The 46,548-nt window shown below is 37.8% G+C and carries 42 protein-coding genes and 1 pseudogene; 15 read left to right on the top strand and 28 right to left on the bottom strand.

Annotated features, from left to right (window positions below; translation table 11 throughout):
- Positions 1-221: pseudogene (locus FFO06_RS06055) on the top strand (hypothetical protein); the annotation flags it as partial.
- A gap of 40 nt (positions 222-261) precedes the next feature.
- Here FFO06_RS06055 and FFO06_RS06050 read toward each other — a convergent pair.
- The 9 genes from FFO06_RS06050 to dndC all read right to left on the bottom strand — a co-directional run bounded on the left by FFO06_RS06050 (position 262) and on the right by dndC (position 8,743).
- Positions 262-1,020 (bottom strand): HEAT repeat domain-containing protein, encoded by a 759-nt coding sequence (locus tag FFO06_RS06050; RefSeq protein ID WP_137907225.1) that lies wholly within the window; start codon positions 1,018-1,020, stop codon positions 262-264.
- Between the two features lie 71 nt (positions 1,021-1,091).
- On the bottom strand, positions 1,092-1,577 hold the full coding sequence (locus FFO06_RS06045; RefSeq protein ID WP_236097077.1) for a GNAT family N-acetyltransferase: 486 nt from the start codon (positions 1,575-1,577) through the stop codon (positions 1,092-1,094).
- Positions 1,578-1,595: 18 nt separating this feature from the next.
- Positions 1,596-1,733, bottom strand: a complete 138-nt coding sequence (locus tag FFO06_RS22690) for a DUF8624 family small hydrophobic protein (RefSeq protein WP_168358188.1) — start codon at positions 1,731-1,733, stop codon at positions 1,596-1,598.
- 66 nt (positions 1,734-1,799) lie between these two features.
- Complete coding sequence (locus FFO06_RS06040) at positions 1,800-2,204, bottom strand: ABC transporter permease (RefSeq protein ID WP_137907224.1); 405 nt, start codon at positions 2,202-2,204, stop codon at positions 1,800-1,802.
- Entirely contained in the window at positions 2,189-3,475 is a 1,287-nt protein-coding gene (locus FFO06_RS06035) for an AmpG family muropeptide MFS transporter (RefSeq protein WP_137907223.1), read from the bottom strand. Before FFO06_RS06035 ends, FFO06_RS06040 begins: the two co-directional genes overlap by 16 nt.
- A gap of 559 nt (positions 3,476-4,034) precedes the next feature.
- Complete coding sequence (dndE, locus tag FFO06_RS06025) at positions 4,035-4,430, bottom strand: DNA sulfur modification protein DndE (protein WP_137907221.1); 396 nt, start codon at positions 4,428-4,430, stop codon at positions 4,035-4,037.
- A gap of 59 nt (positions 4,431-4,489) precedes the next feature.
- Complete coding sequence (locus FFO06_RS06020; protein ID WP_137907220.1) at positions 4,490-4,852, bottom strand: four helix bundle protein; 363 nt, start codon at positions 4,850-4,852, stop codon at positions 4,490-4,492.
- A 48-nt stretch (positions 4,853-4,900) separates the two neighbouring features.
- Positions 4,901-6,889, bottom strand: coding sequence for a DNA sulfur modification protein DndD (gene dndD / locus FFO06_RS06015; protein WP_137907219.1), 1,989 nt, complete (start codon positions 6,887-6,889; stop codon positions 4,901-4,903).
- Between the two features lie 228 nt (positions 6,890-7,117).
- Positions 7,118-8,743: a DNA phosphorothioation system sulfurtransferase DndC gene (gene dndC / locus FFO06_RS06010; RefSeq protein WP_137907218.1), complete on the bottom strand. Its 1,626-nt coding sequence runs from the start codon at positions 8,741-8,743 to the stop codon at positions 7,118-7,120.
- 184 nt (positions 8,744-8,927) lie between these two features.
- Here dndC and FFO06_RS06005 point away from each other — a divergent pair, with 184 nt between their 5' ends.
- The gene (locus tag FFO06_RS06005; RefSeq protein ID WP_137907217.1) at positions 8,928-10,529 is read left to right on the top strand and encodes a DGQHR domain-containing protein; all 1,602 of its coding nucleotides are present in this window, start codon (positions 8,928-8,930) and stop codon (positions 10,527-10,529) included.
- A gap of 100 nt (positions 10,530-10,629) precedes the next feature.
- Positions 10,630-11,835, top strand: a complete 1,206-nt coding sequence (locus tag FFO06_RS06000; RefSeq protein WP_137907216.1) for a DNA sulfur modification protein DndB — start codon at positions 10,630-10,632, stop codon at positions 11,833-11,835.
- A gap of 12 nt (positions 11,836-11,847) precedes the next feature.
- Here the strand turns inward: FFO06_RS06000 and FFO06_RS05995 are convergent, their stop codons facing one another.
- The 5 genes from FFO06_RS05995 to FFO06_RS21105 form a co-directional block, all read right to left on the bottom strand.
- Positions 11,848-12,321, bottom strand: a complete 474-nt coding sequence (locus tag FFO06_RS05995; protein WP_137907215.1) for a DNA phosphorothioation-associated protein 4 — start codon at positions 12,319-12,321, stop codon at positions 11,848-11,850.
- 97 nt (positions 12,322-12,418) lie between these two features.
- Positions 12,419-12,979: a Uma2 family endonuclease gene (locus FFO06_RS05990; RefSeq protein WP_137907214.1), complete on the bottom strand. Its 561-nt coding sequence runs from the start codon at positions 12,977-12,979 to the stop codon at positions 12,419-12,421.
- A 45-nt stretch (positions 12,980-13,024) separates the two neighbouring features.
- Positions 13,025-13,663, bottom strand: a complete 639-nt coding sequence (locus tag FFO06_RS05985) for a Uma2 family endonuclease (protein WP_137907213.1) — start codon at positions 13,661-13,663, stop codon at positions 13,025-13,027.
- 26 nt (positions 13,664-13,689) lie between these two features.
- The gene (locus FFO06_RS05980) at positions 13,690-15,762 is read right to left on the bottom strand and encodes an AAA family ATPase (RefSeq protein ID WP_137907212.1); all 2,073 of its coding nucleotides are present in this window, start codon (positions 15,760-15,762) and stop codon (positions 13,690-13,692) included.
- The gene (locus tag FFO06_RS21105) at positions 15,759-15,932 is read right to left on the bottom strand and encodes a hypothetical protein (RefSeq protein ID WP_162501174.1); all 174 of its coding nucleotides are present in this window, start codon (positions 15,930-15,932) and stop codon (positions 15,759-15,761) included. The genes FFO06_RS05980 and FFO06_RS21105 overlap by 4 nt, the downstream gene beginning before the upstream one ends.
- A 646-nt stretch (positions 15,933-16,578) precedes the next feature.
- Here FFO06_RS21105 and FFO06_RS05975 point away from each other — a divergent pair.
- Positions 16,579-16,833, top strand: a complete 255-nt coding sequence (locus FFO06_RS05975) for a Calvin cycle protein CP12 (RefSeq protein ID WP_137907211.1) — start codon at positions 16,579-16,581, stop codon at positions 16,831-16,833.
- A 286-nt stretch (positions 16,834-17,119) separates the two neighbouring features.
- On the opposite strand, the gene FFO06_RS05970 is transcribed toward FFO06_RS05975, so the two are convergent.
- From FFO06_RS05970 to apcB, 3 genes are all read right to left on the bottom strand, one after another.
- Complete coding sequence (locus tag FFO06_RS05970; protein WP_137907210.1) at positions 17,120-17,938, bottom strand: TlyA family RNA methyltransferase; 819 nt, start codon at positions 17,936-17,938, stop codon at positions 17,120-17,122.
- Positions 17,939-18,043: 105 nt separating this feature from the next.
- The gene (locus tag FFO06_RS05965; protein WP_137907209.1) at positions 18,044-18,703 is read right to left on the bottom strand and encodes a DUF1361 domain-containing protein; all 660 of its coding nucleotides are present in this window, start codon (positions 18,701-18,703) and stop codon (positions 18,044-18,046) included.
- A 277-nt stretch (positions 18,704-18,980) separates the two neighbouring features.
- Positions 18,981-19,490: an allophycocyanin subunit beta gene (apcB, locus tag FFO06_RS05960; protein ID WP_137907208.1), complete on the bottom strand. Its 510-nt coding sequence runs from the start codon at positions 19,488-19,490 to the stop codon at positions 18,981-18,983.
- A gap of 371 nt (positions 19,491-19,861) precedes the next feature.
- Between apcB and glnA the strand changes: the two genes are divergently transcribed.
- Positions 19,862-21,277: a type I glutamate--ammonia ligase gene (gene glnA / locus FFO06_RS05955; protein ID WP_137907207.1), complete on the top strand. Its 1,416-nt coding sequence runs from the start codon at positions 19,862-19,864 to the stop codon at positions 21,275-21,277.
- A 68-nt stretch (positions 21,278-21,345) separates the two neighbouring features.
- On the opposite strand, the gene gifA is transcribed toward glnA, so the two are convergent.
- Together gifA and FFO06_RS05945 are read right to left on the bottom strand one after the other, a co-directional pair.
- Positions 21,346-21,546, bottom strand: coding sequence for a glutamine synthetase inactivation factor IF7A (gene gifA / locus FFO06_RS05950; protein ID WP_137907206.1), 201 nt, complete (start codon positions 21,544-21,546; stop codon positions 21,346-21,348).
- 239 nt (positions 21,547-21,785) lie between these two features.
- Complete coding sequence (locus FFO06_RS05945; protein ID WP_137907205.1) at positions 21,786-22,832, bottom strand: zinc-dependent dehydrogenase; 1,047 nt, start codon at positions 22,830-22,832, stop codon at positions 21,786-21,788.
- A gap of 172 nt (positions 22,833-23,004) precedes the next feature.
- On the opposite strand from FFO06_RS05945, the gene mreD reads away from it, so the two are divergent.
- Together mreD and ribD are read left to right on the top strand one after the other, a co-directional pair.
- Positions 23,005-23,622 (top strand): rod shape-determining protein MreD, encoded by a 618-nt coding sequence (gene mreD, locus FFO06_RS05940; protein ID WP_137907204.1) that lies wholly within the window; start codon positions 23,005-23,007, stop codon positions 23,620-23,622.
- Between the two features lie 5 nt (positions 23,623-23,627).
- Positions 23,628-24,806 carry a bifunctional diaminohydroxyphosphoribosylaminopyrimidine deaminase/5-amino-6-(5-phosphoribosylamino)uracil reductase RibD gene (gene ribD / locus FFO06_RS05935; protein WP_137907203.1) on the top strand — a complete coding sequence of 393 codons (1,179 nt, stop codon included), beginning with the start codon at positions 23,628-23,630 and terminating at the stop codon, positions 24,804-24,806.
- Positions 24,807-24,823: 17 nt separating this feature from the next.
- Here the strand turns inward: ribD and FFO06_RS05930 are convergent, their stop codons facing one another.
- Positions 24,824-25,042, bottom strand: coding sequence for a hypothetical protein (locus FFO06_RS05930; protein WP_028085144.1), 219 nt, complete (start codon positions 25,040-25,042; stop codon positions 24,824-24,826).
- A gap of 388 nt (positions 25,043-25,430) precedes the next feature.
- Between FFO06_RS05930 and FFO06_RS05925 the strand changes: the two genes are divergently transcribed.
- Positions 25,431-27,575: a DNA phosphorothioation-associated putative methyltransferase gene (locus tag FFO06_RS05925; RefSeq protein ID WP_137907202.1), complete on the top strand. Its 2,145-nt coding sequence runs from the start codon at positions 25,431-25,433 to the stop codon at positions 27,573-27,575.
- An 8-nt stretch (positions 27,576-27,583) separates the two neighbouring features.
- Here FFO06_RS05925 and FFO06_RS05920 read toward each other — a convergent pair whose 3' ends face one another.
- A complete protein-coding gene (locus tag FFO06_RS05920) occupies positions 27,584-28,171 on the bottom strand; it encodes a hypothetical protein (RefSeq protein WP_137907201.1) in 588 nt (195 codons plus the stop codon).
- Positions 28,172-28,269: 98 nt separating this feature from the next.
- Between FFO06_RS05920 and FFO06_RS05915 the strand changes: the two genes are divergently transcribed.
- From FFO06_RS05915 to FFO06_RS05895, 5 genes are all read left to right on the top strand, one after another.
- Positions 28,270-28,839 carry a pentapeptide repeat-containing protein gene (locus FFO06_RS05915; protein WP_137907200.1) on the top strand — a complete coding sequence of 190 codons (570 nt, stop codon included), beginning with the start codon at positions 28,270-28,272 and terminating at the stop codon, positions 28,837-28,839.
- A gap of 183 nt (positions 28,840-29,022) precedes the next feature.
- A complete protein-coding gene (locus tag FFO06_RS05910; protein ID WP_137907199.1) occupies positions 29,023-29,775 on the top strand; it encodes a winged helix-turn-helix domain-containing protein in 753 nt (250 codons plus the stop codon).
- 53 nt (positions 29,776-29,828) lie between these two features.
- The gene (locus FFO06_RS05905; protein WP_137907198.1) at positions 29,829-31,139 is read left to right on the top strand and encodes a sensor histidine kinase; all 1,311 of its coding nucleotides are present in this window, start codon (positions 29,829-29,831) and stop codon (positions 31,137-31,139) included.
- Positions 31,140-31,171: 32 nt separating this feature from the next.
- Positions 31,172-31,849 (top strand): phosphate signaling complex protein PhoU, encoded by a 678-nt coding sequence (phoU, locus tag FFO06_RS05900; protein WP_199290900.1) that lies wholly within the window; start codon positions 31,172-31,174, stop codon positions 31,847-31,849.
- A gap of 400 nt (positions 31,850-32,249) precedes the next feature.
- Positions 32,250-33,881: an iron uptake porin gene (locus FFO06_RS05895; protein WP_137907197.1), complete on the top strand. Its 1,632-nt coding sequence runs from the start codon at positions 32,250-32,252 to the stop codon at positions 33,879-33,881.
- Between the two features lie 422 nt (positions 33,882-34,303).
- Here the strand turns inward: FFO06_RS05895 and recG are convergent, their stop codons facing one another.
- The 4 genes from recG to rpsB form a co-directional block, all read right to left on the bottom strand.
- Positions 34,304-36,769 carry an ATP-dependent DNA helicase RecG gene (recG, locus tag FFO06_RS05890; RefSeq protein ID WP_137907196.1) on the bottom strand — a complete coding sequence of 822 codons (2,466 nt, stop codon included), beginning with the start codon at positions 36,767-36,769 and terminating at the stop codon, positions 34,304-34,306.
- Positions 36,770-36,928: 159 nt separating this feature from the next.
- Positions 36,929-37,753 (bottom strand): hypothetical protein, encoded by an 825-nt coding sequence (locus FFO06_RS05885; RefSeq protein WP_137907195.1) that lies wholly within the window; start codon positions 37,751-37,753, stop codon positions 36,929-36,931.
- A 244-nt stretch (positions 37,754-37,997) separates the two neighbouring features.
- Complete coding sequence (tsf, locus tag FFO06_RS05880; protein WP_137907194.1) at positions 37,998-38,942, bottom strand: translation elongation factor Ts; 945 nt, start codon at positions 38,940-38,942, stop codon at positions 37,998-38,000.
- Between the two features lie 97 nt (positions 38,943-39,039).
- Entirely contained in the window at positions 39,040-39,813 is a 774-nt protein-coding gene (gene rpsB / locus FFO06_RS05875) for a 30S ribosomal protein S2 (RefSeq protein WP_137907193.1), read from the bottom strand.
- A gap of 526 nt (positions 39,814-40,339) precedes the next feature.
- Here rpsB and FFO06_RS05870 point away from each other — a divergent pair.
- Both FFO06_RS05870 and FFO06_RS05865 read left to right on the top strand, forming a co-directional pair.
- Positions 40,340-41,401, top strand: a complete 1,062-nt coding sequence (locus tag FFO06_RS05870) for a D-alanine--D-alanine ligase family protein (RefSeq protein ID WP_137907192.1) — start codon at positions 40,340-40,342, stop codon at positions 41,399-41,401.
- A gap of 97 nt (positions 41,402-41,498) precedes the next feature.
- A complete protein-coding gene (locus FFO06_RS05865; protein WP_137907191.1) occupies positions 41,499-41,876 on the top strand; it encodes a hypothetical protein in 378 nt (125 codons plus the stop codon).
- A gap of 812 nt (positions 41,877-42,688) precedes the next feature.
- Here the strand turns inward: FFO06_RS05865 and FFO06_RS05860 are convergent.
- The 3 genes from FFO06_RS05860 to FFO06_RS05850 are packed head-to-tail and all read right to left on the bottom strand — an operon-like array spanning position 42,689 to position 46,524.
- Positions 42,689-43,816, bottom strand: coding sequence for a glycosyltransferase family 4 protein (locus FFO06_RS05860; RefSeq protein ID WP_137907190.1), 1,128 nt, complete (start codon positions 43,814-43,816; stop codon positions 42,689-42,691).
- Positions 43,817-43,855: 39 nt separating this feature from the next.
- On the bottom strand, positions 43,856-45,118 hold the full coding sequence (locus FFO06_RS05855; RefSeq protein WP_137907230.1) for a glycosyltransferase family 4 protein: 1,263 nt from the start codon (positions 45,116-45,118) through the stop codon (positions 43,856-43,858).
- On the bottom strand, positions 45,115-46,524 hold the full coding sequence (locus FFO06_RS05850) for a hypothetical protein (protein ID WP_137907189.1): 1,410 nt from the start codon (positions 46,522-46,524) through the stop codon (positions 45,115-45,117). Before FFO06_RS05850 ends, FFO06_RS05855 begins: the two co-directional genes overlap by 4 nt.
- Between the last annotated feature and the right edge of the window lie 24 nt (positions 46,525-46,548).

Raw genomic sequence — 46,548 nt, 5'->3', positions numbered from 1 at the left:
TGCACTCAGATACTAACGCTGCTGACAATATTCTAGCAAGAATGAGTGATGTTGAAATCACTCGATATATGAAACATTCCGATGTGAAGAAAATCTTGTTAGAAAGAAGTCAGAAGTTTCGGGATTCTTTGATGGAAACCGCAGCGATAACGGGCCAGGATAAGCCCCAGACTCTAGAACCTGAAGTCAGGTCAATCAGAGAGCGAATTATCAGCAATTGACACTGTTTGACCAAGGTTTAACTACGTTAGTTGTGTATCTCTAAAACCATCCTTCTTGTTCCAGGGTTTCAATTAATTGTAAACCGCGAGGATCTCCTACTCCCAGAAGCGCGGCTTTAGTGTCTTCTCTGACTCCTAAGTCTTTGTCTTCAGCAAAAGCTTGAATTAGCGCGTCTATTGCTGTAGCATAGACGACATTGGAAGGTAGTTCTTTACAAAGCTGGCCGATTGTCCAAGCGGAGTTACTACGCACAGCGGCTACAGGGTCTTTAACCAAGGCTTCAATCAGGGCAGGAATAGCACCTACAATGGCTTCATAACCTACTTCTGTCATCTGTGCTAGGGCGCTGGCAGACCAGAGACGAACTGCGGAAATATCGGTTCTGAGGGCATCTGTGAGGGGTGCTAAGGAACGAAAATCACGACAGTTTCCTAAAGCCCATACTACTCCTTTGCGAACATAACCATTCCCATCGCGGTTGAGTTGAGTAATTAATGGTGCTACGGCTTCCGAGGACGGGTTGCGGCCGATACCATAAGCGGCGCTGACTCGCACCAGGGGACAGTTATCTGTTAATAGGTGGATGAGATGGGGTGTTGCTCGTTGATCCTGAAGATCGCAAAAAGCACGCGCTGCTAACATCCGCTGTTGGGGCTGGGGATTTTTCAGGAGTACCAGCATTAATTCTACATCAGGTTTTTCTACTTCTGATTCATCAGTAAGTGGTTCTATTTGGTCTAGGGGGGTAATAAGCTCCCCTTCGGTATCAAGTAGGCTTAGTTCGTATTCGTCGTACATAATGATTCCACTGTAACCCCTATTCCTGGATGGCGGTAATTCATGAATTACTAATTGTCAATTGTCAATTGTCAATTCTCACGCGACTGAAGTGATTTTACCATCCAGAGGGATTGTTCTTGATAACCGAGTTGATGATAAAGATCTAATGCGGGTGTGTTTGTTTGAAATACTTGTAGTCCGATTTGTCTGTATCCCCTTTGTTTAGCCCAATTTTCTATATAATTCATTAATGCTTTGCCAATACCTCTATGGCGATATTCTGGCATCACATAGAGAAGAAAAATATGAGGATGGCGATCGCCGCTGACCTGATCTATAGCATTTCCCACCCAAAGACAGCCTATGGGTGATTGGTGGTGATTTTTTGTTTCCTGTTCATCATATACCCACCATAAAGGGGTATCACGGGACAAATATTGTTCAACGGTACGGGTTAGGTGAGAAAAGTTTTGATTGGGGAATTGTTCTTGGTAAGTCCGCTCCATGAATTTTACCAAGAGGGCTTGATCTACGGTAGAACCTTGCTCAATAGCATAGCCTGGGAGTAAATTCAAAATGGACTGATTCCCCAATTACTTAATTATGATCCCAATAGGTGCGGGGGCAGCCATGTCCGATGGTAAAAAGATCCTGGCGCTGACTGCGACCAAAGCAAAGGTAAAAATCAAGACTGCAATCAAAGGGGCGATATATTGACGTAAAAAGGCCATGGTGTTCGTGTGAATAAATAGGGACTATCTTGATTTTAGCAATTATTCCAATTTGGTAAAGGCTGGCTACGATTCCTGATTTTGGTCTAATTCATCTAAGACCTTTTCACAATACCAATTTTCTGGCATTTCCGGAGCGTTTTCCTTGGCTTGTTGAATGAGTCTTTCCGCAGCAGCCACATCTCCAGATAATCTAGCAATTAGGCGATTTTTTAAGTAATTGCTAGTAAATTCTTCCTCTGGTTGCTTGAGTATGGTGGGAGTAACTGTTTTCTGGGGTTCTCTCCGTAATTGCCAAAATAAGACGTAATAGAGTGTACCAAAAATCAGAATCAGACTAATTGTTCCTAGTAGTGTGAGGAAATTAAAAGCCAGATTTTGCAGAACTAATTGTGAGATGACATAGCCCAGTAATAAACCTGTGACTATGAGAACGAATGTACCAGCAATAATAACTACTTGGGGTCCCATATATCTTCTTCTTCTAGTCCTGGTCTGTTAATTGCTAACGGTTTGGGATTCCAAGGGGCAAACAATGGTAATAGTAGAAGTCCCGGTACAGCAGCAAAGATACTAATTACAAAAAATAACGGCCATCCTGTACTTTTGGCTAAAGAACCGGCTGGCGCAACTAGAATATCACGACTTACGGCCATAAAACTAGAAAGTAAAGCATATTGTGTGGCAGAATACCGTTGATTACACATACTCATCAAAAAGGCCACAAAGGCCGCTGTTCCTAATCCAGCACAAAAGTTTTCTATATTAATTGTCAGGAGGAGAAACTGATAATTTTTACCAACTTGTGCCAGAATTAGATAGGCTAGGTTGCTGACTGCTTGTAAAGCACCAAATACCCAAAGTGAGCGATTTAATCCAATTTTACTCAAAAACGCGCCCCCTGCCAATGTACCAACTATTGTGGCTATTAATCCCATACCGCCTTGAATTGCGCCAATGTCGGTTTGTGTGAAGCCCGTTTGCAGTAAAAACGGTGTGGACATATTATTGACAAAGGAATCACCGAGTTTATAAAGGACAATAAATAGCAGAGTAAGTATAGCTTGAACCAATCCTTGACGCTGGATAAATTCCCCAAAGGGCAGAATTACAGCCTCGGTTAAAGATGCTGGGGGATTGATTTCTTTGGGTTCTGGTGCAAACAAAGTGGCAATAATCCCTAGTCCCATACCTACGGACATGAATAAGTATACTGATGACCAAGCTATTCTATCAGCAAGAATCAGGGCTAAAGAGCCTGTGAGTAGTAAAGCAATGCGATAACCTAGTACAAATACTGCTGCACCTGCGCCCATTTCCAGCGGTTCGAGAATATCCGTACGGTAAGCATCAGCAGCGATGTCTTGGGTGGCGCTCAGGAAGGCAATGACGACAGCGTTAATAGCTAGGAATTGCAGGGCTTGTTTGGGTTGCTGTAGGGACATGGCCGCGATCGCTATTAATAACCCAATTTGAATTACAATTAGCCAACCCCGTCTTCTGCCTAAAAATGGTAATGTAAACCAGTCTAACACCGGTGACCAGAGAAATTTTAAGGAATATGGCACACCTACCAGGCTAAATAAGCCGATAGCGGTTAAATCTACCTTCTCAACGGTCATCCATGCTTGTAAGGTCTTGCTGGTCAAAAACAAGGGCAACCCGGATGAAAATCCGAGTAGGATCAAGGCCGCCATTTTTGGGCTACCGAAAACTCGCAGTAGGGACTTGACTGGATTCATCTAAACCTCCTCCAGGAGACCCCCACCAAAACTGTACTCAGTTTGGTGATGGGAGGAATGGAGGGTTAATTGTGAAACTTCCCTTGAGTAATTTTGTGTGCCAGCACAAACAATGAGAGGGACAGTTGAGCAATTAACAAATCTTTTATACTGCATACAAATAACCATCCTTTGCGTGAATGCGTTTACAAAACTTATGTGATATTCCTTATGAATTGGGTTTAATGGCGTGAAGTTGGTATCTAAAACAAATACTTTGGACATATTGTCCCTCCTTGCGGGTAATGTTAGCCTAGACAAAGATTTAAAGGCTTTTTACGCAACAGCACTGGATTAACCCAATAAGCCTGTTTAACTGTTAACCTCACCAGCTACAAACTGGCTGCGTATTTGTAGGTGAGATGACCTGAAAATCGTAGTGATTTAACACTTAGTCGGGTAAACTCTGGGCTTTTAAAGCTCCCACTTACCCTCAGGGAAATGGTGGGTAATTTACTTTTCCTCGTCACTTAGGATATTTGCAGTTATCGGCCATTGGGGTGGCACAACGATCGCAAAATCAGGATCTTACTTTCTTTGTGGACAGTTCAATTAGATCTTCAATTTTCTTAATATTCTGATCTCCTGCTAGGTAGCCAATACCTCTATGTAAGTGTAAGCGAAATTGGGTAATTAGGGTCTCTCTATCTGTATCTAAACCGTCATTGTAACAGCGTTGTTTGAGAGCCAACAGTAAAATATCCGCTATTTCTCCCCCAAAAACCCGCCATGTCATCTCCACGTTGCTATCTTGGGGAATAGGTACAGGTGACGGTGCTGCGGGTTCTGCAAGAGAACGACAAAAAGCCCACCGACATAATATGTTCCATTGTTCGATTTTGGTGCTGCGTTTGAGTTTGAGTAGTTGTTCTTTGGCTGTTTGGGAAAGTTTGATTCTTTCTATTGGTGATTCCATGATTTTGGTAATTGGTAATTGGTAATTGGTAATTGGTAATTGGTAATTGGAAAAATCTATTAGTCATTACCAATCGAATTTAAATAAGCATTTAACTTTGCGGGAAGTTCATGAATTATCGGTTTGAGAATATTTACTTGTTCAACTGTTAATAAATTACGGGCATAAGCAAGCCGCAACCAATGAATTGTTTCATTAAGAGAACCTCTAGCTATTTTAATAAAGCGTTTATTGTCTTGAAAGTTATAACGTCCTCTACCCTCTGCTATATTTGCTCCAATGCTATCTGCTGAATGCACAATCTGCTTACCAATTGTATCTTTACTAAAATTATCCCATCCCATAACCACTTTCCAAATTTCATTTGCTAATTTTTCCGATAATTTATACACTTGTAACTCTTCAAAATCTGGTCTACCCATTACCCATTACCCATTACCCATGACCCATTACCCATTACCCATTACCCATTACCAAAAATAACCAGGTTTGATTGTGGTTTCTCGTTTGCTGGAGTTGTATTGGAGTAGGTATTCACGGGCTATGGCTTCGGTTTCTTGCAGGTTTTGATATTCTTTTTTCGCAATTTCGGTGTCGGTGGAAAGGAGAATTACTTGATGGCTGGCTGAGGGAAAATATCTTTCTACTAAGTTGTTACGGTGAGAGGAGTCTAGTCTTCCTAAGGGGGTGTCTATGGCTATGGGTAAACGTCTTCCTGATACTTTAGCTAATCCCCACAAAAATGCGATCGCTAATAGTTGTTTTTCTCCTGCTGAAAGCCGATGTTTGGGAACCGGTTTTCCATTTAAATCATATAATGATAAGCCGAAGGTTTTACTGTCTATGGCTATGCGATGTACTAGGTCTGATTTATGTAATAAATATAGAAAGCAGTTTTTTACTTCTTCTTCTAATTTATTCAATTTTCTCAGGGTTAATCTTTCTCGAAATATTTTTAATGTTTGTTGCACTTTTCCGGCAGAATTAATAATATGTTCACTATTTTGATATTTGAGATTTTCTACTGTATATTCATTTAATTCTTGTCTCAGTTTTTTGGTTTCTGCTTCTAATTCTATCAGTTTTTGATTCATCATTTCTGCTTGATATCTAATTTGATTAAATCCAGTTTGTGCCTGTTTAACTGCTTTTTGTAATTTCATATATTCCTCTGGTGCGGCCGCTGTTTGTACTTGTCTTTCTAGGGTGAGTATTTCTTCTTCATAATTAGTTAATTCATCTAATTGTTTTTGGGCTGTATTTTGACCAATTTGCAACCGATAGGTTATATTGTCAACTAAACTTAAACTTTCTTCATCTGCATTTAACCAGGTATTTTCTATGGATAAGTTATTGCTATATAAGTTATTGATATCTTCAGCTAAAAAAGATTGAATATTACTAATATTAGTATTCTCTATATTTAATTGTCTTAGCCAATTAATTAATCTTTCATCTCTCGCAATTAAGACATCTTTAGCTAATTGAATTTGTTGAGTTTTCAGTTCTTTTTCTCCCTGTCTTTGAATTTGAGATAATAAAGGACTAATTAACGCTAAAGGTAAAACATCACCTGCTAATTCACATAAGGACTCACGGACGTTATTAGCAAGTTTGATTTTCTCTTCTCTTTGTTTTTCTAATTGACTACGTTCAGCAGCAATTTTACCACCTTCATTCACAAATTTATCTAAGGCTTCTTCCTGAATTTTTTCTAATTCTGCAACTTTCATATTAACAGTTGCTAGTCTTTGCCGATTATTTTCATATTCTTGCTGTTTTTCATGCAGTTTAGTTTCAATTTCTTCTAATTTACCTAAATCTTTATTGTCTGCAAATTCTCGTTTTTTGCGATTCACTAAAATCTCTAAATCAATTGCTAATTTATCTGCTAATTCTAAACCCAAAAGTCCATTAATTGCGTCAACAACTATGGGTGGTGGTATTTCCTGTTCTGCAAGTTCTTTAACTTGTTCACCGTCAAAGAGAAATAAATTGGAAATACCTAAAGGTAAGATATTTTCTATATATTCATCCCAAATATTTGCTAATGAATCAATTGGCCAAGTTTCATCATCACCTAAAATCCCTAAATGGTCTTTACCGTCTTTAGGATTTTTTTCCCAAGTCCGCACAACGCGATATTGTATGGGTCTATCTTCTTCGATATGTTCAAAAACCAATTCAATTCTGGTTTTTTCTGTGGGGTTAGCTTTACTGTTGACACATTGGGTTAAAAAATCACTATAACTCAGATTTCCTCTAGTTGAACATTGGGCGCGTTGTCCATATAATGCGAGACGAATGGCATCTATTAAGGTAGTTTTTCCGCCACCATTCATTCCCCCTAAAAGGATAATTGGGCGGGCGTTATCTTCATCAATTTGGGGGTTGAGGTTGATGATTTGTTTACCAGCATAAGGACCAAAGTTTTGCAGAACTAATTCTAGGAAGATCATGATACAATTTTGGATTTTAGATTTGGGATTTTAGATTTGGGATTTGAGATTGATATTGTTATCTATCGGATGACTATGGGAAGGTTAAATATATTACTTTCTTCCCACCGAAGAATATGGATTAAATGAACCACGTTCGCAGAGCGTCCCGAAGGGATAGGAGCGAAGAACGCGAAGAAAAAAGGAACAAGAAAGAAGAAGTTATTCTTACCCTGGGAAGGAAGTATTCTATTGGTCTGGGCTATTATCTAAGTTCTTTTGTGCATATTTGAAATTAGCCCAAGTTTGTGGTTTACTCTCTTCTTTATCCGGGCTATCTCCTAATGTTAATTGTTTGACTTTTTCTCGCACTGTAGCAACATCACCTTCTAATGCTGCTTGTCGTAAATCTCTTTTTAAATGGGCATTTCTAATGGCTACTTCTGGAGAACGGGAACTTGTATCAAAGCATTTTTCTAGGCTTTCGTAAATACCCACACGGCGAGTTTTTTTCTTAAATTGTCTTTCTGTATCTAATAGTCTGGCCATTAATTCTAAGTGCATTCCGTCACCGTCACAAATTTCTTCTAATACTCCCCATTCATCACTACCAAGTATACTTTGATCTGCACCAGGACGGGGATCTTTAAATACTTCTCCTGTCACTTCTTCATATATTCGGGGAACACTATCATCAAATTCGTGTCTTTCTTCTAACCAGATTCGGCGAATTTCACTTAATTCTTCTATAGTAAGTAGGGTGATGTCACGCATATTTTCCGGTGCTGTTTGACGAATTTGCTTTTCAACTTTTAGCAGCTTTCTTAAAAAATCTTCCCGCGCTTCTTTAAGATATGGACCAGGAATAGGTTCAATAGATACTTCACCTTCTAAATTACGTTCATACAGTTGGACACCTCCACGTCTACGGCGAAAATCTCTCCGGTTACGGTTCTCTTCTAAATCTAATTCTTTGCGAAAATCTAATAATGGTTGCATCCATTCTTTTTCTTCATCATTTTGAATCATTGCTGTTAATGATTTATCTTGACTAACAAGAGTACAAACCCAGCAACCAAAACGGGAACTTCCACAACTGGGAGTAGTTGTATCAACAACTAAAGGACATTCATTATCAGCAGATGCACCTCGATAAATAGCAAATAACTCTTTATTACTGTATTTCCAGGGATTTTCCCATTGCATTAAATAAATCCATACATCATCATTTTCCCAATCTTCAATAGGACTATAAACTAAAGAGTTTGGTAAATTCATATTAGGACTTAGGTGATCTCTTACTCTCTGAGCTTCTAACTTTTTCATTCTATGGGCGCGTTTTAAGCTCTCAGCTTTGCGCGTTCCTAATACAACAATTGCTTCTCCATTATTACGAACAACATCACGAATAAACCGATTAGAAGGATTAATTTTAAGACGTTCTGTACACCAACGAAATTTTCCTCTTGGGGCTGGATAACCCTTACCAATTAAACCTACCCAAAATGTTTCTTTAAAATCTGGACTTAATAAATGGGGTTCAAATGGTAATCCTTGCTTTTGTGACTCAAATTTCATTTGTTCTAACGAATTACGTACCCAAGCCGCAATAATAGGATTTTCTACAAGTGTGTCTGTAGTAATGACATATATTTTTTTAGTTCTTTTTTCCGGTGGGAGTCCAGAAATTGCATTCCAAATAAGCTGTAAAGTAGCAGTGCTGTCTTTTCCACCGGAATAGCCTACCACCCAAGGTATTTGGTCTAAACAATACAATTCTTGAATTTCTGTAGTCAAAGCTTGGATATACTCCACTAACTCCGGTACAGTACGATTTTGCTGATTTTTATTTTCTGGCTGTTGTGAATAAGTCATTTTTCCCCTACTTGTAGATACATGAACCTAAAATCAATACTTCCCTATGGGACGATGGAATTATTTAGTATATAAATCAACCTAGCTATGAGTGCAACATAATATTTTTAAAAATAACATCATTAGTATCCATTTTTTTTGGATAATAAAGCAACAATTAGTCAATAAGTTTTTAAAAATTAATATGAATGATAGTACAAACACACTAAATAATCAACTCGCTAATGAGTATCTAGAACGGGAAAATAACGATAAACAGGTATTAGCTTTACTGCTAAACCGGTTTTTAGAGAAAAAAGACCAAATTCTTGTCCAAAAAACCGAAATGGGTGGTACAGAGGCTTATATAGGTTCTGTTACCTTGGAATGGTTCGCGGGACGGGTACATTTTGCGTCAGGTTTACCCCTCCTGCAAAAAAAGTACAACCCAGATACGGAAAATATCGAAATTGATGCTGATAGCATTGATGAAATTCAACAACGACCTGTTGATTGGTCGCGTCAAGCCCCGTTAGTACAGTATTTAGCAGCGAGAAAAAACCATAAATTTCCGGCTGTTTTGGTGGTAATTAATCAACCTTGGGTAGATAACCCCAAAGCAGTAGAATGGGATAGTCAAGGACGGGCTAAAAAAGCGACTACTGATTTTATACCCTTAGATAAAGATGGTAAAGTTGGTTTACTGAATATTTCTGAAGAGAATGTGACAATTTATGCTTTAGATGGTCAACATAGATTAATGGGTGTACAGGGTTTAATGGAATTAATTAAATCTGGTAAACTCCAACGTTATAAAAAAGATAAAACTGCTGATGAAAGTTTTATTACTTTATCTGATTTGATCGATAAATATCAAGTAGAACCTGCTTATTTACAAAGTTTATCTAAAGAGAAAATTGGTATTGAATTTATTTGTGCGGTGAATACTGGAGAAACTCATACAGAAGCAAAACGACGAATCAGATCAATTTTTGTTCATGTAAATTTGATGGCTGCACCTTTAAGTAAAGGTCAGTTAGCACAACTAAATGAAGATGATGGTTTTGCCATTGTAGCGCGAAAAATTGCCGTTACACATCCACTTTTAGAACAGAAGCCAAATCGCAATCCTCGTGTTAATTGGAATAGTGCCACCGTAGCCGCTAATTCTACGGTTTTAACCACTCTGCAAGCCCTACAAGATATGTCTGAAAGATATTTGGGGCAAAAATTCCCTCACTGGAAACCTTTAGAAAAAGGGTTAATTCCCATGCGTCCAGAAAATGAAGAAATTCAGGAAGGAATTGCAGATTTTAGATTACTTTTTGATCATTTAGCTAATCTTCCCAGTTATAAAATATTAGAACATGAAGAAACAACAGTTTTACGTCGCTTCCATTTTGAAAAAGACGGGGGTGAGGGAAATATGCTATTTCGTCCAGTTTCTCAAATTGCTTTAGCGCAAGCTTTGGGAAATTTGGTATTTAAAAAAGGTTTTGCTTTGACGGATATTTTTAAAAAGTTAGAAAAATTTGACCGTCAAGGGGGTTTTAGTGGTATGGAATATCCTCAATCTTTATGGTATGGGGTTTTATATGATCCGAATAAAAAGCGGGTACAAGTAGTAGGAAAAGATTTAGCTGTGAAGTTATTGATTTACATTTTGGGGGGAATGACTGAAAAAATAGAAGTTACTGGTTTACGTAAGGCTTTAGCTAATGCTAGGACTATAGAAGAACAAACTATAGGTTTTGATGGTAAGTTTGTCAAACCGCAAGATGTAGGACTACCGATTATACTGAGTTAAGCAAGTTAGCTAGTAACATCGCTCTGGATTTTATACTGATGCTTAATATCACTATTGTTGTTTATTATATTTTTAATATAGTTCAATATACGGGTTTGATATGACTCAATTAAACGAAGAAAATAACAACGATATTACTCCTGAAGTAAAAGCTCAGTTTAGCTCATTTATAGAACCATTCTTTTCTAAATACCATCGTGAACGCTGTTATCCGGGGTTGATTTTGCGCCACGGTAAGCGACAAATGCTACAAATTAATATACCACCCGGAGATTTTCCTGCACTTTTGGTAATCAAACCTGCTACTGAGAATGATCCTGATTCAGGTAGACAACGCCCAGAAGTACCAGGCCATGCTGACGAGATCAAAAATTATATTATCGAGCAAGCGCAAAAAGGAAAACCTTGGATTTTGGGAACATTGACAGCAAATGTAGCTTTAGGAAAAATAAATATTCTTGAATTTGGGAGAGGTATTTGTTTAGTTGTAATCCCTCGTGGAGTAAAGTTAGAGATTACAGATGGTCAACATCGTAAGAGTGCTATTCAGAAATTAATTGAAGGTGATCTAAGTGACTTAATTAGTGATGATGATTTTCCAATTACGCTGGTTTTAGAAGAAGACATTGATCAGTGTAAAAAAGATTTTCGAGATATGGCTCAAACGAAACAACTTGATAAAGCTTTGCTATTGTCATTTGGTGTATCTGAAGGTCGTGTTGGTATTACTAAAAAAGTGGTAGAACAAGTACACATCTTTCATAAAAAGACAGATAAGGTTCATGATAATCCTCGTGTTACCAAGGGATTTATTTACACAAATAACTACATAGCTAGGGCTGTAAGTTGTGCTTTTACTAATAATCCCGAAGCTGAACTTAGCGACTATGATGTAGTGATATCGTCTAACTCCCTGGCTAATTGTCTCAATGGGTTTTTCTATGAATGTAGTAATACTAGATATATTTCTGTAAAAAAAGCAGAAGATTTGACTGTTGCTGAGATCAGGAAATTTAAGGATGAATGTCTATTGGGTGTGAGTGTGGGACTGGAAGTTTTGGCTAGACTACTACATTTAACTTACAACAAAGACAGTAATTATTTTGATGAAACAAAAGTTTCCCAACTTGCAAAAATAGGTTGGACAAGAGATAATCCAATTTGGGAAAATACTTTAATCAGAATAGATCCTAACCCAAAAAATCCAAATAAGCGTTATAAACTATCTACAGGTGCAAATGCAGTAACAGATGCAGTTAAAAAGATTAAATATGAATTAGGATGGACAGATAACTCTTCCTGTTAAACATACCCTAACTCAACTGAGGAATTTAGTTAAATCAAATTCCTCGTCCTCTTTTTGATTGTTTGCTCTTTCATAACTGAGAAATAGTAAAATCCGCTCAGAATAATCTACCGCACCTCTTAACTCATTTTGTAATATTTCTAGTCCACCATTAGCGTATTCTTCAAAAATTCCATTACGTTGTTTTTCGTATTCTTCCTCATGAGGAGACAAAATAATAATATCTTGAGTTTCTGTAAGCGCAATTAATTTAATTAAAATATCATATCCAGATACTGCAAAAACTTCTAACCTAATTGGAGCAGGTTCACGTTTAGAAATTTCCCCCAAAGGAATACGCTTTCTATGCTTTACACCCAAAGCAGCAGCAAAAACAATCACATCAGCGAAAGTCTGAAAAGGACCAGTTTCCCCATCAGCAGAAGTTAAACTTTTTACCAACTCAGCTTTATCCTTAGCAACCCTGATTCTACCAGTTTCCGCCATAATTATAAAATCTACACCCTTAACATCATAAACCAACGCTAACTTACTAATACCACAATCTTACCCTCTTCTTTGCGACTGTGCGCGAAACAAAGAATCAAAAAACATCCTCATAAACCAGAGAAAGAGGAAAAGTAAAATCAACACTAACTAAATGTACATCATCACCCTCAACAAAAGGATGTAACTCCCATAAACCCCTATCATTTAACCGAAAACAATCCAAACCCACCTTATCAGCACTAATTAAAACATATTCCTGCAAAGTTGGAATCTGTCTATATAACTGAAACTTACCTCCCCTATCATAAGCCTCCGTACTCGGAGAAAGCACCTCAACGACTAAACTAGGAAATTGAATAAACTTAAGCGCTTTTTTATCTTTAGGGTGACAACTAACAACAACATCAGGATAAGTAAACGGACCATTTTCCGATATACCCACTTTAGCATCAGCAATGTTAACACGACACTTACCACCTTTTAAATGATTTTTTAACCCAGAAGCTAAATTAAAAGCAATATCATTATGAGGAATAGTTCCCCCGGTCATAGCAAAAACTTCACCATTGATATATTCATATTTAATATCTTGCTTTTCCTCCCACTCCAAATACTCAAGAGGACTCATATAACTTCTATCAAAATTAGCAACCATAACATTTACCTCCTAATTTTCCGTAAAATAAATTAACTAAATAAATTAACTAAAAATTTGCAACAACCAGCGATTAACCTCACCATCATCTTGATTTAAACTACGTTGAATGGCTTCCTGAACAGTAGATATTTGTAAACCTGGTAAAACCTTTGACTCCTCAATTCTTCTACTCCCACCGTCAATAATTTCCAAAGCAATAATATCATGATTATTAGCATCCATTACCCAATATTCCTTTACACCCAACCGTTCATAGAGTAATCGCTTAAACCCCAAATCATCATTAATAGAAGAAGCAGCAACTTCTACAACTAGAGTAGGTGCTGCTAACTCATTAATATTGACAGGAGAATTATTCAAAGGTGGAAATTTGATTTTATCCCCAATATAAAAAGCTAAATCAGGTTGACATTCACTTTCACCTATTTTTCTAAAGCTGGTATTAGTAGCTTCAATAATTTTGATATTTTTGAGAGTAGCAAATAAACTCACTACCTTAGAAACAATAGAATTATAACGGCCATGACGAAAACCAACTGGTAACATTTCTACCCTCATATAATTTTCATAAAAATAAAATCTTCCGTGCTGATAATCAGAATGTTCAGCGACTTCTAGAAATTCATCCCAACTTACCTTTACCCAACTATCAGTAACCAAACTTAAAGAACTAACAACCATAATTTTCTTCCTTTACGTGAAACATTCTAAACCCGTTCAACCTCAACAATTTCCGTATATTCAAAACCATTCAAACTCTGTCGCACCAAAGAATATCTTTCCCCGTGTAACTCAATAAAATCCTGTTCACAATTAGGCTTAGAAGAATAATAAACCAAAACATATTCCTTCCCGATTTTATCAACAATTTCCTCCTCAACTTCTACCCTCCATTGAGTCTTAGTCACCAACACAACCAACTGATTTGCTAACTTAGGAATAGTACGCGCAATGTGACGACGGGAATTAGCATCTAAACTCCCAAAAGGAGAATCCATAACAATCGGAAAAGTGCTACTATCGGGAACCATCATCATTTTTTTCTTCTCACTCCAGTCGCGCACTTTATCAATAATACTAGCGATAAAAGACAGACTGAGAATTTGATTTTCTCCCGTAGAAGCTGCGACTGGTGCTTCAATTCCCGTGGTATTTTCCACTAAACTTAATTCATAGTTTTCGCTAATTTTGGGAATATAGGGAGTAAAAGAAATCTCTGAAAAGATTTCCTGTACTCGCTGTTCCAATTGCAGACGAAACTGATTTTCTTGACGGTTTTTCACTTCTAACAATCGTTCAATAGCATCCTGAGTAGCATTAATACGACGCTGTGCTAAAAATTGTTTTTCCTCATTTTGTTTTTGCTTAGATATTTGTTTGATCAAAGTATCCATACTTATTTTTAAGTGAGAAAGTTCCTGGTGATTTGCACCTTGTTCCCGATTTAATTCATCAATTTTAGATTCAATTTCATCCAGACGTTTTTGTAAATTACTAATTTCCTCATTGGGATCTTTTCGTAATTGTTCTTCAATAGTTGTTAATTCCAACTCCACTTGATTGAGATTTTCCCTCAACTGTTGAATTCTTAATTGTTCCCTATCCGCTTCTTCCCAAAAAGCAACAGCTTGTTTATCAATTTCGTCAACTTGGGCGCTCATTCTAATTGCGGTTTCTTCTACAGTTGAAGAACCGGCTTTTCGCATGAGATTCTTCACATGAAAATGAGTATGAGTTCCTTCCCTTAAATCTGCACCACAAATACAACGTCCAGTATTCAGTAAATCATTGACAAATTCCCGCGAAATCCCTGCTGTTAATTCACCACGTTTTTTTAAATCTATAAATATTTCCCGAAATTTAGCGGTAGTTTCTGTTAACAAAACAGTATAACCCCGTGCGGAAATAACTTTTTTTAAATTCTCCCGTGTTTTCTTCAATTCTGCTCGTAAACTATCTCTTTGCGATTCTAAATTTTGCCTTTTTTCCTGTAATTCCTTGACAGCACTCAACTCTCTTAGTTTATTACTGACTTCCTTTTTAAATACCTGTTGATATTCTAACTCTTGATTTATTTCCGTTTGACGTTTATTAATGGTCTCAATTTCTAATTCTTGCTTTTGTTGATTGGTCAATAATTGTTTAGTTTCTGAGTCACCAATATTTTTAAATTCAGTTTCTAAAGACTTTTTTGCTTCTTTCAAGTGTTTAATAGAAAGTTCAATCACTTCCACACCCAAAAAAATTCTAATTGCTTCTGCGATTTCCGCTTTATTATGAGAACGCACAATTTCCTCAATACGTTCACCGTCAAAGAAAAAATATTGATGTAAACTTAATGGTAGAATTTGGGTAATGATTTCCTCTGGTAACTGATTAGGAATTTTCCATTGACCATCATCTCCAGCTAACCACATAGTTAACTGAGTTTTACCAGTTTCTATTAAATCACTTTGGTTTTTATAGACTCGACAACCACGTTTAGCACGATAGCGAATATTTTCATGTTCCCAACCAATTTCTACTGAACATTCTACAGGTTGACCAGGTTCAGATTCTGCGATCGCACGTTTATTTACTAACTGTTCGGTTGACGCAAAAGCAGCACTAAATTTCTCATATAAAACCCAAGTAAACCCATTCAAAATACTAGTTTTACCTGCTCCATTACTACCATAAATCATCGTTGTATTGCGAATATCTCCATTAGCTAAAATTATCTCTGGAGTTTTCCCATAAAACGAACGAAAATTACATAATTTAATAGAAGTTAGCCTCATTGCACTGCTTCCTTAACAATTGCGAGAATATCATCATTAATATGGCCTTTGCTTTTTCTATCTAATCTACTTTTCTCTAATCTCCATACTCTTTCAATAATTTGCTTTACTTCTGGTGGTGCGCTGGAAATTGGTTCTTGAACATCTTCAATATTTGATTCTGGTATCATCCTAAAACTGCAATCAATGTTTCTTTTATTTTAACCAGTTTTGATATGATAAATATCATCTACACAAAATTTTTCTCAGGGACTTCCAAAAAATAAATTATCCTTGTCATCATACCTTCACTAAAAAAGAGTATAAAAAGAGGACTAATGTAGTAGAGTTATAGTCTTCTAAAATGACAACTCAAAAATAACAAATAAACCATGGTTGATATCTTCACACTATTGCAATATTTACTACTAAAAATAAAATTGACAACGAAGACGCAAAGCTATTGTCAAATATTTTAATTATTTAATACTTTAGCATTGATAAATTATTACTTGTGAATAAGTAAGTCAGGATTATATCATCATAAGATAAAAAAGTATATAAATTAACTAAAAATAAATATTTGAATTGTTAATCTTAAAAAGAGTTTACTAACTTTGAATAATTGCATAGGACTACTATTTTATTTTTGAAAAAAATATCAAAAGTTTGATGTATTACGCTATGTTTACCATAGCATACATATCTTTTCAAAAATTAAACTGGATTCCTATATTTATTAGCGTTTTATTATTTAAACGTAAATAAAAATTATTTATTAGTAATCATTCAAGTTCTTAATCAACCTTTATTTTCCTCAACAAAGGTAATCTGATCATGACATTCCTAAACGAAGTTATTAATGGTAAAAAACCCATTGAAGAAGCAATTATTGAAGCTATTGTTAAAGCCAGAACAACTTGTGAAGAAAATGGTAATAATTCTGTTAATTGTGCAGTAGCTTGGGATATTGTTGAAGAATTGCAAATAGAGAAAGCCCATCAAAAACAAGCAAAACATCGAAAAACAAGCTTAGAAGACTATTGTGAAATGTATCCAGACGCTTTGGAGTGTTTAATTTACGATATTTAATTTAAATAGCTACACTTCAAAAAAAAATAGATATTTAGATCTCCGACTTATCGAAAAAGTTGGAGATTTATATACTAAATGAGTTTATTGAGATTTTTATATAATTTACAACAATGCTATTGTTTAACCTTGCATTAGTTGGTAAAAACATTGCATTATTAGTTTTTTAAAATTTATTTTTACTTGATGACATTACATTATGAATGTATAGCGTTACATTAGTAATGGATAAACTTGCATAATTAATAATTATATTTACAGAAAGACTGTAAAGTTTAATTACTGATTATTTTTTGATGAACTCCTGAATTACTTGTTTAGTAATGTCTTGAATAGTAGCTAAGGTTGGTGGTATAATATCACTTTCCATTTTTAACCACAAAAGATATTCAATATTTCCCGCAGGTCCAGTTATGGGAGAATAAGTTAAACCTTTATATTTCCAACCTAATTCTAAAGCCTTTTGCATGACCTGAAAAATTGCATCTGCTTGGTCATCAGAATCACGCACAACGCCTTTTTTCCCTATGCGAGACCTCCCAACTTCAAATTGAGGTTTTACCAGCAATACAGCCTCTCTGGAAGGTTGTGTTAATCCCCAAACAGCAGGTAAAATTTTAGTGAGAGAAATAAACGAAACATCAACAACCACCAAATCAGGAAATATAGCATTTTCAGTATATAATTCCTGTGGTTGTAATTGACGTAAATTCGTGCGTTCCCTTAAAATTACCCTTTGATCATTTCTGATTTTCCAGTCAACTTGTCCATAACCGACATCAATTCCATAAACTTGTTTCGCACCAGATTTTAACAAACAATCTGTAAAACCTCCGGTAGAAATTCCCCCATCTAAACAAATTCTTCCCCTTACAGAAATCGCAAATTGTGCTAAAGCTTTAGCCAATTTTTCTCCACCACGGGAAACAAAAAGAGGACGTTCTTTAACTTGAATTTCTGCGGTAATATCAACCTCAGTTCCCACCTTATCAATTATTTGTTGATTTACAGTTACTTCTCCAGCTTGAATAAGTCTTTGTGCTTGTTGACGAGAAGAAGACAATCCCAAATCAACTAATAATGTATCTAATCTTTGTTTAACCAATGTTACCTTCTTTAATGCTTACAAAATCTCCAAATTGCAGATTTTAGTCATCTTTTATTCATCTAAAATATTATCTAATTAAAACGATGAATTTTATCATCTGAATTAAAACCTGTGAATATGACGAACCTGAACTTTATCATGTGGATCAAAACCTTTATCAACAAAATTCAAAATAATTTTTTTCAGCAACCAATGTAAACCACAAAGAATGATAAAAGTGAGTATAATGATAATTAATGGTTGTTTACCAAGAAGTTCCTCCACACCTTTTGTAATTATTTCATCTGGTTGAGTGACAAAATCCCAACTATTAAAACGCAAAAATCTTCCCCAATAAATACCCACAGCACAAAGAGCGTGAGTAATTAACTCAACTGGAAAAATCCATTTACTTTTATCAATGCGATGTAAATAATAACCCAGGTTTATTAATGATATGACATAGGCAGCAAAACCGGAGAAAATTACTACAAAATAAACAGGAATTAAGACTAATGTAATCATCCATATTGACTGGACTGTGCGAATATCATGTATTAAGTGAATAACATCAGTTAATAAATAAGGTGCGTTTGGTAAAAAAGCGTAAAAAGTCAGGGATACTGGCCAACGCAACCAAGAACGACTACGTTTATTGCGAAATAACCAAACACTTAAAGCTAAGGGAATAAAAGCTAAAAATAAATTCCATGTCATCCACCGCATATTTACTTGTAATATATGCAGAACAGTTTTCATTAATTCAATGATTTCTGGTTTCATACAATTTTAATAGTATTAACTAGAATAATTTCTGTTTTTGGTTATACAAGTTGTACAGCATTCATATTATAAATCATTTTTATATCAAAATGGACTGCCAATAAATTATTTTATTGAACGAACCACTCCAGAAGCAGATCACACGGAGGTTTGATTATGAAATCATCACATTAAAAAATTGTTAAAAAATTGAAGATCTTTAACTCTGCGACTTTGTACCTTTGCGAGAAATAAAATCTAGGGGTAATTCATATTACCCCTAACAATTAATTAAGTCTTAAATATCAATCTCACTCAACTCACGAGTGATATAATCAAAAGGCTCATCCACAAAAGCAGCATTGGTAATACCTGCAACTGCTACTTGTTCCTTAACAAGATCCTTCATAATTTGGATACCTTGCACTGTTGAACCAATGGGTACACCCAAGGAATTGTAAGTTTCCCGTAGTCCTTGTAACACACGCTCGTCAAGTACATTCATATTACCTGCAACTAACGCATAGGTAGCATAGCGCAGATAATAGTCCATATCCCGTAAACAAGCCGCAAAACGACGAGTTGTATAAGCATTACCACCGGGACGGATTAATTCTGGTAACTGTGCAAATAACTTTGCACCAGCTTGTTTAACAATTGCGGCTGCATTAGCATTAATTGCGGCTGCGGCTTGTATTCTGGCTGTTCCACTCTCAAAGTAAGATTTGAGACTATCAATGGCGTTCCGGTCAAAATAACGACCGGTTACGTCATAATTCTTAATTAAAGTTGTAACGGCATCGCGCATTTTTTTTCTCCCAATTGTCAACTATTTATGGTTTGATATTAAATTGGCTGCAATTACGCACCAATAAAATTTAGTGCCAATTCGCATAAAATAGACTTTGGCACAAAACTATCCATCTGCTACTTAAGGATTTTATGCCAAAGTTGACCCCTGATGATAAAGTTTATAGTTTTGTACAAATTACGAAAGAAAGGTTAACATAACCTGTAATCCAGACAATCTGTAACTAACATGACAAAATCATGTCAAGTTAACTATTTACGATATTTCAGGTGGTGTGTGACAACTTGGTTTAGCGTAACAGGGTGAGAACGTCTTATCATGGTTTGGGTTTATATTAGGTAATTGGCTACAGAAGGAGTAAAGTAAAAATGGCAACCCCAAAAGAAATCTTGAAGCAGATTCAAGACGAAAAAATTCAGATGATTGATCTGAAATTCATTGATACACTGGGAACTTGGCAGCATTTGACCATGTACCAAGACCAAATTGATGAAAGTTCATTCTCTGACGGTGTTCCTTTCGACGGTTCTAGTATTCGGGGTTGGAAGGGTATCGAAGAATCTGACATGACAATGGTACTCGATCCCAACACTGCTTGGATCGATCCCTTCATGAAAGAACCAACTCTAAGTATCATTTGTAGTATTAAAGAACCTCGTACAGGCCAGTGGTATAACCGTTGTCCTCGTGTTATTGCTCAAAAAGCCATAGACTACTTAGCTTCTACGGGACTTGGTGATACAGCTTTCTTTGGTCCTGAAGCTGAATTTTTCATTTTTGACGATGTCCGCTACGACCAAACCACCAACTCAGGTTACTATTATGTAGATTCTGTAGAAGGTCGTTGGAATACTGGTAGAGAAGAAAAACCTAACCTGGGTTACAAAACCCGCGTTAAGGAAGGTTACTTCCCTGTACCACCCACAGACAGCTTTCAAGATATGCGGACAGAAATGCTGTTGATCATGAAAGATTGTGGTGTACCTATTGAAAAACAACACCATGAAGTGGCTACCGGTGGTCAGTGCGAACTTGGTTTCCGTTTTGGTAAGTTAATTGAAGCTGCTGACTGGTTAATGACTTACAAATATGTCATTAAGAACGTTGCTAGAAAATATGGCAAAACTGTCACCTTCATGCCTAAACCCATTTTTGGTGATAATGGTTCTGGTATGCACTGTCACCAGTCTATCTGGAAAAATGGTCAACCTCTCTTTGCCGGTGACAAGTACGCTGGTATGAGTGAAATGGGACTTTACTACATTGGTGGTATTCTCAAACACGCTCCAGCATTATTGGCAATCACTAACCCCACAACAAACTCTTACAAGCGTCTTGTACCTGGTTATGAAGCACCTGTAAACTTGGCTTACTCCCAAGGTAATCGTTCGGCTTCCGTCCGCATTCCTCTTTCTGGAAATAACCCCAAAGCCAAGCGCTTAGAATTTCGTTGTCCAGACGCTACTTCTAACCCTTACTTGGCTTTTGCGGCTATGCTTTGTGCTGGTATTGACGGTATCAAAAACAAAATTCATCCGGGTGAACCCTTAGATAAAAATATCTATGAACTTTCCCCAGAAGAATTATCTAAGATTCCTTCTACTCCCGGTTCTTTAGAATTGGCTTTGGAAGCTTTGGAAAATGATCACGCTTTCTTAACTGAAACTGGCGTTTTCTCTGAAGATTTCATTCAGAACTGGATTGATTACAAGGTCGCTAACGAAGTTAAGCAAATGCAATTGCGTCCACATCCCTATGAATTCTTCTTGTATTACGATTGCTAATTACAACAATTACTAACGTACAAGTAGTAAATTTTTTAGCCACCCTCTGGGGTGGCTTTCTTTTTCTCTTAACTCATAGTCGCTTGGCTACGTCCATAAAGCGTCTGCGTAGCTGCATCCATCTTACCTTGAATGGGATTCCAATAGTGAGACATTCCTTCATGCAAACCAAGTTCTTGTGCAGCACGCATCAACATGGATTGTTGACGGTTTTTAGCTTGCTGATGTTGACGCACCATCAATTGACGAGCTTTTTCTTGAATAGACATGACACTACCTCCCTGTATTTATTTACTAAGAAATAATTTCCTACTTCCTGCAATCTGATGATAACACAAAAATCTGTAGTGTAAACTACAGAATCTTAAATAAATATGATTATATTTCTTCTATGCTGCTTGTACTCTACATGATTACATAAAAATATGTAGTGTAAACTACAAAATTAAGAAATGATATAAAACTTCATAAATGCTTTCAGTTTCAAACCCCCTCTCCCCTGGTTTTCTTAGGGATAGATTAAGATTTTATAAGTTTCTGCTGTCGGGGCGATCGCTTGGTCTACGGCTTGTGGTAGATCTTGTAGGGGATAGCGATCGCTAATTAAAGCTTTAACATCAATGCGGCGATTAAAGACAATATCCGCAGCTAGACTTTGTAAACGGTAGGATGAGCTATAACTACCCATTAAATCTATTTCTCGACGATAGAGGATATTAGGATTAATGGGAATAGTCAATTCATCAGGAAATTCCGCAAAAAATAGGATTTTTCCACCTTTGCGAGTACAGTCCAAAGCTTGAAAAAACGCTTTATCGCTAGGAACAGCTAATAAAGTGACATCGACACCCATACCCCCAGTCAAAGCTTGAACTTTCGCAGTTAAATTAGAATCACGGGCATCAAAAGCTGCTTGTGCGCCTACTGCTAGGGCTTTTTCAATTCTAGAAGGTAAGAGGTCTGTAGCGATCGCTTTAGCGCCAAAGAACTTCACCAACATCATAAACATTAAACCAATGGGACCTGCACCAGTGACCAGAACAGTTTGTCCTGGTGCAATTTGAGCTTTTTTAACAGCTTTTAAACAGCAATTAGTAGGTTCAACAAAACTAGCTTCTTCAAAACTGATATGATCAGGAATGGGAATTAAGCCACCATTTTCCACAATGTGGGCTGGAACTTTGACATACTCAGCAAAACCGCCGCCACTGGGGTTAAAACCCGCGCTAGTGGAGATATTTTTATAAACATCGCACATGGAAAAATTATCATTTAAGCAATAGGCGCAACGCATACATGGTATATGGTGCATCACCGCTACCCGTTGTCCTACTTGCCACCCTTGCACCTGAGAACCAACAGCCGCAATAGTTCCAGCAGTTTCATGTCCAAATATGCGTGGCGGTTCATACAAAGGATAGCGAATCTTTTTAATATCTGACTGACACAAACCGACAACCCGCACCTGCACCAAAACTTCATCTGCTTCCAGTGTGGGAACTGGGACTTCTTCGTAAGATAATTGATTTACGCCTCTAAATACTTGTGCTTTCACGTTGTTTTTTTATCATTCAACGTTACTAGATTTAACATTTTGTGGTTAAAGTTAGGTTATGGAGTTTGACTTTTGTATTTCAGCTTCTTGTAATTGCTGCTCTAAGCTTTTTTCAAATCTTGGGAATGCTTCAATATCTGCTGATAAAAGATAATCACCAATCACCGAAACGATGAAAATACCCGGATTTCCTGGAGAAAGGAACAAAAAAGCAGCAACACCAGCCCGAAAATCCCGTTTTTTGATTCCGCCATTAGTCCAATGGCATCCTTGGTGGTGTCAATTTATAGATTGGATGATCACATTCGGGACAGTGCTGTTATGTTTACTAATGTTGCCAACTCGCCTCCCCGGTATGGAGTTATTAGGCATAGCTCCTAACTGGCTACTAATTTGGGTGGTATCTTGGAGTGTAAATCGCTCAGTATTATCTGGCATACTATCAGGTATTATTTTGGGGCTATTGCAAGACGCAATGACATCACCAGATCCAACTCATGCCTTGGGTTTGGGAATAATAGGGATGTTAACGGCACTAATCCAAAAGCAGCGGTTTATTCAAGAAGACTTTATTTCTATTGCTTTAATTGTATTTGGGATGGCTGTGGTCGCAGATACTATTTTTGCTGTGCAGTTGTCTTTGGCAGGAAATCGTCATGTAGCCAGCATTTGGATCTATTACCAGCGTGTTACCCTAGCATCGGCAATTCTTAGCAGTTTGTGGGCACCGGTAGTTTATTATCCTCTTAATCGCTGGTGGCAGCAGATAAAATTAATTCGTAACTCATAAGTCCAATGGATAAGCACCCGGAAATCTCGCCAACATCCCTATCTTTTCCTGAAGATCCTCTTGTAGAACAGCCTGTAGTCACAGAAATAATCGCTAATGACTTTGATTCTGCGATGATGCTACGCTGTCTGGAACTAGCTGCTATGGCCTTGGGGCAGACTTCACCAAATCCCTTAGTCGGGGCGGTAGTTGTTCAAAATGGGGAGGTTGTGGGGGAAGGGTTTCATCCCCGTGCAGGTGAACCTCATGCAGAAGTTTTTGCTCTCAGAGCAGCGGGAGAACGAGCGCGAGGCAGCACTATTTATGTCAGTCTTGAACCCTGCAACCACTATGGACGCACTCCCCCCTGTTCAGAAGCATTAATTAATGCTGGAGTGTCTAAGGTGGTGGTGGGAATGGTTGATCCTAATCCCCTAGTCGCTGGTGGCGGTATGGCGCGATTACGTGCCGCTGGTATAGAAGTTGTCGTCGGCGTGGAAGAAGCAGCTTGTCGGCGATTAAATGAAGGGTTTATTCATCGTATTCTCTATCAGCGGCCTTTAGGGATTTTGAAATATGCTATGACCTTAGATGGCAAAATTGCTACTACTTCCGGTCATAGTACTTGGGTAACAAATCAAGATGCCCGCACGGAGGTTCATCGCCTCAGAGCCGCTTGTGATGCTGTTGTTGTCGGTGGAAACACTGTGATACAAGATAACCCTTATTTAACTAGTCATAACAGTAATGCTCACAATCCCCTGCGAGTAGTGATGAGTCGAAGTCTGAATTTACCAGAACAAGCTCGCTTGTGGGATACTCGGGAAGCTCCAACTTTAGTTTTTACGGAGGTTGGTAGCTCACAGACTTTTCAAAATATGCTGCGGGAAAAAGGGGTGGAGGTATTGGAATTTAGATCACTGACTCCAGAACAAGTTATGACTCATTTATATGAGCGCGGTTTTTGTAGCGTGCTATGGGAATGTGGTGGTATTTTAGCAGCTAATGCGATCGCTCAAGGCGCAGTCCAAAAAATTATGGCATTTATCGCCCCCAAAATTATTGGTGGAAATCATGCTCCCACACCTGTAGGAGATTTAGGTTTAACCAGTATGACTCAAGCTTTACCTCTGGAACGGGTAAGTTGGCGAATTGTTGGTTCTGACTGCTTAGTAGAGGGTTATTTACCATCAGTAATTAAATAAATAGCATAGACACTTAATCATGTTTGTTGACGTTCATAAGCTAAATCACGAATCAGACTCAGCCGAGATTGAATATAATCACAGAGGAAATCAATCTCACTGGCATCTAAGAAGGCTTGATTAGTGATTTGTTTTACCAACCACTGCACTAAACTATCATCATCAAGCTGCAAAAGCGTTACTGTGTGGGTAGCTTCAATTATAGACCAAAGCTGACGCATGATTGTGGGAGTCATTAGACCTCTATTTAATCATTAGTTAGTTGTTTTCAGATTACACAATTCTCATATTAAGTGACTGCATAAATCCACAACTAGATATAAGTATTATTAAAAATTTAATAATTAGACAAATATCTTAATTTTAATCAAGAATTGTCAATTTATATGAATTAACAAAACTTTACTCATCTCAAATTTTTGTTTCTGGCCTTTTCGCTCTTTTTGCTATATTTGATGAATATAAGAACGAACCTACTAGGACACAGAGGACACAGAGGACGGAGAGAAATCAGGCTTTGATCGGTTTTTGTCTAAGTTATTACGTTTTTTATTCCCATTTTCAGCTTTTTGTACTAAAGTAATTTTAATCAGGTTATCTCTATTTTTACAAGATGACAGATTCATGTTTGAACCTGACAATATCACCCATACCCTTGAGGAAAACCTCTCCAAGTTTTATCCTCTTGAACTCGGTAACATAATTCAATATTGCCAAAATAGTCCCTTTGGCAAAATTTTACCTGATGCTTTTTACATTCATGTTTTAGCATTACATACTCTTGACCCTTGGCTGCAAGAATATGAAGGTTGCGTTCGTAGGGCTTTACCTCAAGTTCAGTCAGCAACTATAGTTAAATTTAGCACCAATAAACCGAAAATTTCCTATTTATTTTATCCTGATTTTGATACAGACCCTCATCCATCTTTACACTATAGTATTCAGGTGGATTTAGCAACTCTAGAGGTTGGTTATCGGGATTACAGCGATTCGGAAAATCCCCCCATTTTACACCGCAAAGAAACTTTTGTTACCCCAGAATATCCTTTGTATGCAGAGTTCGCCGCCTTAACTCGCACTCAAGTAGCTTTAGGTCTACTTAATCATACTAAAGGCATTGGTACTAAGTTAGGTTGGGAACAAAGGCTACAAATTTTTGGAGTGGAAATTCAGGGACATCACTTAATTCAACGGGAAAGCCGTTCTGTAGCCACAACCATAGTCCCAAAAATAGAGCGTCACAAAGCCGCAATTATCCGTCCTGATTTATCCCGTCCCGTCCGTTTAGCCCTGGAATCTGGCTTATTTAGTCCAGAAACCACCTTTTTTGACTACGGTTGTGGACATGGTGGAGATGTGACTCGTATGGCTGAACAAGGTTATATAAGTTCTGGCTGGGACCCGTACTATTCCCCAGACACACCCCGCATGGCTGCGGATATTGTTAATATTGGTTTTGTGATCAATGTCATTGAAAATACTAGCGAGCGCCGGGAAGCCCTAATTCAAGCCTGGGAACTCACTCAAAGGGTACTGTTAGTAGCCGCTCAGGTGTTGATAGCCGACATTAAACGCGGTGTCATTGCCTATGGCGACGGAGTGATCACTAATCGTAACACATTTCAGAAATATTATGAACAAGAAGAATTAAAAATTTACATTGACCAAGTGTTAGGAGTGGATGCTATTCCCGTGGACTTGGGTATTTATTTTGTCTTTCGAGATGAAGCTAACGCGGAGTTATTTCGGGTTTCTCGTTTCCGGTCTCGTGCTACTACCCCTAGAATACGTAATTGTGTGAAACAGTTTCAGGAATACCAAGAATTATTGACTCCCCTGATGAATTTTATCACAGAACGGGGAAGACTTCCGATTAAAGGTGAATTACCCCAAGAGGCGGAAATTGCTCAGGAATTTGGGAGTTTACGCCGGGCTTTTAATGTCATTATACAGGCAACTGACTCAGAAGAATGGCAAGCGATCGCTGACAAACGCCGTCAAGATCTAATGGTTTATTTAGCACTGTGTAATTTTAGCCGTCGTCCCAGATTAGGACAATTAGCACCAGCGGTAAAGGAGGACATAATTGGTTTATATAGTAGTTATAAACAAGCTTGTTTAGACGCTGATCAAATGTTACGTAGTTTAGGAAATACAGAACTAATCATTAAACGTTGTCAAGAAAGCAAAGTAGGTAAAAAACTTCCTAATTCCCTTTTGGTACATATTTCCGCATTACAAGCAATAGACCCCTTATTACGGCTTTATGAAGGCTGCGCTAGTCGTACCATTGGCAGATTAGAATCCGCAAATGTGATTAAATTCCATCTAAAAACACCGAAAATATCCTATTTATTTTACCCTGATTTTGATACCAACCCCCACCCAGTGTTATCAAAAGTGATGACAATTGATTTAAGAGACTTGCAAGTTACTTATCAAGATTATGATCTAGAAGATGACCCACCAATACTACACCAAATAGATACTTTAGTCACTCCCGATTATCCCCAATATGAGAAATTTGCTAAATTAACTCGTCAAGAAGAAAACAGAGGACTTTTGGATAATTGGCACAGTATTAGTCATCTTTCTGGTTGGAAAAAATGCTTAAAAGAAAATTGCACTGTTATTAACGGTTATAGGTTAAGTTGGTGCAAGGATGCGGATGCTTATAAGTTAAAAGCACTTAAAGCAGCTTTGAAAACTCGACAAAAAAAGAAGAATGTTACTCACGCACGCTCCGAGAGTCGCACAGAGGAGGAATAGAGGTTTCTTTAAGTTTGTTTTGTTTGTTTTGCTAGTTTTATCCAGGTTTCAATTCCTTTTTTTGTCGGTGTTCCTAAGTTATTAAATGTCCAAATATCCCGTTTATGTTGTTGTCCATAACTAATGTGAATTGGTTGATAGTTACTATAAAAATATAGGGAATCAAAAGGTAGTTTACTTTGTAATATCCATTGTACTAATTCTGTGCTGGGTAAGTCTCTAATCAAAAAATCACAAGCCGCACCTAATCTTTGACAGTAATATTGACCATTCTTGTTAATTTCATGGCTAATATGTTGGTCAATATTTGGGGCTACACGCCCATTTTTTTGACCTGTAACTGGGTCTTTTTTCTCAAGATACTTTTTTAAGTCTGAAGAACAAAAACCGTAGGTAAGATCAAATTTATCTCTACCAAAATAATCTATAATTGGGTCAATGATAAATTTGTTTAAATCCTGTAAAGCCGGAATTACTTCCGGTAGATTTTGAGGATAGGGGTTGATATTTTGGGCGTATTTATGATAAGTTTGAGTGCAGGTACAAAATTCTTCTAAAGTTAGATATTTGCCTAGTTTTAAACTGCTATTATTCATGAATACAGAAGCATTAAGGTTAGCTGTTATATTGTATCATTTAATTGATAATCAAAGATGTATACTAATTTCCCTGTTCCCTTTATCAAGGTCTATATATGAATGTTCAAGAACTTTTAGCTAGATACGCGACAGGAGAAAGAAGTTTTAATGGCATTGTCTTAAAAGGAGCAAACCTAGAAGGAGTCAACTTGGGTGGTGTGGACTTTGGTAGAGCAGATTTAAGAGGAGCAAATCTGACAGATGCTTTTTTAAGTGGAGCTAATTTGAGTAAAGCCAATTTACAAGGAGCAAAGTTAAAAAGAGCGCACTTATCTGAAATTATTCTCTGTGGTTCTGATTTAACTCAAGCTACATTGGAAATGGCACATTTAAACGAATCCGACCTCAGCGGGGCATTGTTAAGTGGTGCTAACTTGTGTGATGCTAATTTACACATGGCCTCAATTTCTGCTGCAAATCTCCGGGGAGCAAACCTGAGTGGTGCGAAAATGGGGGGTGTGAGAATGTGGAAAGCAGACTTACAAGGAGCAGACCTGAGTGGTGCTGATTTAAGCGAGGCTAATTTGTGCGAAGTTAATTTAACAGGTGCAAATTTAAATGCTACAGATATGAGCGAAACATTCTTAACAGGTGCGATTATGCCTGATGGTAGCATACATAGTTAATTCAGATACTTCAATCCCGGACATTAACTAAAGCCCTGACTACAAAAGGATGATAATTTGGACTGACAAAGGAAAATTACTGCTACAAAAATTTACAAATAAACCAAATAGAAAAAATTAAAATCAATATCTTCTGGGCATGATTTCCCATATACTAGGCTTTGTTATACACTTAAAAAATTAATGTATACCAGCGAATTAGCTAAATATTCTGCGAAAGCGGACATTGGAAAAACCAGCCGTATCTTCATAGTCGAAGATGAAGAATTGATTCGAGAAATGATAGTTGTGTCCTTAGAGGCGGAAGGATATGATATCATCACAGCTAGTGATGGCCGGGCAGCGGTAGAATATCTCAAAAGTTATGAACATAATTCCGAGGAATTATCTTTAGACTTAGTGATATTAGATTTAATGTTGCCCCAGATCAATGGTCTCGATATTTGCCGTTTTTTACGTCATCAAGGTAACTCAGTGCCGATTTTAATGCTCAGTGCTAAAGGTAGTGAAACCGACCGAGTGCTAGGGTTAGAAGTCGGTGCTGACGACTATCTCACCAAACCATTTAGTATGCGGGAATTAGTAGCGCGGTGTCGGGCGTTACTTCGTCGCCAACGTTTAAGCATACTACCACAAATCCCTATCCTCAAGCACAAAGATATAACTTTAAATGCTCGAGAGTGTCGGGTTATGGTGCGTGGAGAGGAGGTAAATTTGTCTCCTAAAGAGTTTCGGCTGTTAGAACTCTTTATGAATTATACCCGTCGGGTATGGTCACGGGAGCAATTACTAGATCAGGTGTGGGGACCTGATTTTGTTGGGGATAGCAAAACTGTTGATGTTCATATCCGCTGGTTACGAGAAAAATTAGAAATAGATCCCAGTCATCCAGAATGTATTGTTACTGTGAGAGGTTTTGGTTACAGATTTGGGTAATTGGTCAAGATAGTTGTTAGCTTTGAGTGATAATACACCAACTAACAACTTCCATGTTCTTACTGGGATTTTTACTGGGTTTAGCTGTCGGCCTTGGTTTTTGGGTTTGGCAACTAGTTCATCTGAACTGGTATCTAGAGCGATTACTGCAACCGTTCAATTCTCCTTCCCAGAAAATGACGAATATCAAACTGCTGCTGAGACCTCGCTTACGTCAGGAAATTGCCATAGTCAATAGACAGCGACAATATCTACAGCAGTCCCTATCTACCTATCAGGAATTGCTGGATTTTGCACCCCTGGGATATTTACAGGTAGACGAAGAGAACCAACTCCTGTGGTGTAACCAGCAAGCACGGGAAATATTATATCTCCAAAGATGGCAACCAGGACAAGTCCGGTTATTATTAGAATTGGTCAGATCCTACGAATTAGATCAGTTAATTGAACAAACTCGTGATTGGCAAAAACCGCAGGTACAAGAATGGGTTTTTCATCCCCCTTGTGAAGATGCTAAGGTGATGACACAATTAAAGTCTATGTTCCTACGGGCTTCTACTTTACCTTTACCAACCGGACAAGTAGGCGTATTTTTGGAAAATTGCCAGCCGGTGTTAGATATCAAGCAAGAACGCGATCGCTCTTTTTCCGATTTAGCTCACGAACTGAGAACACCCCTGACTGCAATTCGTCTAGTAGTGGAAACCCTTTTAACTCGGTTAGAACCACCCTTAGATCGTTGGGTTAATAGGCTGATGCAAGAAGTTGACCGACTAATTAATTTAGTACAAAGTTGGTTAGAACTGACACAAATAGAAAATAACCCCTCCATGCAGTTAAATTTAGAAATGGTGGAAATGCGATCGCTTATCGCCTCAGCATGGCAAACCCTAGAACCAATTGCCCAACTTCAATCTCTAAGTATAGCCTATTCTGGTTTAGAAAGTATTGAAATTCAAGGAGATAAATCCCGACTTTATCAAGTATTTGTCAACTTACTAGATAATAGCATTAAATATAGTCCCCCTGCGACAACTATTCGCATTGAGACTAAAATAATTTCTACTGATAATGGTGATATAATGGAAATCAATATTATTGATTCCGGTATTGGTTTTGCTATTAGTGACTTACCTCATGTATTTGAACGGTTTTATCGAGGGGATAAAGCTCGTTATCGTTCACCAGTCAATAAAGTAAATTCTCCCACGGGAATTGCTGGTAGTGGTTTAGGTTTGGCCATTGTCCAGCAAATAGTTATTGCCCATGGTGGTTCAATTCAGGCCATGAACCATCCAGACACTGGTGGTGCTTGGATACAAGTTCAATTTCCGCAAATGATCACAAATTCACCTCAGTCTTGACTATAGTTAAGACAATATATACTTTTTTTAATATGATCAGCGTGGAAACTGTACTTTATACAGCAAATCATGAAACACCCCAAATAAAACGTTCCATTAGGCGTTTAGAGCGGGATTTATTACGTATGGGTGCTTTAGTAGAACAATCATTTCGGCTCTGTCACCAAGCCCTATTTAACCGCGACTTAATGGCAGCGGAACAAATACCCCGACTAGATAAAAAAATTGACCGCTTTTATCGGCAAATAGAATCAGACTGCACCACCATTATCACCCATCAATCACCCACGGAACAGGATTTACGGTGTTTAAGTGCTTTTATGCAATTAGTCCGTGATTTAGAACGCATTGGGGATTATGCCAAAGATCTAGCAGATATTGCCATTAAAATCTTTCCCTATCCCCCCCATAGTTCTTTACCAAAGATTGCTATTATGTCTCAACACGCCCAAGCAATGTTAGCAACGTGCTTAGTCGCTTTAGCCGATTTGGACGAAACTGGTGGACAACGGATGAATCAGTTAGATGATGCTGTAGACAATGCTTATGAGCATCTTTATCAAACTTTTGCCCACATTCAGGATTTTCCGGGAGTAATTGAACCAATTTTACTCTTAACCTTAGCAATTCGGTGTTTAGAACGCATGGCAGATCACGCTACCAACATTGCCCAACGAGTTACATATATTGTAACTGGTCAACGTTGTTAAATTGGATTTCGGGCAGAAATTAATTTACGTAGGGTGTGTTAGCGATTAGTAACGCACCAAAATCTTATACATCACGTCCGGTGTGTTAGCGATTAGTAACGTACCCAACGCTTGACGCACCCAACGCTTGATAATTATCGGTTACGGATTTGATTTTCACCCCCCCCATGTTATAGACTATTTTTGACAATAAAGTCTGGTTCATAACCCTGTGTTTACCCAATCATAATCATAAGATGAAAAAATACAAAAATTATAACTTCGTATAAAAATTTTGATGTTCAGTTGTGTTAAGTGTTATTTATGATGTAGAATCAAATCAGAAAACTTATGTGTAAGTTCCTGAAGAGGGACTTTACCATAAACTTAGTTCGTTCAGGTGTGAGAGAAATTAAAATTTATGAAAAAAGCTTTCTGGAATATCCTCAAAGTTAGCCCTGCTGTGGCCTTAACCTTACTGGCCGGTAACAGCGCCTTTGCTGGTGAAGTTAATGGTAAAGTGACAAGTGTTGCTGAGTTGTCCCAAGAGTCCAACAACCTGAGTCAAGTAACATCTGTTTCTAAATTTTCCGACGTACAGCCTACAGATTGGGCGTTTCAAGCTTTACAATCCTTAGTTGAACGTTATGGTTGTGCGGCTGGTTATCCCAACGGTACTTTCCGTGGTAATCGCTCTTTAACTCGTTATGAATTTGCCGCTGGTTTAAATTCCTGCTTAGACCGCGTTAATGAACTTATTGCTACTGCTACTGCTGAAATGGTAAGTAAGCAGGATTTAGCCACTTTACAGCGGTTACAAGAAGAATTTTCTACTGAATTGGCAACTCTGCGCGGTCAAGTAGATGCTTTAGAAGCTCGTACCGGCGAACTAGAAGCTAATCAATTTTCTACCACCACCAAACTATCTGGGGAAGCTATTTTCAGCGTCTCCCAAGCCTTTGGGGATAAGGTAGCGGTTCAATCTGGTAACACACCGAATCAAAAGTTAGGCAACAGCTCAACCTTATCTGACCGGGTGCGGTTGAGTTTGAACAGCAGTTTCACTGGTACAGACCAATTACAAACTCGTTTGCAAGGTCGGAATATTGTCAGTAATAGAGATATCACTGGTACTAACATGACTCGTTTGGGTTATGATGGTAGTGCAGAGGACAAGAACGCCGTAACTATTGACAAACTCAACTACGCTTTCAATTTAAAAGACAACATTCGTGTCAAAATTGATGCTACTGGTGCTGAGTTAAACGAGAACGTCAATGTTTTCAACCCTGACTTTAGAAGCAGTGGTTCGGGCGCTTTATCTCGCTACGGACGTTTCAGCCCCATTTATCGTCAAGCAGGTGACGGTGCAGGTATCACTGTTAACATCAATCCTAATGGTAAATTGGGCTTGAGTGCAGCTTATATGGCTCAAGGGCTATCAGATAGAACTGCTGCTAATAATCCTGCTCCTGGTAATGGACTATTCAACGGTGATAATACTATTTTCGGTCAGTTAGCTTTGAAGCCTAACCCAGCTATCAACATTGGTTTGACCTACGCTCACACTTATCAGCGCGGAATTACTGGTCAAAATAATAATTTCTTGGGTTCTACTGGCAGCCGTAGGGCAAATAATCCCTTTGGAGCAGGTTCGACGGCAGAGGCAAGTAACTACGGTATACAAGCTACGCTCCAACCCACAAAGAATATCACCCTAGGTGGTTGGGGTGGTTATACCGCCGCCAGCACTTTATCCGGTACTACCAAGAGTGGAGAAATCTGGTACTGGGCTGGTACTTTGGGTATCAAAGACTTCATTAGAGAAGGTAATACTTTGGGTTTAATCGTCGGTCAATCACCTAAATTGACCGGTGGTAAAGGTGTTACCAGAGATGCTAACACTTCTTATCATATAGAAGGTCTTTACAAAGTGAAGCTTTCTGATAATATCCTTGTTACTCCAGGTGTAATAGTCATCTTGAATCCTGAGCATAACGACAAGAACAGCGCCGAATACGTTGGTACTTTACGGACCACTTTCACTTTCTAAAATTAGCCGTGGTTAACCCCTCCCTCACCCCCTCCTTGGCAGCGGGTTTTCAAAGTCGGCGGTAAAGAAGAAAAGAAAAGTGATCTTTTCTTGATCAGATCAAGAAAAGATCACTAATTTTTCAATTTTTTTTTAATTTTTTCAATTTTTAAATTATGCTAAATAGGGCTTGCTGAATAAGCTGAAAAGCTAGACAAAGGAAGAGATACAGGAGGATAAAAAGTGAATAAAGTGGGAGAAAAAAGGATAAAATAAGTAAAAATCCCTGCACCAAAGTCAATTAAAATGTATAGAAAAGAAAAACAACAAGAAACGACACCAGAGAACTTTACTTTTTTCTGTGAAGTGTCAAAAATCATCGTGCCTTTAGGTCGGTGAGTATGTCAATACACAAATTAAAATAATGATTTGAACTTACTAAATCAAGTCAAAATCGCGCCACCCATTAACCGCCCATACCTATACTTTAACTCATCCTGCATTAATGGCCAACGGGCTAAACTTGCATCAATATCAATCACTTTTTCCGCTGCTTGTCGTGCTAACAGCAAAACATCCTCATCTTCCACCAAACTAGCTAAGGTAAAATCTGCTACACCTGATTGGCGAGTTCCCATCACTTCCCCCGGACCGCGAAACCGCATATCCATTTCAGAGATAAAAAACCCATCTTGAGACTGTTCCAATACTTTTAAACGTTGTTGGGCATCTGCACTTCTGGAACTACTCATTAATAAGCAGTAAGATTGCGCTGCACCCCTTCCTACACGCCCCCGTAATTGGTGTAATTGTGATAAACCGAATCTTTCCGCGTGTTCAATCAACATTACCGTAGCATTAGGCACATCTACCCCCACCTCAATTACAGTGGTAGAAACGATAATTTGAGTTTCATTATCGCGGAATTTGTGAATAGCTTCCTCTTTTTCCGCTGAAGTCATGCGTCCATGTAATAACCCAACTTGAAAATCAGGAAAAACGCTTTCTTGTAATTTTTGATGTTCCTCTACAGCGGAACGCAAATCTAATTTTTCCGACTCTTCTACCAAAGGCAAAACTACATAAACCTGTCTACCTTGGGCAACTTCTCGACGGATTAAATCATAAGCTTGGGTTCTTTGATGACCAGTCAATAAAGTGGTTTTAATTTGTTGTCTTCCTGGTGGTAATTCATCAATTTGACTAACATCTAAATCTCCATGTACTGTTAATGCCAAAGTGCGAGGAATAGGAGTAGCAGTCATTGTTAAAACATGAGGTTGTTCGCCTTTTTGTTGTAATTTTGCCCTTTGTTGTACCCCAAAACGATGCTGTTCATCTATTACCACTAAACCCAATCTTTGAAAATTAACTTTATCTTGAATTAAGGCATGAGTCCCAACTAATAAAGGTAATTCACCGGTTTCTAATTGAGAATGAATTTCTCGTCTTTTAGCTATTTTTGTCGAACCTGTTAATAATTCAACAGGCAAATGTAGCAGGTTAAACCAACTAACTAACTTACGATAATGCTGTTCTGCTAATACTTCCGTGGGAGCCATTAACGCCGCTTGATAACCTGATTGAATTGCAGCTAAAATAGCCATAACAGCAACAACAGTTTTACCTGAACCAACATCACCTTGAACTAAACGATTCATGGGTGTAGGTTTTTGTAAATCGGTGAGAATTTCATTAATAACTCGTTGCTGTGCGCCGGTAAATTTAAAGGGGAGAATTTTCTGAAATTTTTCTAATAATTTTCCCTTGGGTGTAAGAACAGCACCAGTTTGAATTGCTTTAGCTTGTTTTTGACGTTGTAACAAACCAACTTGTAAATAGAAAAATTCATCAAATACTAAGCGACGACGAGCAGTTTTTAAAGAGTCACTATCTTTAGGAAAATGAATATTAGGAATAGCTTCTTTTAATTCCATTAAATCATATTTTTCTCGTAAACCTTTAGGCAAAGGATCTTTTAAATTAACTACTGCTGTTAAAGCCGCCATTACAGCCTGTCTGACAGTATTAGCTACTACCCCTTCAGTTAAGCTATAAATAGGCACAACTCGCCCAATAGTTAAAGAATCAATAGGATCTCCAGGATTTGCTAAAACTTCCAATTCTGGGTTATCCAAAGTTAATCCATATTTACTGCCTTTGACTAATCCACAAGCTGCCAACATACTACCTACGGGATAGTTGCGTTTTAAGGTTTCCTGCCAACCACGACTAGTAAAACGCGCACCTGCAAAAAATCTGCTAACTTTAATTTGTCCTGTATTATCTTTGAGAATTAATTCTAAAATTGATAATTTTTTATTTTTAGGACTGGTAAAGAAATTAAACCGTTTTACCGTCGCTATGATAGTTACTGTTTCCCCTCCCGTTAATTCACTAATATTTACCTGACGGCCATAATCAATATGATCACGAGGATAATAAAATAATAAATCACGGACGGTATGTAAATCTAATCGGGCTAAACTTTCAGCTTTTTTAATACCGATTTCTGGTAAAATGCTGAGTTTTTGATCAATTTTGGGAACTAGTTTTTTACTGACTTCGGCAACAATTGGAGTGGTGGGATTTTGATTTTTAAGTTCGTAAATTTTGGGGGGAGTTTTTGTTTCTAATTCTTCTTCTAGTTGATTCAGATATTTTCTAACTTCTGCTACTAAATCCTTTTTTTCTGCTAATGCCAAATTTGGATAATTGGCAAATTGTATTGCTATTTCTTGCCAACGAGAACGTTCTTTTTGGGGTAAACCTGGAGGAAATTTACCAAAGGTCAAACTCAAAAATTCACTAAAGCGGTGTTGCTTACCTAGTAAATCTATAAAGCCATTTTCCGCTTCAAATGCTAAGGCTTTATGCAATCTTATCCAATCAGGTGTTTTATTAGTCATTGGTCATTAGTTGTTGGTCATTGGTTATTAGTTATTACTTGTTGGTTATTAGTTATTAGTTAAGAGATTATCGAGGCTTGAAAAATAGACTTTCTTCATAGATATTCTCATATATTTTTTAACTTTTAAGTTTACATTTTTAATTCCCCTAAAGGCTGACTAATCCTCGAACCAACTAGCACGCCAAGCAGCTTCAGCTTCAGCAATTTTCAGTTCTTTTTGTCTTTTTTGATACTCTTTTCCTACTTTACTCAGTTGCATTAAGATATTACGAATTCTCTTGCGCTCTGTCAATAGTGTCACATCAGCAAATTCTATTTCTCCCAGTCGCAAGTGAATAGCCATAATCTGAGTGATAGAATCTTCCGAATCTTCCTGATCACTAATTTCTATAACTAAGTTTAATATATTGGGAAGACTGGGCATCATATCACTAGAAGATTCTGAGGCAGCAGTTGCAGCGGTTAAAATCGGTTCTGGTAGTTTTTTGGGTAAAACCCCTGTTTTTTGGATGAGAATATTAGCCCCTTGGGAGACTTTTTTTAAAGTTTCTTCAATTCCTTCTTCTACCTCTTGTTGCCATTCTACCAGTTCTATAGGATTAGAAGGATCTAAAGCTTGAGGCTGTTGTTCCTTTTCTTCTTGTTCGTCCTTTTCTTCTTCTTCCTCAGTTTCTAAAACTACTTCTGTTTGGGTAACTTCTGGGGGCTGAATATAACTAATTAATTCCTGAGCGGCTTGTTGACTTAATTTACGAATACCTTGTTGTAATTTTTGCCGCTGATTTAGTGATAAGTTAAGAAATTCATCAGGATATCCTTGGGTACACAGGTAATAACTGGCTAAAATCAATTGTTTTTGTAAAGCCAGTCCCAAGGTATTTATATATCTAGCATAAGCTAAATTGAGTTGTTGAGCGATCGCTCTGGTCGCCTCTTTTAATGCAATAATGTCTTTTTCTATCCGTTCAATTGCTCTCGTCATAATTTTAGACTGGTAATAGTCCTTTGTCTTTTGTCCGTTGTCAACGATCAATTAATTGCCCCCTACTACAAATATAGGTATTTCTGAGAAAATAATCATTACTTAATAAAATACAGGCCAGCGCATTCTCCCTGACCTGTAAATACAAATAGTCATGAATCAGAACTAAAAGTCTATCATCAACAGCAACCCATTAAGTATATATTCTTAGCAACTCACTAATGACTACTGAATACTGATTAAATTACTTAGCACCCATTTGGGCGGCAACTTCCTCAGCAAAGCTAATTTCTTTCTTTTCAATGCCTTCACCCAGGACATAGCGGACAAAGCGATTTACTTGAACTTCTCCACCAACTTGAGATTGTACTTGCTTCACCAAATCTTCTACCAAAATACTCTGATCACGAATATAAGGTTGATCTAGTAAAGTCATTTCTTTCAAGCGCTTTTCAATTCTGCCTTGAACAATCTTTTCCCTAATGTTCTCTGGTTTGTTAGCCAAGTCGTCCTTACCCATTTCAATGTCTTTTTCCTTTTGGACAAGTTCGGCAGGAATTTTGTCCACGCTAACATATTCCACATTGGGACAAGCGGCAACTTGCATGGCAGCATTTTTGGCCAAGCCTTGGAATTCTTCATTAGCAACTGCTGAAGCAGTTTCAGCGGTTAATTCCACTAATACACCAACACGACCACCAGTATGAATATAGCTGTCTGCTATTCCGGGTGTGACTTGTGCTGGGGCAAAAGAGACAAAGCGGCGTACCTGGATATTTTCACCAAGAGTAGCAATGGTTTCTTTGATGAATTCCTCAACAGTGGCGCTGGGCTTCTCAGTATAGGGTTGAGCCAATAAAGACTCAATACTATCAGCAGTTGCAGCTTGTTGAGCCAAGTTCTTCACTAGGGCTTTAAAAGCCTCATTTCGGGCAACAAAGTCCGTTTGACAGTTTACCTCTATGAGTACACCTACCTGACCACCGGGCTGAATATAGGTGTCTACCAGACCTTCTGCGGCAATACGATCACTACCTTTGTCGGCTTTAGCAATACCTTTTTGCCGTAGCCAGGTTGTGGCCGCCTCGATATTACCATCATTTTCCTTCAGCGCCTTTTTGCAGTCCATCATGCCAGCACCGGTTTTTTGGCGTAGCTCTTGGACGAGTTTTGCAGATATTTCCGCCATGTTGCCTCAATTCCTAACTTGACAGATACAAATATTAATTAAGATTCTAAGATGATCAGGACTCATCTTAGAATCTTTAAATCCTGATTACAGATGTTTATTCTTCGTCTGATGACTCAGTGACATCACTTTCGTCGTATTCGTCAGTGTAATCTTCGTAATCGTCGTAATCTTCTTCCACTTCTAGCTGACCGTGACGACCTTCATAAATAGCATCTGCTAATTTACCAACAATTAGCTTAATGGATCTAATTGCGTCATCATTGGCTGGGATAGGAATATCAACTACGTCTGGGTCACAGTTTGTATCCAACATAGACACAATGGGAATACCCAATTTTTCGCATTCTTGAACTGCGTTATATTCCCGTTTCTGGTCAACAATAATCACAATATCCGGGACTTTCCGCATATTCTTAATACCGCCTAGGTATTTTTGTAGCTTCGTCATTTCCCGACGTAGCATGGAAGCTTCTTTCTTGGGTAATAAATCCAGTGCGCCGGTTTCTTCTCTCCGTTCTAAATCTTTGAGACGTTCTGCTCTGGTTTTAATTGTTGCCCAATTCGTCAGCATTCCCCCCAACCAACGTTGGTTAATATAGTGAGAACCACAACGCAGAGCCTCTTGAGCAATAATTCCCGCTGCTTGGCGCTTAGTTCCCACAAACAGGAATTTTTTACCTTGCTCTGATTGGGTTCGCATATAATTATACGCGTTATCCATCAACTGGGCTGTTTGCACCAAGTCTATGATATGTACACCATTGCGTGAGGTGTAGATATAAGGAGCCATTTTCGGGTTCCAACGTCGGGTTTGATGACCGAAGTGAACACCAGACTCCATCAATTGAGCCAAGGAAACTACTGGCATATTTTGTTACTCCTATTCGGGTTAAACCTCCACCCAGGTGCATTTCTCAAATTAAGAAACACCCGAATTCCTGGATGTGCGGAATTTTTGACAACTGTACTAGGGTAACACAAATATATTCACTTTGCCACTGAACCTGGATTTTTTTGTGAGAGTCAAGATTTTTATTAGTTGTCACACAGCTTTATTTACTACTTCCCAGCCGGAGGCTGGGAAGTAGACTTTGAGGCTCTGCCTCCAATAGAGAACAAAGTATTAAGCTGTACTGCATTTAATTTGTATAATTTAGCGGGCAGGATGCCCGCACCACAAGATTTAGTTATATTAGGATTGTACAATTTAGCTGCGTTTCCCCTACTTAGGAGAGTTGACAATTGATTTAAAATCTGTTATCATGAGCGCGAATGCGAATAAATATCTATAAAAGATAATATAGATGAGGTAGAGATCCATGACGGGGGGTTAATTAACAGTGGCTCTTCTTTGGTAATAATGGAAATTGCGGGTTTTGGAGATATATAAGAAAATGAATAAGCTACGGGTGGGTTTGCTATTTGGTGGACGTTCCGGGGAACATGAAGTTTCAATAATTTCTGCAAGGGCGATCGCTCAAGGTCTAAAATTAGAAGCAAATGCTAATAAATACGAAATTTTGCCTTTTTATATCCAAAAAGATGGAGTTTGGCAATCTGGAGTTATGGCCCAACAAGTTCTAGAATCTGGTGTTCCCCAAGAAATCCTATCTACAACCCCTAATTTATGGCAATTCCCACCCGAAACCGCACAAGTTGAGCTTTGGTTTCCCATTCTTCATGGTCCGAATGGAGAAGATGGTACAATACAGGGTTTATTAACCTTAACACAAGTTCCCTTTGTCGGTTCTGGGGTATTGGGTTCAGCAACGGGAATGGACAAAATTGCCATGAAAATGGCTTTTGCTCAAGCGGGATTACCTCAAGTAAAATATAAAACTGTCACCAGAGCGGAAATTTGGTCAAATCCTTGTGTATTTCCGAAATTGTGTGATGAAATTGAGGCCACATTGGGCTATCCTTGTTTTGTCAAACCTGCTAATCTAGGTTCATCAGTGGGAATTGCTAAAGTGCGATCGCGTCAAGAATTAGAGGTAGCATTAGATAATGCTGCTACTTATGATAGACGCATTATCGTTGAAGCTGGAGTTGTCGCTAGAGAGGTTGAATGTGCCGTTTTAGGTAATGATAACCCGAAAGCGTCAGTCATAGGTGAAATTACTTTTGATAGTGATTTTTACGACTACGAAACTAAATATACACCTGGTAAAGCGGATTTATTCATTCCCGCAAATTTACCAGAGTTAGTAGCACAGCAAATTCAAGAAATGGCCTTACAAGCTTTTGCTGCTGTTGATGCTGCTGGTTTATCTAGAGTAGACTTTTTCTATGTGGAAACTACGGGAGAAATTTTCATCAATGAAATTAATACCTTACCAGGGTTTACCTCCACAAGTATGTATCCCCAACTCTGGGCTAATACTGGTATACCATTTGCCCAATTAGTAGATCAATTGATTGAACTAGCAATTGAAAGACATTCTCCAGTTAATTAACAAAGACTAGCAAGGGGAAATATTTATTTTCCTCTTGTTTTGACTATGATTTGTGTGATTAAGATTAAGGTGATGGATAAAAACTATAGGAAATATAGTGATAAAATACCCTTGGATCTGGTTCTTTAGCTTATTTCTCATTCCTATAGGAATGACGATTTTTGCCTATCAGCAATTGAGTTATGTTGGCTATGTGCCACAGAAAGCACAGGAAGAAGCCCCATTTTTATCTATTCACAAATACCCTATTGCCACATTTTCCGATTCTAGTAATTCTATCCCTCCATGGTTGGTAATAGCGATCGCTGTTTGTTGTGCTGCGGGTTCTTTTGTAATTTTTTACTCACTTCAAAGTTCAATAGAGACACAAAAAACCACTCAACGCACTCGCAACAGTCAAAAATTGCACCCCCAAAAACGTCATAAATCCAGAAATTCCTCCTCTTCATCATCTGACAGCAAAAATCCGCTATAATTTTTTTTTGCCACCTGAGAAAATCCCATACCCCCCATTACCAATGTGGAATCAGTCAGAGACTTGTTGAATATATCTCAACACACCGCTAAAAACCTGAAAATATAAGACTTTTGAGAAAGTGCCAACTTGGCAACCAAGTTTTAATTACCTAAGTTACATTGATTCCAGATAAAGAAATTCAATGTTGTGGTTATTAAAGGCTATTACATATTGATTTTTTTTAGGCAACACCATAGTTTATGGTAACATTTTTTAAGCATAAATAACAATGATTTGTAGATAATTAATTTGGCATTTATTGGCTCAAAAATAATAACAATAATCAGGTTTGACATTTACTGCAATGGGAATCTACTCACCCCCTATAAATACTGTCTTTATTATATCAACCCCCCTAAATAACTGGCAGTATTTATATATTCCTGAACGCTACAGCAGTAAATGTAGAGTGGGAGATTTTAGGCTTTTGGTATGCCTTCTCCCACTCTCTTTTTATTTATAGTGGTTAGTGGACTTTAGACTAAAAACCCACATTCCGCACTTCACAATGTAGTATGAGCCTTTTCAAGAATTACAAGAATTATTTTTAATAAGGGTTTAATGATTAAGTATTAAAACTTAAATTTTTGATAAAAACAGGACTTACGCAAAATATCTCTCCCTAAACCCCCATTTCTCTGGGTTCTCTGTTCGTTTATTCCGTAACTTGTCCGTAAGTCCTAAAAAAATGTATTTTTATGCAGTATAAAAAATAATATAAAAAATAAAATTAAGGGATTCATTATTTCACTTATTTTCCTCTACTACCGCTACTTGTTGAGCCGATAAGTGTTACTGTAAAATTTTAGATATTGATCTGCTATATCTAATTTAGAAAAATGAAAATTATCAGTAGTTCTATTTAAAGGCAGTTCTAAAGTAGAAATAATGGCTTGTGAGAGATTTTTAACAGCATTACCTTGAAGATCAAAATAACAACAGTTAAAACCACAAATTTCTCTAAATATGGGAATATCAGAACAAACTACCTGACAAGAAAAGTATAGAGCTTCCGCTAAAGGCAAACAAAATCCTTCCTGAGAGGAAGCAGCAATAAAAAGTTGACATTTTTGATACAACCAACATAATTCGTTATCTTTAATTGCATGAATAAATATCACCTGATCTTGAAGAGAGAGATCATGAATTAGCTTGAAAAACCTCTCTGTTTCTGGTCCTGTATTACCAACAATAATTAGTTTGGTATCATTTTTTAGAGATTCATTCTTATACAAAAAATAAAAAGCTTGAATTAACAAATCTATGTTTTTGTTTTTTCGGTGTTGTGCAACACATAACAAAAAAGAATCATTATTACTAATATCTAACTTAGTAGGTGGTTCAGCAATAACAGCACTAAAATCTACATAATTATAAATAACACTCATGGGTTTGATTAATTGAATATTTGGAAAGTATGATTTAAGACTGCTGAGTGTGGATTTAGAAACACAGTTAAGACTATCACTACTTTCTATACATTGTTTTAAAAAAAACCGATTAAAGATAACATTTGGATATCCAAAAACCTCTGGTTTTTCATAAGGATACAAATCGTGTATTGTCGCAACAACAGGACAAGAAAAAAGTGGACGTATAAAAGGAAATGGGAATGATAAATGAACAATATCAGGACTAAAATGTTTTGCTAATTTTGGTAAACCAAATAAAAACCAGAGATTTCTTGCCAATGAACTATTTTGAATCTCTATACTAATTAACTGAATTTTGTGGGAATTAAAGAATAGTTCAAAGTAATCTTTTTGCCATACTCCGACAATTAAGGTCACTTTATTAACCTCTGGACTATCAGCCAGACATTGAGCCAGATTTGCAGCATATCGGCAAACACCTGTTGGTTTTGTAGGCCTATGTAAAGCGGGAATTAGTATGTGCATATTGTCAAAGTCCGAAAAATTAATTACTTAAAAGTAGTTTCAAAAAACTTGAGTCCAACTTGAGTTTTTTGAAACTTTTCTGGTGACAACCTCTAAATAAAGTTTGTGCAACCGTTCTCCGACAACTTGCCAACTGTAGTTTTCATTGACTAATTTCCGGCCAGCCTGACCCATACTAACTATGAGTTCTGGATTTTGAACTAAATAAATCATTGCGGCCGCTAAGTCACGGACAGTTTGATATGGTTCATCAGCAGCAATCTTAAAGCCAGTTTCCTCAGTAACTTGAACAGCAGGTCCGCCTAAATCTAGACAGATAACGGGACGACCCGCTGCCATTGCTTCCATACACACCCACCCGCCAGAATCATGTAAGCTGGGATGAATTAGTAGATGACAGTCCTTTAACAAATCTAAAGCCTTTTCACGGGGCAACCTACCCCAAAATTTAACTTTTTTAGCAATTCCTAAATGTGATGCTAAAGTTTGGAGTTGATGCCATTGTGGTCCATCTCCCACAATCCAGTATTCTGTATTTGGTAGATTTGCTTGAGCAAAAGCACGTAGTCCCAGATGAAACCCTTTCCAGTGTAACAGTCTACCCATACTGATAAATTTCACTATTGGCTCATTAGGGATTTCATATTGATTTAGATGCTCTATGTCTGCTGCTGATAACCCTGATTCCGGCAAAATCTGCATATACTTCACACCCATTTTATAGAGGCGCTGGGCTGTATCCTTAGTTGTGGCTCGGACTACAGCACTTCTTTGAGCAGTAAGACGGACAAATGGGTCTTGCTCTCCTAGCCGGCGAGCAACACTACGAGCAATTTCATAAATTTTGCCATTTAAGCTAAAATCCTGCCAAAAGCTTGCTGGTGCTGATTCTCCACCGCCTACAGGACCCCAAACCAGGGGAATGGGTAGGAGTGACAGGAAGCAAGGACTGGAATACTTAACAAAGGTGACATGGTGGATCAAGTCAAAGCCAATTTTCTGATGTAAGTCACGGGCGACAAAATAGGCTTGAATTTGCCAGAGGTAATAGTGAAGCTGCATTCCCCCAGACTGTCCCCAGCGTCTACTATCCTGCCAGAACGGGAGAGTAAAGTAAACAAAGTGAAGATTGGGAATGGGGTGGCGTGCCAATTCTGCGTTAATAATATCCTGACTCTCATCGGGTCGGGTAAGTACCCATACTTCATGATATTTGGCAACTTCGCGGGCAATATTCCAACCCACACCAGGCTCAGAACCCATACCTGGTTCACAGGAGTAAGCAGACATTAAAATCTTCATAGGGAATTGGTAATTGGTAATTGGTAATTGGGAAATTCTTTCTCTCTCCTGACTGTCTGTATTTTTTTCTTCAATTGTCGTTCTTGCCATGCTAGTCCTAGAATAAAAGCGATAGAAAGCATGAAGCCTGGTTCTTCCATTTGAGTAAAAATAAAACCCATGACAAAAACAGCCAGTAAAGTAACTTTTAAAGAATCATTTAAACGAAAGTGTTGCCAAGCTAAATAGGATAGGAATAGGTATGCTCCTAGACCCAAAAGTCCTAAATCTCCCCATATTCCAGCCCAGCCAAAAATGGGGCTGAAGAGACTTGAACCAGAACAAAGCCAAGAACTAACACAAAATTCCATTCCTTCCCGACCAATTGGATTGGTGGTAGCACCTAGTGGTCCGAGTATAGACGAATAATCTTTAAGAAACCATACACCAAGGCGGCTGACAGTATGCCCTGGACCTAGACCAAATAACCAATCTAGAGGGGATTGGTAATGAGATAAAATGGAACGCACTGAGTAAAATTTTGTATACCAAGCATAACCATCTGCTCCATAAAGTTCCGGTCGCGCCCAAGATGTAAATGCGGCAAATGCCTCTAAGTTTTGTACACACCAAACAAATCCAAATCCGAAGATAGCGATCGCACTCAGAAGTTTGATAGTTTTACCAAAATCCTTTGAATTCACCAAGATTAAAAGAACCCAGGCAATCAAATAAGCAAGTACAATTTGTTTGGAGTCAGAAAATAGAATCTGCCAGAAAGCGGCGATAATAGCCACGATTCTCATCCATAATGGAAAAGTTTTTTCATTAGTGAAGAAGTAAAGAGCAAAGACAACTGATACCGAAGCCGATACATAATTTCCCGCACCGGAAACGAAAAAGACTCCACCACATCCATCGGTGCCATTAAATCCGTTAGCATAGAGTTTTCCGGCATCAATTAGGGGTTTTTGGACAGCAGCGAGAACAAAGTTAATTAAAACAGACCAGATCAACCAATTTTTGATGCGTGTAACAGATTTAGCCGACATGGGAATACACGCGATGGACAAGAGGAAAATGAAGGGTTCGCAAAGCATCATGAAAGAGACAATGGCATTAATTAAGCCTGTGTTATTCCATAAAGCACTAGCCAATACTGCGACGAGAAAAATGAAAATTCCCAATAAGAAAGAATAGGCAATTGCAATCTGTTTGTGATCTTTTGAGCGACTTGTGAATAATATAACTCCTAAAACAAAGGGAACAACTACGAAGTGAGCAAGGTTAAGAATTGAGGGAGCATGAGTAATTGCACAAAAAATGCGAGAGTAAAAAACTACAGAAAAGGCCAAGATAATTAAGCTGGTATTATCAATTACTCCATTTTTTTTCTGTTTCTTACTTGTAGGTGACTGCAAATACATGATATTGAATACCTCAGAACCTTA

It is taken from the genome of Dolichospermum planctonicum (assembly GCF_005402965.1).
Taxonomy (GTDB): domain Bacteria; phylum Cyanobacteriota; class Cyanobacteriia; order Cyanobacteriales; family Nostocaceae; genus Dolichospermum; species Dolichospermum planctonicum.
This window is presented reverse-complemented; position numbering and strand designations above follow the sequence as displayed.

Excerpts from the sequence above, each read along its gene's own strand:
- dndE (WP_137907221.1), bottom strand. The coding sequence starts at position 4,430 with ATGGAATCACCAATAGAAAGAATCAAACTTTCCCAAACAGCCAAAGAA.
- FFO06_RS22690 (WP_168358188.1), bottom strand. The coding sequence starts at position 1,733 with ATGGCCTTTTTACGTCAATATATCGCCCCTTTGATTGCAGTCTTGATT.
- FFO06_RS05855 (WP_137907230.1), bottom strand. The coding sequence starts at position 45,118 with ATGAAGATTTTAATGTCTGCTTACTCCTGTGAACCAGGTATGGGTTCT.
- FFO06_RS05905 (WP_137907198.1), top strand. The coding sequence starts at position 29,829 with ATGTTCTTACTGGGATTTTTACTGGGTTTAGCTGTCGGCCTTGGTTTT.
- FFO06_RS05850 (WP_137907189.1), bottom strand. The coding sequence starts at position 46,524 with ATGTATTTGCAGTCACCTACAAGTAAGAAACAGAAAAAAAATGGAGTA.
- FFO06_RS05975 (WP_137907211.1), top strand. The coding sequence starts at position 16,579 with ATGACATTCCTAAACGAAGTTATTAATGGTAAAAAACCCATTGAAGAA.
- FFO06_RS05895 (WP_137907197.1), top strand. The coding sequence starts at position 32,250 with ATGAAAAAAGCTTTCTGGAATATCCTCAAAGTTAGCCCTGCTGTGGCC.
- FFO06_RS05985 (WP_137907213.1), bottom strand. The coding sequence starts at position 13,663 with ATGGTTGTTAGTTCTTTAAGTTTGGTTACTGATAGTTGGGTAAAGGTA.
- apcB (WP_137907208.1), bottom strand. The coding sequence starts at position 19,490 with ATGCGCGATGCCGTTACAACTTTAATTAAGAATTATGACGTAACCGGT.
- FFO06_RS06040 (WP_137907224.1), bottom strand. The coding sequence starts at position 2,204 with ATGGGACCCCAAGTAGTTATTATTGCTGGTACATTCGTTCTCATAGTC.
- phoU (WP_199290900.1), top strand. The coding sequence starts at position 31,172 with ATGATCAGCGTGGAAACTGTACTTTATACAGCAAATCATGAAACACCC.
- dndC (WP_137907218.1), bottom strand. The coding sequence starts at position 8,743 with ATGACTTATTCACAACAGCCAGAAAATAAAAATCAGCAAAATCGTACT.
- FFO06_RS21105 (WP_162501174.1), bottom strand. The coding sequence starts at position 15,932 with ATGATACCAGAATCAAATATTGAAGATGTTCAAGAACCAATTTCCAGC.
- ribD (WP_137907203.1), top strand. The coding sequence starts at position 23,628 with ATGGATAAGCACCCGGAAATCTCGCCAACATCCCTATCTTTTCCTGAA.
- tsf (WP_137907194.1), bottom strand. The coding sequence starts at position 38,942 with ATGGCGGAAATATCTGCAAAACTCGTCCAAGAGCTACGCCAAAAAACC.
- FFO06_RS06000 (WP_137907216.1), top strand. The coding sequence starts at position 10,630 with ATGACTCAATTAAACGAAGAAAATAACAACGATATTACTCCTGAAGTA.
- FFO06_RS06050 (WP_137907225.1), bottom strand. The coding sequence starts at position 1,020 with ATGTACGACGAATACGAACTAAGCCTACTTGATACCGAAGGGGAGCTT.
- FFO06_RS05990 (WP_137907214.1), bottom strand. The coding sequence starts at position 12,979 with ATGGTTGCTAATTTTGATAGAAGTTATATGAGTCCTCTTGAGTATTTG.
- FFO06_RS05980 (WP_137907212.1), bottom strand. The coding sequence starts at position 15,762 with ATGAGGCTAACTTCTATTAAATTATGTAATTTTCGTTCGTTTTATGGG.
- FFO06_RS05995 (WP_137907215.1), bottom strand. The coding sequence starts at position 12,321 with ATGGCGGAAACTGGTAGAATCAGGGTTGCTAAGGATAAAGCTGAGTTG.
- FFO06_RS06005 (WP_137907217.1), top strand. The coding sequence starts at position 8,928 with ATGAATGATAGTACAAACACACTAAATAATCAACTCGCTAATGAGTAT.
- FFO06_RS05915 (WP_137907200.1), top strand. The coding sequence starts at position 28,270 with ATGAATGTTCAAGAACTTTTAGCTAGATACGCGACAGGAGAAAGAAGT.
- FFO06_RS05885 (WP_137907195.1), bottom strand. The coding sequence starts at position 37,753 with ATGACGAGAGCAATTGAACGGATAGAAAAAGACATTATTGCATTAAAA.
- mreD (WP_137907204.1), top strand. The coding sequence starts at position 23,005 with ATGAAAATACCCGGATTTCCTGGAGAAAGGAACAAAAAAGCAGCAACA.
- FFO06_RS05930 (WP_028085144.1), bottom strand. The coding sequence starts at position 25,042 with ATGACTCCCACAATCATGCGTCAGCTTTGGTCTATAATTGAAGCTACC.
- gifA (WP_137907206.1), bottom strand. The coding sequence starts at position 21,546 with ATGTCTATTCAAGAAAAAGCTCGTCAATTGATGGTGCGTCAACATCAG.
- FFO06_RS05860 (WP_137907190.1), bottom strand. The coding sequence starts at position 43,816 with ATGCACATACTAATTCCCGCTTTACATAGGCCTACAAAACCAACAGGT.
- FFO06_RS05870 (WP_137907192.1), top strand. The coding sequence starts at position 40,340 with ATGAATAAGCTACGGGTGGGTTTGCTATTTGGTGGACGTTCCGGGGAA.
- FFO06_RS05965 (WP_137907209.1), bottom strand. The coding sequence starts at position 18,703 with ATGAAACCAGAAATCATTGAATTAATGAAAACTGTTCTGCATATATTA.
- rpsB (WP_137907193.1), bottom strand. The coding sequence starts at position 39,813 with ATGCCAGTAGTTTCCTTGGCTCAATTGATGGAGTCTGGTGTTCACTTC.
- FFO06_RS05920 (WP_137907201.1), bottom strand. The coding sequence starts at position 28,171 with ATGAATAATAGCAGTTTAAAACTAGGCAAATATCTAACTTTAGAAGAA.
- FFO06_RS06020 (WP_137907220.1), bottom strand. The coding sequence starts at position 4,852 with ATGGGTAGACCAGATTTTGAAGAGTTACAAGTGTATAAATTATCGGAA.
- FFO06_RS05925 (WP_137907202.1), top strand. The coding sequence starts at position 25,431 with ATGTTTGAACCTGACAATATCACCCATACCCTTGAGGAAAACCTCTCC.
- FFO06_RS06035 (WP_137907223.1), bottom strand. The coding sequence starts at position 3,475 with ATGAATCCAGTCAAGTCCCTACTGCGAGTTTTCGGTAGCCCAAAAATG.
- glnA (WP_137907207.1), top strand. The coding sequence starts at position 19,862 with ATGGCAACCCCAAAAGAAATCTTGAAGCAGATTCAAGACGAAAAAATT.
- FFO06_RS05910 (WP_137907199.1), top strand. The coding sequence starts at position 29,023 with ATGTATACCAGCGAATTAGCTAAATATTCTGCGAAAGCGGACATTGGA.
- recG (WP_137907196.1), bottom strand. The coding sequence starts at position 36,769 with ATGACTAATAAAACACCTGATTGGATAAGATTGCATAAAGCCTTAGCA.
- dndD (WP_137907219.1), bottom strand. The coding sequence starts at position 6,889 with ATGATCTTCCTAGAATTAGTTCTGCAAAACTTTGGTCCTTATGCTGGT.